The organism is Duganella sp. Dugasp78, assembly GCF_059491455.1.
Genome location: NZ_CP168506.1, coordinates 455,617 through 513,287, shown reverse-complemented (window position 1 = coordinate 513,287; position 57,671 = coordinate 455,617). Strand labels below are relative to the sequence as shown.

Annotated in this window: 42 protein-coding genes (2 of these 42 only partly in view); 36 read left to right on the top strand and 6 right to left on the bottom strand. The window is 66.0% G+C overall.

Annotated features, from left to right (window positions below):
* Window positions 1-1,774: the 3' portion of a DUF3141 domain-containing protein gene (locus tag ACEN9O_RS02265; RefSeq protein ID WP_495616040.1), read on the top strand. The gene continues 464 nt to the left of window position 1, outside the view; only the last 1,774 of its 2,238 coding nucleotides appear in the window; its start codon lies off the left edge, out of view; its stop codon occupies window positions 1,772-1,774.
* Here the strand turns inward: ACEN9O_RS02265 and ACEN9O_RS02260 are convergent, their stop codons facing one another.
* On the bottom strand, window positions 1,775-2,230 hold the full coding sequence (locus ACEN9O_RS02260) for a GNAT family N-acetyltransferase (protein WP_495616039.1): 456 nt from the start codon (window positions 2,228-2,230) through the stop codon (window positions 1,775-1,777).
* Between the two features lie 44 nt (window positions 2,231-2,274).
* Here ACEN9O_RS02260 and ACEN9O_RS02255 point away from each other — a divergent pair, with 44 nt between their 5' ends.
* The 8 genes from ACEN9O_RS02255 to ACEN9O_RS02220 all read left to right on the top strand — a co-directional run bounded on the left by ACEN9O_RS02255 (window position 2,275) and on the right by ACEN9O_RS02220 (window position 10,847).
* Window positions 2,275-2,853 (top strand): helix-turn-helix domain-containing protein, encoded by a 579-nt coding sequence (locus tag ACEN9O_RS02255; protein ID WP_495616038.1) that lies wholly within the window; start codon window positions 2,275-2,277, stop codon window positions 2,851-2,853.
* Window positions 2,854-2,933: 80 nt separating this feature from the next.
* Window positions 2,934-4,958, top strand: a complete 2,025-nt coding sequence (locus ACEN9O_RS02250; RefSeq protein ID WP_495616037.1) for a putative bifunctional diguanylate cyclase/phosphodiesterase — start codon at window positions 2,934-2,936, stop codon at window positions 4,956-4,958.
* Between the two features lie 16 nt (window positions 4,959-4,974).
* On the top strand, window positions 4,975-6,249 hold the full coding sequence (locus ACEN9O_RS02245) for an ABC transporter substrate-binding protein (protein WP_495616036.1): 1,275 nt from the start codon (window positions 4,975-4,977) through the stop codon (window positions 6,247-6,249).
* Window positions 6,250-6,336: 87 nt separating this feature from the next.
* The gene (gene dusA, locus ACEN9O_RS02240; protein ID WP_495616035.1) at window positions 6,337-7,362 is read left to right on the top strand and encodes a tRNA dihydrouridine(20/20a) synthase DusA; all 1,026 of its coding nucleotides are present in this window, start codon (window positions 6,337-6,339) and stop codon (window positions 7,360-7,362) included.
* 348 nt (window positions 7,363-7,710) lie between these two features.
* Window positions 7,711-9,459 carry a methyl-accepting chemotaxis protein gene (locus ACEN9O_RS02235; RefSeq protein WP_495616034.1) on the top strand — a complete coding sequence of 583 codons (1,749 nt, stop codon included), beginning with the start codon at window positions 7,711-7,713 and terminating at the stop codon, window positions 9,457-9,459.
* A gap of 100 nt (window positions 9,460-9,559) precedes the next feature.
* Entirely contained in the window at window positions 9,560-9,898 is a 339-nt protein-coding gene (locus ACEN9O_RS02230) for an energy transducer TonB (RefSeq protein WP_495616033.1), read from the top strand.
* Window positions 9,899-9,964: 66 nt separating this feature from the next.
* Window positions 9,965-10,312 (top strand): energy transducer TonB, encoded by a 348-nt coding sequence (locus tag ACEN9O_RS02225; RefSeq protein WP_445229683.1) that lies wholly within the window; start codon window positions 9,965-9,967, stop codon window positions 10,310-10,312.
* 142 nt (window positions 10,313-10,454) lie between these two features.
* Complete coding sequence (locus ACEN9O_RS02220; protein ID WP_495616032.1) at window positions 10,455-10,847, top strand: hypothetical protein; 393 nt, start codon at window positions 10,455-10,457, stop codon at window positions 10,845-10,847.
* 15 nt (window positions 10,848-10,862) lie between these two features.
* Here the strand turns inward: ACEN9O_RS02220 and ACEN9O_RS02215 are convergent, their stop codons facing one another.
* Genes ACEN9O_RS02215 through ACEN9O_RS02205 form a run of 3 tightly spaced genes read right to left on the bottom strand, consistent with a single transcriptional unit; the run spans window position 10,863 to window position 14,749 of the window.
* Window positions 10,863-12,425, bottom strand: coding sequence for a hypothetical protein (locus tag ACEN9O_RS02215; RefSeq protein ID WP_495616031.1), 1,563 nt, complete (start codon window positions 12,423-12,425; stop codon window positions 10,863-10,865).
* Window positions 12,426-12,464: 39 nt separating this feature from the next.
* On the bottom strand, window positions 12,465-13,130 hold the full coding sequence (locus ACEN9O_RS02210; RefSeq protein WP_495616030.1) for an ABC transporter permease family protein: 666 nt from the start codon (window positions 13,128-13,130) through the stop codon (window positions 12,465-12,467).
* On the bottom strand, window positions 13,127-14,749 hold the full coding sequence (locus ACEN9O_RS02205) for a transporter substrate-binding domain-containing protein (protein ID WP_495616029.1): 1,623 nt from the start codon (window positions 14,747-14,749) through the stop codon (window positions 13,127-13,129). The genes ACEN9O_RS02210 and ACEN9O_RS02205 overlap by 4 nt, the downstream gene beginning before the upstream one ends.
* Window positions 14,750-14,912: 163 nt before the next feature.
* Between ACEN9O_RS02205 and ACEN9O_RS02200 the strand changes: the two genes are divergently transcribed.
* The 22 genes from ACEN9O_RS02200 to tssA all read left to right on the top strand — a co-directional run bounded on the left by ACEN9O_RS02200 (window position 14,913) and on the right by tssA (window position 44,560).
* Window positions 14,913-15,533: a hypothetical protein gene (locus ACEN9O_RS02200; protein WP_495616028.1), complete on the top strand. Its 621-nt coding sequence runs from the start codon at window positions 14,913-14,915 to the stop codon at window positions 15,531-15,533.
* Complete coding sequence (locus ACEN9O_RS02195; protein ID WP_495616027.1) at window positions 15,534-19,568, top strand: hypothetical protein; 4,035 nt, start codon at window positions 15,534-15,536, stop codon at window positions 19,566-19,568.
* A gap of 242 nt (window positions 19,569-19,810) precedes the next feature.
* Window positions 19,811-20,344 (top strand): type VI secretion system contractile sheath small subunit, encoded by a 534-nt coding sequence (gene tssB, locus ACEN9O_RS02190; protein WP_495616026.1) that lies wholly within the window; start codon window positions 19,811-19,813, stop codon window positions 20,342-20,344.
* A gap of 49 nt (window positions 20,345-20,393) precedes the next feature.
* The gene (gene tssC / locus ACEN9O_RS02185; protein WP_495616025.1) at window positions 20,394-21,887 is read left to right on the top strand and encodes a type VI secretion system contractile sheath large subunit; all 1,494 of its coding nucleotides are present in this window, start codon (window positions 20,394-20,396) and stop codon (window positions 21,885-21,887) included.
* A 74-nt stretch (window positions 21,888-21,961) separates the two neighbouring features.
* A complete protein-coding gene (locus ACEN9O_RS02180; protein ID WP_117013237.1) occupies window positions 21,962-22,447 on the top strand; it encodes an Hcp family type VI secretion system effector in 486 nt (161 codons plus the stop codon).
* A 139-nt stretch (window positions 22,448-22,586) separates the two neighbouring features.
* The gene (gene tssE, locus ACEN9O_RS02175) at window positions 22,587-23,048 is read left to right on the top strand and encodes a type VI secretion system baseplate subunit TssE (protein WP_495616024.1); all 462 of its coding nucleotides are present in this window, start codon (window positions 22,587-22,589) and stop codon (window positions 23,046-23,048) included.
* The gene (gene tssF, locus ACEN9O_RS02170) at window positions 23,045-24,796 is read left to right on the top strand and encodes a type VI secretion system baseplate subunit TssF (RefSeq protein ID WP_495616023.1); all 1,752 of its coding nucleotides are present in this window, start codon (window positions 23,045-23,047) and stop codon (window positions 24,794-24,796) included. Before tssE ends, tssF begins: the two co-directional genes overlap by 4 nt.
* Window positions 24,784-25,803 (top strand): type VI secretion system baseplate subunit TssG, encoded by a 1,020-nt coding sequence (tssG, locus tag ACEN9O_RS02165; protein ID WP_495616022.1) that lies wholly within the window; start codon window positions 24,784-24,786, stop codon window positions 25,801-25,803. Before tssF ends, tssG begins: the two co-directional genes overlap by 13 nt.
* Window positions 25,804-25,808: 5 nt before the next feature.
* The gene (gene tssH, locus ACEN9O_RS02160) at window positions 25,809-28,514 is read left to right on the top strand and encodes a type VI secretion system ATPase TssH (RefSeq protein WP_495616021.1); all 2,706 of its coding nucleotides are present in this window, start codon (window positions 25,809-25,811) and stop codon (window positions 28,512-28,514) included.
* Entirely contained in the window at window positions 28,511-30,502 is a 1,992-nt protein-coding gene (locus ACEN9O_RS02155) for a type VI secretion system Vgr family protein (RefSeq protein ID WP_495616020.1), read from the top strand. The genes tssH and ACEN9O_RS02155 overlap by 4 nt, the downstream gene beginning before the upstream one ends.
* A gap of 1 nt (window position 30,503) precedes the next feature.
* The gene (locus ACEN9O_RS02150) at window positions 30,504-31,229 is read left to right on the top strand and encodes a toxin-antitoxin system YwqK family antitoxin (RefSeq protein WP_495616019.1); all 726 of its coding nucleotides are present in this window, start codon (window positions 30,504-30,506) and stop codon (window positions 31,227-31,229) included.
* 148 nt (window positions 31,230-31,377) lie between these two features.
* The gene (locus ACEN9O_RS02145) at window positions 31,378-31,764 is read left to right on the top strand and encodes a DUF4280 domain-containing protein (protein ID WP_495616018.1); all 387 of its coding nucleotides are present in this window, start codon (window positions 31,378-31,380) and stop codon (window positions 31,762-31,764) included.
* A gap of 22 nt (window positions 31,765-31,786) precedes the next feature.
* Window positions 31,787-32,041 (top strand): hypothetical protein, encoded by a 255-nt coding sequence (locus ACEN9O_RS02140; protein ID WP_495616017.1) that lies wholly within the window; start codon window positions 31,787-31,789, stop codon window positions 32,039-32,041.
* Window positions 32,038-32,952: a substrate-binding periplasmic protein gene (locus ACEN9O_RS02135; RefSeq protein ID WP_495616016.1), complete on the top strand. Its 915-nt coding sequence runs from the start codon at window positions 32,038-32,040 to the stop codon at window positions 32,950-32,952. The genes ACEN9O_RS02140 and ACEN9O_RS02135 overlap by 4 nt, the downstream gene beginning before the upstream one ends.
* Window positions 32,953-32,961: 9 nt before the next feature.
* Window positions 32,962-34,248 (top strand): dicarboxylate/amino acid:cation symporter, encoded by a 1,287-nt coding sequence (locus ACEN9O_RS02130; protein ID WP_495616015.1) that lies wholly within the window; start codon window positions 32,962-32,964, stop codon window positions 34,246-34,248.
* A gap of 2 nt (window positions 34,249-34,250) precedes the next feature.
* Window positions 34,251-35,816 carry a cation:dicarboxylate symporter family transporter gene (locus tag ACEN9O_RS02125; protein WP_495616014.1) on the top strand — a complete coding sequence of 522 codons (1,566 nt, stop codon included), beginning with the start codon at window positions 34,251-34,253 and terminating at the stop codon, window positions 35,814-35,816.
* Entirely contained in the window at window positions 35,816-36,313 is a 498-nt protein-coding gene (locus tag ACEN9O_RS02120; RefSeq protein ID WP_495616013.1) for a hypothetical protein, read from the top strand. The genes ACEN9O_RS02125 and ACEN9O_RS02120 overlap by 1 nt, the downstream gene beginning before the upstream one ends.
* 18 nt (window positions 36,314-36,331) lie before the next feature.
* Window positions 36,332-37,657 carry a type VI secretion system baseplate subunit TssK gene (gene tssK, locus ACEN9O_RS02115; protein ID WP_495616012.1) on the top strand — a complete coding sequence of 442 codons (1,326 nt, stop codon included), beginning with the start codon at window positions 36,332-36,334 and terminating at the stop codon, window positions 37,655-37,657.
* Window positions 37,658-37,667: 10 nt separating this feature from the next.
* Window positions 37,668-38,435 carry a DotU family type IV/VI secretion system protein gene (locus tag ACEN9O_RS02110; protein ID WP_495616011.1) on the top strand — a complete coding sequence of 256 codons (768 nt, stop codon included), beginning with the start codon at window positions 37,668-37,670 and terminating at the stop codon, window positions 38,433-38,435.
* A 128-nt stretch (window positions 38,436-38,563) separates the two neighbouring features.
* Entirely contained in the window at window positions 38,564-42,679 is a 4,116-nt protein-coding gene (locus ACEN9O_RS02105; protein ID WP_495616010.1) for a type VI secretion protein IcmF/TssM N-terminal domain-containing protein, read from the top strand.
* 24 nt (window positions 42,680-42,703) lie between these two features.
* A complete protein-coding gene (locus ACEN9O_RS02100; protein ID WP_495616009.1) occupies window positions 42,704-43,339 on the top strand; it encodes a formyltransferase family protein in 636 nt (211 codons plus the stop codon).
* A 12-nt stretch (window positions 43,340-43,351) separates the two neighbouring features.
* The gene (gene tssA, locus ACEN9O_RS02095) at window positions 43,352-44,560 is read left to right on the top strand and encodes a type VI secretion system protein TssA (RefSeq protein ID WP_495616008.1); all 1,209 of its coding nucleotides are present in this window, start codon (window positions 43,352-43,354) and stop codon (window positions 44,558-44,560) included.
* Window positions 44,561-44,564: 4 nt separating this feature from the next.
* Here the strand turns inward: tssA and ACEN9O_RS02090 are convergent, their stop codons facing one another.
* A complete protein-coding gene (locus ACEN9O_RS02090; RefSeq protein WP_495616007.1) occupies window positions 44,565-44,690 on the bottom strand; it encodes a hypothetical protein in 126 nt (41 codons plus the stop codon).
* Between the two features lie 180 nt (window positions 44,691-44,870).
* Between ACEN9O_RS02090 and ACEN9O_RS02085 the strand changes: the two genes are divergently transcribed.
* Window positions 44,871-45,539 carry a hypothetical protein gene (locus tag ACEN9O_RS02085; RefSeq protein WP_495616006.1) on the top strand — a complete coding sequence of 223 codons (669 nt, stop codon included), beginning with the start codon at window positions 44,871-44,873 and terminating at the stop codon, window positions 45,537-45,539.
* A gap of 51 nt (window positions 45,540-45,590) precedes the next feature.
* Here the strand turns inward: ACEN9O_RS02085 and ACEN9O_RS02080 are convergent, their stop codons facing one another.
* Complete coding sequence (locus ACEN9O_RS02080) at window positions 45,591-46,043, bottom strand: hypothetical protein (protein ID WP_495616005.1); 453 nt, start codon at window positions 46,041-46,043, stop codon at window positions 45,591-45,593.
* A gap of 191 nt (window positions 46,044-46,234) precedes the next feature.
* On the opposite strand from ACEN9O_RS02080, the gene ACEN9O_RS02075 reads away from it, so the two are divergent.
* From ACEN9O_RS02075 to ACEN9O_RS02060, 4 genes are all read left to right on the top strand, one after another.
* Complete coding sequence (locus ACEN9O_RS02075; protein WP_495616004.1) at window positions 46,235-46,453, top strand: hypothetical protein; 219 nt, start codon at window positions 46,235-46,237, stop codon at window positions 46,451-46,453.
* A gap of 157 nt (window positions 46,454-46,610) precedes the next feature.
* A complete protein-coding gene (locus ACEN9O_RS02070) occupies window positions 46,611-48,122 on the top strand; it encodes a mechanosensitive ion channel family protein (protein WP_495616003.1) in 1,512 nt (503 codons plus the stop codon).
* 210 nt (window positions 48,123-48,332) lie between these two features.
* A complete protein-coding gene (locus ACEN9O_RS02065; RefSeq protein WP_495616002.1) occupies window positions 48,333-49,907 on the top strand; it encodes a ShlB/FhaC/HecB family hemolysin secretion/activation protein in 1,575 nt (524 codons plus the stop codon).
* Window positions 49,908-49,948: 41 nt separating this feature from the next.
* Window positions 49,949-57,671, top strand: the 5' portion of a protein-coding gene (locus ACEN9O_RS02060; protein WP_495616001.1) for a two-partner secretion domain-containing protein. The gene runs 410 nt beyond the window's last position; only the first 7,723 of its 8,133 coding nucleotides appear in the window; the start codon lies at window positions 49,949-49,951; its stop codon lies beyond the right edge, outside the window.

The following is a 57,671-nucleotide window of genomic DNA, read 5'->3' as shown; positions in this document are numbered from 1 at the left end:
GTTCATCGCCAAGGTGGCCGAGCTGCACCCGCTGGCCGACGGCAAGCCCGCGCTGATCGGCAACTGCCAGGCCGGCTGGCAGATCATGATGACCAGCGCCCTCAATCCCGACCTGGTCGGCCCGCTGGTGCTGGCCGGCGCGCCGCTGTCGTACTGGGCCGGCGTGCGCGGCAAGAACCCCTTGCGCTACCTGGGCGGCGTGCTTGGCGGCACCTGGCTGACGGCCCTCGCGGGCGACCTCGGCAATGGCATTTTCGACGGCGCGCAACTGGTCGCCAACTTCGAGAAGATGAATCCGTCGAACACGCTGTGGAGCAAGAACTACAACGTCTACGCCAAGATCGACACCGAGGCGGAGCGTTTCCTGGAATTTGAAAAGTGGTGGGGCAACCCGGTGCTGCTGAACGCCGGCGAAATGCAGTACATCGCCGACTCGCTGTTCGTCGGCAACCGCCTGAGCGACGCCGCTCTGCTCGACAGCAACGGCCACCGCATCGACCTGCGCAACATCAAGTCGCCGATCGTGGTGTTCTGCTCGTGGGGCGACGACATCACGCCGCCGCAGCAGGCGCTGGGCTGGGTGCTGGACCTGTACGAGGACGACGCCGCGCTGGTGGCGGGCGGCCAGACCATCATCTACTCGATGCACCAGAGCATAGGCCACCTGGGCATCTTTGTCTCGGCCTCGGTGGCCAACAAGGAGCATGAGGAATTCACGGCGGCGATGGACATGATCGACGTCATGCCGCCCGGCCTGTACGAAGCGGTGTTCCTCGACAAGGACGAGGAAATGCTGCAGGCGGAAATCGCCGCCGGCGACATGTCGGCCGGCGATTACGTGATGCGCTTCGAGCGGCGCGGCCTGGACGTGCTGCGCGCGCTGGGCGGCAACGACGCCGAGGACGAGCGCCGCTTCGCCACCGTGGCCCGCCTGTCGGAAATTAACACCGGCCTGTACCGCACGTTTGCCAGTCCGCTGGTCAAGGCCATGGTCACCGAGACCAGCGCCGAACAGCAGCGCGAGTCGCACCCGCTGCGCATGCGCTACCGCATGTTCTCCAGCAAGAATCCGCTGCTCGACGGCATACCGGCCATGGCCGCCAGGGTGCGCGCCGAACGCCGTCCGGTGGCGCAGGACAACGTCTTCCTGCAGATGCAGGAAGCGATGTCGCAGCAGATTGTCGACGCGCTGGACCGCTACCGCGACCTGCGCGACCAGGCCACGGAAAAATTCTTCCTCGACATGTACGGATCGCCGCTGCTGCAGGCGCTGGTGGGCTTGCGCACCGACGGCGGCCGTCCGCGCCGCATCGGCCGCGACATCGCGCGCGAGGCCATGCTGAACGCGCACCGCGCGGCGGCGGCGCTGAAGACGGCGGAAGGCGGCGTCACCGAAGCCATCATCCGCGGGCTGCTGTACATCTACCGCAGCCCGGAAATGAGCGCCGCCGACGAGCGCGCCTTCGCCACCATCCGCCAGCTGCGCCTGCGCACGTCGGACGACAAGGAACTGAGCGTGACCCACTTCAAGTCCATCTTGCGCGAGCAATACCTGATGCTGCAGGTGGACGAGGAGGCGGCGGTGCGCGACCTGCCGCTGCTGCTGCCGGACGAGCCACAAGCGCGCGCGACGGCGCTGTCCATCGTGCGCCAGGTGGCCGGCGCCACCGGCACGCTGACCGGCGACGGCGCCGCGCGGCTGGAGCGCATCGCGGCCATGTTCGAGGTGCGCGCGCCGAAGCTGGCGGTGGTCGGCAAGAAGAGCAAGGCGTGATCAGTGGCGCAGCGGCTTGTGCATGAAGACGCTCAGCGGATCGTCCGGGTAATCGCCGTAGGGGCCGCAGCGCCGGAAGCCATGGCGTTCGTACAGGCTGAGCGCTTCCGGCTGGGACGGGCCCGATTCCAGCACCAGCTGCGGGCAGCCGTGGTCCAGCGCCGCCTGTTCCAGCAAGGCCAGCACGCCGCGCGCCAGGCCTTGTCCGCGCGCGGCAGGCTGCACGTACATGCGCTTGATCTCGCCGTACTCCGGCGTCAGCACGACGGCGCCGCAGCCGACGATGGTGCCCTGCGCGTCGCGCGCGACCGCGAAGCGGACATGCGGCTGCATCAGCGACGGCAGATCCAGCGCATACACGCTTTCCGGCGGATACAGGCTCAGGTGATAAGCATCGAGATCGGCGATCAGGGCGATGACTTCGGGCTGGTCGGGGGATTCAAAGGTGATTTGCATGGCGGGCATTTTAGTGGATGAGTAAATCCAGTATAATGGATTTTATGGATATCAACAAACTCATTGCCAGCCGCCTGCTGGCCTTGCGCGACCGCCACGGGCTGTCGCTGACCGCGCTGGCCGAGCGCAGCGGCGTAAGTCGCTCCAATATCTCGCTGATCGAACGCGGCGAAAGCAGCGCCACCGCCACCGTGCTGGACAAGCTGGCCGGCGCGCTCGGCGTCACGCTGGCCGCGCTGTTCGAAGCGGGGGAGGACGAGCCGGCCGCGCCGTCGCCGCTGCAACGCGCCGCCGGCCAGCCGGTGTGGACCGATCCAGCGTCCGGCTACGTGCGGCGGCAACTGTCGCCGTCCGTGCGCTCGCCGCTGCAGCTGGTGGAAGTGGTGTTCCCGCCGGGCCAGCGCGTCAGCTACGAGCAGGTCGCGCGCGAGGCCGACGTCCACCAGCAAGTGTGGCTGCTGGAGGGCGTGATGGACATCGCCGCCGGCGGCCAGCAATGGCGGCTGGAGGCGGGCGACTGCCTGGCCATCCGCGAAGACCAGCCCATCAGCTACGCCAATCCCGGCAAGCACCCGGCGCGCTACCTGGTCGGCCTGGTGACGCTGCCGTTTGTGCGATCTTGATGTGAAAATAAGGATTTCCTTATGGAATGCTAGTTACGGGCTCTGTATAATTGCTAGATGGAATTTATCGTAAGCCCGCCATGAGCCTTGACGATGCCACCACAGTAGATCATTTCTCACTTGATCGGCACATCAGGTCGATTTCGCATTATTACGTCGGTACGTTGCTTGTGGTCATCATCATCGTTTTGGTGATTTATGCCTCGATGCAGACCGTTCTTGAGCGCCATTCCGTACAGCAAAACATTAGTTTTCTCACCAGCAATCAATTCATTGAATTCCACCAGCTGAAAAGCACCGCGCGCGCGTTGACGCGCGGGGCCACCGACGATGTCGTCCCGGGAAATGTGCTGGAGCGCATGGTCGACGACATGAACCAGCAAATCGTCAAGATCAGAGACACCAGCGCGCAATTGCACAGTCTGCGTCTCCAGCTCGACAAGAACGCCGCGCCGAGCGATCTCGACCTTCGTCTGCGCGCCTTCATCGACCGCACGGAAAAACTGGGCAAGTTCGTCAGTGCGGACCGCGCCAAGTATTCCTCCTTCTGGGGCGGCATCGAGTTCGCCACCGCGTCCGACGGTGCCATCATGCGCGGCTTCCAGCTGGAAATGGCGCAATCGTTCACCAAGAGTCAAGCGAGCATCGTCGCGGCCAAGCGGATCAGCGCTTTATTGATCCTGTCGCTGCTGGTCGCCTTATGCGTGGTCGGCGCGGCGGTCATTTTTCCACTGCTTAAAAAACTGCGCGTCGAGTACGAAAAGAAGAAGGTCTTCGAGCGTGAATTGTCTATCCTCGTCAACAAGGACAGCCTGACCGGGCTCTCCAATCGAAGGTCGTTCAATCAAACGCTCAACGGGCTGGTCGCGCCCGCGCTTGCGGGGGAAGGCGATGCGGGAAATGCTTCGTTTGCGCTGCTGCTGATTGATCTCGATGATTTCAAGGCGGTCAACGACACCTTCGGCCATCAGACCGGCGACGGCTTGCTGATCGAAGTCGCGCGGCGCATCGCCTCGGCGGTGACGGTGGGCGCCATCCCGGCGCGCTTGGGCGGCGATGAATTCGCGATCCTGGTGCCTGGACTGGCGCATCACGCGCAGGCCGGGGAGCTCGCCATGCGAATACGCGAAAGCCTAGCCCAGCCCTTCGCCTTCGATGGCCACACCCACAGCATCGCGGCCAGCATCGGCGGCGCCGTGTTTCCCGATCACGGCACCAGCGCCCAGGACCTCATCCGCTGCGCTGACCTGGCGCTGTATGCCGCCAAAACTGAGCGCAACAGCCTGGTCATCTTCAACACGGCGATGATGGCCGACCGCCTTGCGGAAAGCCATCTTCGCGCCGGCCTGTTCAAGGCGGTCGAAGAGGACGAGTTCCTGGTGTATTACCAACCCAAGATCGACATCGGCACCGGCCTGCATCTGGCGTTTGAGGCACTGGTGCGGTGGCGCCATCCGCAGCTTGGCATCCTGCCGCCGGGACGCTTCCTGCACCTGCTCGACACGCCGTCCTTGATGACCTCGATGACCGAGATGGTCGTGAACAAGGTGGCGCGTGACATCCGGGCCTGGCGCGACGCCGGCATGGATTTCGGAAGCGTGGCCATCAATATGCCGGAAACAACCCTCATCTGCGAGACCGGCTACCGGATGTTGGCGAACGCGGTGCAGCATCACGCGCTCGACTGGAGCGATTTCGCGATCGAAATCACCGAGGACGTTTTCGTGAACAAATATACGGAACAGATTCTGGCGACCGTCCTCAAGCTGCGCGAGCGGGGCGTATCGATCGCCCTCGACGATTTCGGCACCGGTTTCGCGTCCTTGACCAATCTGAGAAACTTCCATTTCGACGACATCAAGATTGACCGCAGTTTTGTTTCCGAAATAGGGGCGGATGTGAAATCGGAACAGATCATCAAAGCCATGATCAATCTGGCCGCCAATCTTGGCAAGAGCTGCATTGCCGAAGGCGTGGAAACGGAAGAGCACGTCCTGTTCCTGCGGCAGGCCGGTTGCGTCATCGGGCAGGGCTATTTCTTCGCGCAACCGCAGCCATTCGAGACCGCCACGCGCGGCCTGCGGTCCATCTTGGCGGCGGCATGAGGGGGCGGCGATGACAATGACGACACGCACCTTGAACCAGGCGGCCTGGATGCTCGCGTTCTCCTGCATGCCACTTGCCCGCGCGGAGCCGCCACCGACGCCAGCGCCCGGCGCCGGCCCGTTCCAGCCAACGGTGGAGGTGGCGCACTACTGGATTTCGCCAAGCGAGCGCAAGGCCCTCGACGTCTATCGCCATGCCTGGAATGGGCTGGGTGGAAAGTGGATCGACATGCCGTCCAAGGATAAGCTGGCCGAAACCACCATGGCCACCGACATGGTCGCCAATGGCTATCCTCCCGCGGTGGTTCAGTGGAATGGTAATGGCGAAAGCATGGAGCTGGCGTCGATGGGAGTCATCCAGGATCTTGACGACATCGCGGTTGCCGATCATTGGCGTGACTTCCTGCCCCCCAATTTGATCAAGCACATCAGCTACAAGGGACACATCTATTATGTGCCGGTCAATATCCATGCCGAAAACTGGCTCTGGACCAACAAGAAAATATTCGATCGCTTAAAGCTGCCGCTGCCGACCAGCTGGGACGGCGTTCTGGCCAGCGCCGCCAAGATCAAGTCCGCCGGCTATGTCCCCATCGCGTTGGGGGCGGGCGGCTGGGAAATCTCTCTTCTGTTCAACGACATCGTCTATAGCGTCTACGGCCCCGAGGGGTATGCGCGCTTGTCGGGCGGCGGCGATTCCAAGGTCGTCATGGCGCCCCCGATGCTGAAGGCGCTGCAGATATTGCGGCGTTTAAGCGCGTTTGTCGATCCCGTCCGGGACGGCAAAACCTGGGTCGACGCGACCATGGCGGTTGGGCGAGGCCGGGCGGGCATGCAGTTCATGGGCGACTATGCGAAGGGCGAGCTGCTGGAGGCAGGACTGGCGGTCGACAAGGACTTCCGGTGCTCGCTGGCGCCAGGGACACATTCCATCTACTTCGTCGTCATCGATGCGTTTGTTTTTCCGGTCACAAATAATGAGCAGGTGCGCCGCTCCCAGCGTCTGTTCGCGCGCCAGATCATGGGCGTCAACAACCAGCTCGCCTTCAACCGCATCAAGGGATCGATTCCGCCGCGTATCGACATCCAGCGCGACAATCTCGATACGTGCGGGAAAATTGGGCTCGATTTGATTTCGCGCGAGCACGGGGAGGTGTTCGCGCAATCGATGCTCATGCCTCCGCAAAACTCGCAGGCCTGGATCGATGTCGTTGCCAACTATTTTAACCATCCCGAAATCTCGCCCGCCAGCGCCCAGCGCCAGCTGGCGGAGGTGCTGTCGCGAAGATGAGACCTTTGCAGCGGCCGACGCCCGGCTGCACGCCCGCACGCTCCGCTGTATAATGACGACCCCCAAGCGATTCCCATAGTTGCCGCCATGACCATCATCACCCTGCCGACCACCGACACCGCGCCCGTGAAAGCGAGCCGCCGCCTGTCCGTCGCGCCGATGATGGACTGGACCGACCGCCACTGCCGCGTGTTCCACCGCCACATCAGCCAGCACACCTGGCTGTACACGGAGATGGTCACTACCGGCGCGCTGGTCTACGGCGATGTCGAACGCCACCTGCGCTTCAACGACGAGGAGCATCCGGTGGCGTTGCAGCTGGGCGGCAGCGATCCGGCCGACCTGGCCACCAGCGCCAGGCTGGGCGAGCAGTGGGGCTACGACGAGATCAACCTCAACTGCGGCTGCCCGTCCGAGCGCGTGCAGAAGGGCGCGTTCGGCGCCTGCCTGATGGCCGAGCCGCAACTGGTGGCCGACTGCGTCAAAGCCATGCGCGACGCCGTCAGCATCGACGTCACCGTCAAGCACCGCATCGGCATCGACCAGACCGAAAGCTACGACTTTGTGCGCGACTTCGTCGGCACCGTCGCCGAGGCCGGCTGCAGGACCTTCATCGTGCATGCGCGCAACGCCATCCTGAAGGGCCTGTCGCCGAAAGAGAACCGCGAAGTGCCGCCGCTGAAGTATGAATTCGCCTACCAGCTCAAGCGCGATTTTCCTGACTTCGAAATCATTATCAACGGCGGCATCAAGACCGAAGCCGAGATCGACGAGCACCTGCAGCACCTGGACGGCGTGATGCTGGGCCGCGAGGCCTATCACAACCCGTTTGTAATGGCCGGTTTCGACCAGCGCTACTACGGCGACGCGCGCGCCCCCAAGACCCGCGAAGCAGTGCTCGAAGCAATGATTCCCTATATTCAAGCCCAACTGGCCCAGCACGGCGCCCAGGGCTTGAAACTCAACACCATCACCCGCCACATGCTGGGCCTGATGACGGGCCTGCCCGGTGCCCGTGCATTCCGTCAGGTTCTGTCCGACTCCAAAAAACTCGCCCTCGGCGATGCCCGTCTGCTGCGCGAAGCAGCCGCCCGTCTACGTATTGCTGCGTAGTACAGAGCACAAACTGGCGTTTCTAGCAAACAATATATTGGACTGTTGGTATTTCCACGCAGAAAGTTCGTTTGCGTATTTTTGAGGCAGTTTTTGCTTGCTTTGAGGCAAAATTTGCATCTATAATTCCTGAATATACACACATATCCACCGTTTTTCTCCGTTTGTATATTGCGGTAAAACTACATGCAAGCAGCTGGTGGAGCCGCAAATTTTGCATTCGCAGTCATTGTTTGCTACTGTCATAGAAAATTACCTAGCAGCAAGGGCCGGGTGGATGGTGTCGTGCACGAGACGAGACTTTCCAAGGGCACTCTTATCAACTGTGTCACTTACGAAGAAGACGAAATGAATTTAGCAAAAATGAAAGTCGGAACGCGCCTGGGTCTTGGATTCGCGCTGGTTCTTTTATTCCTGGTGGCGGTGACCACCGTGGGTATCTTCCGCATGGCTCAGATTCAGGATCGTCTGGATCACGTGATTTCGGTGAACAACGTGGTGTCGCGCCTGGTGGTCGACATGCGTTCGAACGTGGGCGACCGTGTGACCTCGCTGCGCATCCTGACCTTGATGACCGATGCCGGCGACATGGAACCGGAAATGAACCGCATCAAGGAACTGGCCGGCAAGTACGCCGACGCGCAGAACAAACTGAGCTCGCAGTTCGCCACCGAAGCCAGCGCCGAGGAAAAAGCGCTGCTGGCAACGGTCAAGGAGCAGGAATCGATCGCCATGCCGGCCATCGCCAAGGCATCCGAGCTGTGGCTGGCCAACAAGGCCGAAGACGCGACCAAGGTCCTGATCAAGGAAATCCGTCCGGCCCAGAAAAAATGGATGGCCGCGCTGGATCAACTGGGCACGCTGGAAGACAAATTGAACGCGCAAGTGCAGGCCGACGCCGCCGCCGGCTTCTCGGCTGCCCGCAGCTTCATGATCATCCTGGGCGTGCTGGCCGTGGCGATTTCGGTTGCCGCCGCCTACATCATCACCCGTGGCCTGCTGAAACAGCTGGGCGGCGAGCCTGACTACACCGCCGCGATCGCCGGCAGCATCGCCAACGGCGACCTGTCGATCGCCATCGACACCAATGGCAACGACAAGGACAGCCTGCTGTCGGAGATGAAGGAAATGCGCAACAGCCTGGTCGATATCGTCGGTCAGGTCCGTTCGGGCACCGAGACCATCGGCACCGCCTCGCGCGAGATCGCCGCCGGTAACATCGACCTGTCGTCGCGCACTGAAATGCAGGCCAGCTCGCTGGAAAAGACCGCCTCGGCGATGGAAGAACTGACCTCGACCGTGAAGCAGAACGCCGACAATGCCCGCGAAGCCAATCAACTGGCCTCGGCAGCGTCGGACGTGGCGATCAAGGGCGGCAAGGTGGTGTCGGAAGTGGTCGACACCATGAGCTCGATCGACGCCTCGGCCAAGAAGATTGTCGACATCATCGGTGTCATCGACGGCATCGCCTTCCAGACCAACATCCTGGCGCTGAACGCGGCAGTGGAAGCGGCCCGCGCCGGCGAACAAGGCCGCGGCTTCGCGGTGGTGGCGTCGGAAGTGCGCAACCTGGCCCAGCGTTCCGCTGGCGCCGCCAAGGAAATCAAGATGCTGATCGACGACTCGGTGGAAAAAGTCGGCGCCGGCACCAAGCTGGTCGGCCAGGCCGGCGTGACGATGGACGAAGTGGTGGCCTCGGTGCGCCGCGTGACCGACATCATGAGCGAGATCGCCAACGCCAGCCAGGAACAGAGCGCCGGCATCGAGCAGGTGAACCACTCCATCATCGAGATGGACAGCATGACCCAGCAAAATGCCGCGCTGGTGGAAGAAGCCGCCGCCGCCGCACAAAGCTTGCAGGACCAGGCCGCCGAACTGTCGCGCGTGGTCAGCATCTTCAAACTGGTGGAAGGCGAGGAGCGTGTGTCGGCTCCGGTGTTCCAGCCTGCCGCCGTCAAGGCAGTGGTCAAGCCGATCGTTGCCCGCGCCCCTGTCAAGAAACTGGCCTCCGCGCCGGCGCCTGCCGCAGCAGCCAAACCGAAGAAAGTCGCCGCGGCCGCCACTGCAGCCGGCAGCGACGAGTGGGAAGAGTTTTAAAACTTTGCCGCAGTCTGCCGCCGCGCTCTTGCGCGGCACGTAGGTCCGCTGTGGGATTCGATCAACCAGTTTTTAATAATAATTGTTTGGAATTTGCATAATGAATAAGTTTTCTACCAGTGTATTCGCCGCCCTTATCCTGTCCGCCGCTTCGACCGCCTTTGCCGGTGAAGTGCCAGCATCGCTGGATGCCAAGAGCTGCAAGGCCGAATACCCTAAGGCATCGCTGCTGAACGAAGAGCAGGGCGATGTCACGATGTCCTTCCTGGTCGGTGCGGACGGCAACGTCGTCGAGTCCAAGGTTGAGAAGTCGAGCGGTTTCAAGAACCTGGACAAGGCGACGGTCAAGGCCCTGAGCGCTTGCAAGTTCAAGCCGGGCACCAAGGATGGCGCAGTGGCCCAGACCTGGACCAAAGTCGATTACAGCTGGAAGCTGTAATCAGTGTCAACCGGGCTGGGCGGCGACGCGCGGCCCGGGTGCCGGATATCTACACTTGGGGAAATCATGTCTACAAATAAACGTTGGTTGAGTGTGATCGCAGCAGTGCTCGTTTCGAGCGCACCGGTAGCGTTTGCTGCCGAAGTCCCGGCCAGTTTTGATGCCAAAAACTGCAAGGCCGAATACCCGAAAGCGTCGTTGATGAACGAAGAGCAGGGTACGGTATCGATGTCCTTCCTGATCAAGGCCGACGGCAGCGTCGCCGATTCCAAGATCGACAAGAGCAGCGGCTTCAAGAACCTGGACAAGGCGGCCATCAAGTCCCTGAGCGCCTGCAAGTTCAAGCCGGGTACCAAGGACGGCGCTCCCGCCGAAACCTGGACCAAGGTCGATTACGCGTGGAAGCTGGATTAATTCCCCCCGGAGTGGTATCAAAAAAGGAAGCGCCTGCGTTTCCTTTTTTTTCGCCTGTTACAACCGTTGTAACAAGCTGTAATCGGGCTCCAGCAGCGGTCCGCTTCCTTATATAGTAAACGTAGAAACTAGGAGGAGTGCCATGAAAACCATCATCGCCGTTGCCGCCGCAGTGGCGGCCCTGAGCCTGGGCGGCTGCGCCGTCCAGCAGCCCGGCTATTACGCCACCACCGCGCGGGTCCAGGATCCGTACCAGTGGCATACCGTGGCGGTCGCGCCGTCGGACCGCGCCTACGCCAGCGGCTCGTCGCCGACCACCTACTACGAGGATGCGCCGGCGCCTGGCTCGCGCGTGGTCTACACCACCGAGCCGGCCTACACCACCACCTACGTCCAGCCGGCGCCGGTCTACTACGCGCCAGCGCCCGCCTACTACTATCCACCGGTCAGCATCGGCCTGGACTTCTCGTTCGGCCACTGGTGCTGCGGCGGCCACTATCGCGGCTGGGGCGGACGCGGCTACCACCGCCGCTGATCGTCCGCCGCCGGCTCAGCCCACGTACTTGTGGGTCGCAACGCGGGCGTGGGCCGGCGCCATGCCGGCCTTTTTCTTGAGGTACAGGGTCAGGCCTTCCTTCAGCTTGTCCATGCTGCTCTTTTCGACGAACATGCCCTTGTTCTGCCGCACCGGATCGAGCACGTAGCGCGACTCGGAAATGAAGCGCGCGCACTCCGTCAGCAGCGGGTCCAGGTGCTGGCGCTTGTTCTGTTCCCATTGCGCCATCCAGCCATCCTCGATGATGTTGTTGCACAGGATGTTGAGCACGCTGCTGGTGCTGTTGTTGGCCAGGTAGTAGCAGCCCAGCAGTGGCGACACCAGGAAGATGTTCGAGCTCAGCGCGTCCATCGACGAGGTACTGAGGATCAGGTTGACCTTCTTCATCTCCTTGTAGCGCGCCCCCATGATCATGATCTTCTGGCAGGTGGTGGCGATCGCGCTGGCGGCCGCCACGGCCGGCCCGGTCACGCCGCCCAGGTCGGCAAACAGCCCGGCCGTGGACACCGCCAGCTGGGTGGTCTGGATCGCCGCCAGCGCCGCGTGCTCGTTGCGGCTGGTGCGCAGCAGCGCGGCCACCGCGTCGCAGGCGTCGCGGGCGTCGCCCGGCAGCAGGAAGCCGCGCTGCACCGTGGTCTTCTGCGCCTTGTGCCAGTCCATCGCCGCCGTGCCCCAGTTGCTGGCGGCCTTGGCGCCGGCCTTGACCTGCTGCACCAGCGGCAGGGCCGAGCTGATGAAGTCGGCCATGAACTCCGCGCCCAGCTCGGCCAGGATGACGTTGATGTCCAGCGAATCGAACAGCTCGAACAGCAGCCGCAGCACCTTGTCGAAGCCCGGCACCTTGAGCATGGTCGGGAAGTCGAAGCCGGGGATGTGGATCTTGCTGAAGTCGATCTCGCCCAGGTTGATGTTGGGCAGGTCCAGCGTCGGCAGGTTGACGTTGGGCAGGCTGATGTCCGGGATGGCCAGGTGCGGCAGGCTGACGTTCAGGTCGATGTTGAAAAAATCCGGGAACAGGCTGCGGATGCGCGGGAAGGCCACGTCGAAATCGAGGTTCAATATCTTGCTGAGGTCGAACAGCAGCGAGGGCATGTTCAGTTCGGGGAACTTCAGTCCGATCTTGAACACCAGCGCGCGCAGCGATATATCCGGCAGCAAGTCCTTGAACTTGATCAGGCCCTTCAGGTTCAGGCGCACCGTCGGCAGATTGAAGCCGGGGATGGCGCCCAGCCGGATGTCGGGAATCAGGTTGATATCGAAGTTCGGCAGGCCGATGCTGGGTATCCGGAAGTCGACCAGCGCGCGCAGGTCCAGTCCCTTGAACAGGTCGATGTTCAGCTGCGGAATGCTGAAGTGCGGTACCGCCACGCCCGGTATCGCCCCCAGTTTTTTCTTGCACTCCTTGGCTTCCTTGGCCAGCGTCTGGGCGTCCTCCAGCCGGCTCTTGGGCCTGAGCTGGGTGCCGCTGAACATCGCCTTCAGCGACTCCTTGCGCTCGCGCTTGATGTGCATGAAGGCCGCCTGCAGTTCTATCTCTTCTTTGAAAGTGAGTGGCACGACGAAACGCTCCTCAATGTAAGAATGTAAGAAAGCGGCTCAGCCGCCGGATGGGGGCTGCGTCAGCTTGCGATGGATGCCGGCCATGAACGCCGACGTCTTGAAACGACCGATCAGCGCGGTAAACACCAGCGAGGTGATCACAAAATAAAAACTGCAGTAAATATACACCGGCACCATGACGCTGGTGCCGGTGGCGGCGATCACCGTGTTGCAACGGCTGACCAGTTCGCTCACGCCCACCAGCGACGAGGCGCTGGAAGCGATGAAGGAAATCAGGAACACATTGATCCAGGTGGGGATGAACAGCAGCGCCGCGCCGATGTCGCCGCGCTTCCAGGCGCGGTGCGCCACCACCAGGCTCTCGGAGGTAAACGACAGCGGCGCCGCCGACAGGCCGATCACCGCCTTGACCCACTGCGGTATGTGCAGCGTGACGGCGCTATCCGGCAGCGTGAACTCGGCCGGCAGCACGAACACCGCGTAAAAGATCAGCGCCAGCGTCGGCACGCCGCGGAAAAAGGTCGAGACCCGCTCGGCGGCGACCGCGGTGCGGCCGTGCCGGGTCACGCGCAGCCAGGCCAGGCCGGCGCCCATCAGCGAGCCCAGCGCCACGGCGCACACCGCGATCAGGATGTTCCACAGGAAGCCCTGCAGCAGGAAGGGCGTCCACGTCCACAGGAAGCTCAGGGTCTCGTTGCTCATGGTCGCTCCGCCGTCGGCAGCCAGGTCTTTTCCACGTAGTTGAAGATGCGCGTCCACAGGCTGGTGATCAGGTAGAAGGTGAGCAGCAGCACCGTCATGGTCACGAAGATATTGCCCTTTTCCGCGATCAGCAGGCTGCTCGCGCTCAGCAGTTCCGGGATGGCGATGGCCGAGGCGATCATGGTCTGCTTGGTCAGGTTGATCAGCGCCTGCTTGACCGGCCAGCTGGCGTACTGCGCGGTGCGCGCCAGCTGCCTGAACCGCAGCCGGTAGCCGGGCTCGGTGGTGCGCACATGGGCGGCCGCCTCCAGCAAGGCGCGCATCACCATGCCCGCCGTGTAGTAGCCGGAGCAGAAGGCCGCCACCGCGAACGCCGGCAGCTTGAGGCCGAACTCGCGCATGCTCCAGCTGCCGAAGCCGAAAAAGATCAGGTACATCATCAGCAGCGGCGGCGTCAGCCGGCCGTAGGCCATGATAGCGTGGATGGCCCGCGTGCCCGGGTTGACGCGACCGTCGACCATGACCGCGACCGTGATGCCCAGCGCCAGGCTGACGGCGACCCCGGCCGCGATCAGCAGCATGGTATAGCCTATGCCTTGCAGGAACTGGCCGCGGTCGTACGGGTCGTAGACGACGTTCAGGTCCACACCCAGCTGCTCCTTGATCCACAGCCCCACCGCCTGCACGCCGGCCGCCTCGGTGCTGGACACGTTCTCTGCGCTGCGGCAGGCGGCGATCCAGTTGCCGCTGCTGGTGCGCACGCACTTGTAGAGCCCGCCCTTGTCGCGCTCCGACCAGAGCGCCTGTTGCGCCTTCAGCCAGGAGGTCGAGCCAATGCCCCATTTGTTGTTGGCCTCCAGCAGCCAGCCGGTGCGGTGCAGCTCAGCCAGGATATTGCCCAGCGCCAGATCCAGTTCGCTGCCGCGCTCACTGCGCGGGATGAAGATCGCCATCGGCGTGATCAGCGCGTTCGGCAGCGGCATTGTGTATCCCTTCCACGCGGGCAGCTTGCTGGTGTTGGCCAGCGCCGCCGTCGCGTACAGGAAGCCCGAGCACTGGCCGTCGCGCAACGCCAGCTGGGCGTCGCGCACGGTCTTGTAGCTTTGCAGCTCCAGCAGATAGCGCTCGCTCATCGGCTTGTTGAAGTAGCTGCCCTGCACCGCGCAGATGGTTTCGTGGCGTATCCCGGCCCAGGTGTCGACCGCCTCGCCCGGCTTGAACAGCACGTTGACGCTGGTCTCGTTGTAGCCCGGCTCGATGGCGGTGGCGATCTTGCGCCGTGCCGGCGTGTCGCCGACGGTGGAAATGAGGATGTCGACATCGCCCAGCTCCAGTTTCTGAAACCGGTTCTCGGTGGTGATGCTGACTTTTTTCAGGGCCACGCCGAGGCGCTCGGCGATCAGCGCGGCGATGTCGCTCTCGAAGCCGACCACCTCGCCCTGGGCATTGAGCGAATTGAAGGGGCTGAAGTCGGTCTTGACGCCGACCCGCAGTACGCCGTTCTTGCGGATATTGTCCAGCGCCGGGCTGCTGCTCGCAGCCTGCGCAGCCTGCGCCGCCAGCGCCAAGAGCAGCAGACCGATGAGACCCAGTACTTTTAAAAAAGCGCGATTCCACATTGTCGTTTTCTCTGGGCCGCAGACCGGAGTTTATGCTACCCCAAGGCAGCCTCATCACGCAACGATGGCGCTGGACACTGTGGTGTGGCCGGGCCTGGCGGCCGATTGCGTTATCAAGCTGCCCATGTTATTGTCGATCGACACTTGTCCTCCCGAGACATCCATGCTGCATCCACTGGCCAGCTTATGGCGCCATTCCAGCCGCATCACCTTCTACGAATCTGGCGGCCAGGCCGGGCTGGCATTGCCGCAGGGGGCGCGGCGGCGCTTCTCCTCGGCTGACGACGCCTACACCTACCTGCGCTACTGGCTGGGCGAACCGGCCGCGCGCGCCGAACTCAAATGGATTTTGCAACGTTCCGGCCCCTCGCTGGCGACCGCCCACGCGGGTGCCGACGGCTGGCTGCACGCGCTGGCCGCGCGCCTGATGAGCGGCGCCGTGATCGTGCTGGAGGAGCTGAGCCGGCAAGCCCAGCCGGGCCGGCTGGTGGCGCCGTCCAGCGCGGCCGCCTCGGCCGCCGCGCTGTCGGCCTTGCCGGCGCTGAGCGCGGTGCCGGCGATCCCGGTTGTGCCCAACCTGCTGCCGGTGCTGGAGGACATCCGCATCGAAGGCGCCGAAGTGCTGCCGGAGCTGAACCAGGCGCTGGCGCAAGTCAACGCGACCATCTCGACGGTGGGCTCGGCCTCGTTGTCGCTGGAGCCGGCGCCGTCCAAGGTGGCGGCGATCAAGACCGCGCTCAGCGACGCCACCTCGCGCACCACCTCCACGCTGGGCGCGCTGTAGATGAAAGTCATCGACCACTCCATCGAGGTGCTGCCGCAATGTCCGGTCAACATCGCCAACGCAGTGCAGAAGGCGGCCGACACCATTGTCGAGCAGGGCAAGACTTTCGCCACGGAAGTCACGACCACCGCCACCTCGCTGAACCAGGACCTGCAGAAGGTGGCGGAGCAGATGAAAGCCATCCCGGACCTGCTCAATCCGCAACCCATCATCGACTGCTGCACCGGCGTGCTGGAGAAGGCGGCCAGCGACCTGCGCCAGCTGGCCAGCGACGCCGCCGCGATACCGCAGCGCCTGCTGGCGCAGACCGCCGGCGTGCAGACGGTGATCGATTCGGCCAACGGCGCGGTCCAGGCGATGAGCACGCTGCTGCCGGAACTGTCCGGGCTGGTGCCGGACTTCGGCGCGCAAATGACCTTCTTCAATAGCCTGCCGGGACGGGGGCAGGCGCTGGCGGACCTGGCCAAGCGCACCGGTGTCATGGTCGAGCAATATGGCCGCGACCTGCTGCCGCTGTCCAAACAACTGCAGCAGCTGGCCACGATGCAGGGCGGCCCCGGCGCCGGCAACGACGCGGTGCAGGCCGTGCTGGCGCGCGCCGCGCAGCTGCAAACCGACAGCCTGGCGCAGGTCAAGGCGCTGCGCGATACGCTGGACGGCAACGTCGGCGACCTCGACGCCGCGATGCAGGACGCCACCACGCAGGCCACGCAAACCATCAGCGGCGTATCCGACCTGCTCAACGAGAAAGGCAATGCGCTGCTGGCGCCGTTGCAGGCGCAGATCGATCTGGTGGACCAGGTCAACAGCGCCTTGGGCGACGAGGCGCGCAACTGCGACGCCCTGTTCGACGAGGCCTCGTCGCAACTGAGCCACCTGAGCGACATCCTGACCCAGCCCTTGGCGGCGGCCCGCGCACAGGTCGATGCCGTCATCGACCAGCTGGCCGCAGCGGCCGCCACGGTGGACGGCATGGTGAAGAAGGCGATGGAGCCATTGGACGCGCTGGAGCAGCGCGTGGAGGCCATCAAGCAAGCCCTGCAGGAAGTGCTGGACGTCATCCGCGCCGAGGTGGAGAAGGTGCTGCAACTGATGGTCGAGCTGGACGAGGAGGCGGAAAACGCCAAGGCCGTCCTGCGCCAGTTGCCGGAGAATTTCGTCCCGGTGCGCACCATGATCGCGGACGCCATCGCCATGCTGGTGCAGGTGAAGGACAATATCCCCGTCTTCGTCTCCGAAGCCAACAGCACGCTCGACGCCGCCTCCAGCGAGCTCGACCAGGCTGATGCGCTGTGCACCAGCGCGATCGAAATCTGCACCCGCTACATGATGAAGGCGCCGCCGCTGATGGCGGCCCGCACGCTGTTTGTCGGCATCAAGGCCATGATCCCCGGCGTGAAGACGGCCATCGCCAGCGCGCGCGCGGCCGTGAAGGCGGCCGGCGACCAGGCCACCGGCCTGATGGAGCAGGCCATCACGCTGGTCGATTCCCTGAACCCCTTGCTGGACCAGGCCATCGCGAAGGTGCAGGCGGCGATTGATGCGCTGGTGAATTTGCTGGAGCAGATGCAGGTGGCCTTGAAGCAGGTTTCGGACGCTGCGGAAAAAATCCCGCCACTGATGCAGGAGCAGCTGGACAAGGCTGGCGAGGCCGTCCAGCAAATCCTCGACAAGGTGCGCGCGGCCGCCGAGCAGTGCCTGGACAAGCTGCAATGCGAGCCCTTGGTCAAGCGCTTGCAGCAGGACCTGTCGGATTTGCTGGACCGTACGTTCAAGCCGCTGGAGGCGCAGATCCAGGCCGCCGGCGCGCCGTTGCAGAACGTCCTGCAGCAGGGCAAGGCGGAGGTCGGCAAGGCTGCGGCGATGGCGCAGGATGGGCTGGGCAAGCTCAGCGCGGCGTTGACGTCGGTGAAGCAGCAGGCCATGCAGCCCATGCAGAAGCTGACCGCTACGCTGACCTCCGCGCGCGGCCAGGTGGACTCGGCAAGCGGCACCGCGCGTCAGCAGGTGCGGCAGGCGGCGGACCAGGCCTTGTCGTATGTGGACCAGGCGTCGCAGGCGATCGCCGGCTTGAACATCAGCGCGGTAGGCGAGCAGATCGCTCCATATGCGCAGTTCTACGACGACGTGGCGGGCACCTTCACGCAGGTTCAATCGCAGGTGCACAGTGCCGCCGATGTGGCCGCTACTGTGAACAGCTGGAAGGCCGATGCGCAGCAGGCGGCCAGCGATTTGCTGGACCGCGCGCGCCAGGCGGCGGACGAGGCGCAACAGGGCGTGAGCGAGGTGCAGACGGCGGCCGACAACACGGCATCCGGTGCGCAGAGCGCGGGCGAGTCCATCGTGGATAGTCCGGTGTCGGAGCAGGTGCAGGCTTCGTTCGATGGCATGAAGCAGGATGCGGAGGGCGTGGCGGCGGAGTCCGATGGCGCGCTGGCGGATATGTCCGGCTCGCTGGACGATGCGCAGAAGGAGTCGGAGACGGCGACCGATCCGTATGTGCCGGATACGGATGCCATGCTGGCCGACGTGAAATCGGAAGCAGACAAGGCGGAGCAGGCGGCCAACGCGGCCAGGGAGTCGGAGCAGGCCTTGGCGGCGCAGGTGGTCGCCAGCGAGAAGGATGTCGGCGCGGCGGCGGACGACGCGGCAACGCGCACGACGGCGATGAAGGATGAGGCGCAGGCCGGGATCAACAAGACGGTGGCGCAGGTGGAGGCGGTGCAGGCGCAGGTCAATGCGGCGCGCAGCGAGGCGATCAAGGCGGAGGCGATCGTCGATGCGGAGGTGGTTAAACATGGCGGCACATCAGCCAACGCCGATGCCGCCGCAAATGCAGCAGCAACCGCCGCCACGGCCGCCGCAGCAAGCGCTGCTCCATCAGCCGATGCCGCCGCAGCAAGCGCTGCTCCATCAGCCGATGCCGCCGCAGCAAGCGCTGCTCCATCAGCCGATGCCGGCGCCGCAAGCGCAGCAGCAACCTCCGATGCTGCCGCCACAGCTGCCGCTCCTGCTGCCGATGCCAATGCCAGCGCTCCGGCCTCCGATGCCGGCGCCTCAACCTCCGCAGCGACGGGCGATGCCGCCACAGGAGCCGCTTCGTCGACTGCCGCAGGCGGCGCGCCAGGGCAGGGCAGCGACAGTGCCGCCGGTGGCACGCCAGACGAAAAATCGGCAAGCCAGGAAAGCGCAACGCAAGGCGCCACAGCAGATGCGCCGGCCGCCGATAAAGATGCCAGCACGCCTGGCGCTGCCGCAGCCGATGCTCAAGAACCAGCGGGCAGCAAGCCCGCAACCGCAGAGCCAACGTCAACCGTAACCTCCACCGCAGCTGCGCCGAAGTCCGAAACGACGACAACCGATGCCGCAGCCGCCGATGCCGCGCCAGCTGACGCAGCCACCACCCCCGCGCCGGTCGCTGATGTTGCGACAGGCGCTCCAGCTGTCGCTCCTGCGCCGCACGCCGATGTCGCGGCAGGCGCTCCTGCCACTGCTGCTCCCGCAACCGCTGTTCCGACTGCATCGGCCCCCACGCCCGCGATCGATCCTGCTAAACCGTCTTCCCCAGCCGTCCCGGCGCCGCGTCCGAAAGCCGGCGCCGCAATGCCTGCGGACGCAAAAGAACTCGATCCACTCGCCGCCGCAAGCGAGAAGGACGCAGCAAGCAAAGTCGCGTCCGACGCCGCCACCGCGAAAGCCACCGCAGACAAGGCAGCAGCCGCCAAAGCTGGCGCCGACGCGGCCAGCGCAGCAGCCGTCGTCGCCGACAAAACATCAGCCGCGACCGGCGCCGCCGCCAAAGCCAAAGCCGCCGCTGACGCAAGCAGCACCGCAGCGGCCGCCGCCGATAAAGCCGCCCAAGCCATCGGCAAAGCGCCCCTTGCCGACCCGGCCTCGGCGTCCCAAACGCTGGCCGACAAACTCAATGCCGCCAAGGAAGCCGCCAGCAAACTGCCCGCCCATGATCCGAATGCGGCGCTGCAAAACTTCAAAGATGCAATCCCCCCACCGCCGAACGCGCCACCCGCCAGCTGACAACGGTGTCACGAATTTGTCATCTTGATCCGTGGCGAAAATATAACGGACCAAATTTTGAAAAAGCTTGTGACCAAAAGAATTTACATTTAATATCAATTGAGTATCGGAAATCTTTGTACCTATCAATTACGTTGCGGCTCCGCGAAATGGTGGTATCACGAGAAGTAGCTTAATGCTCAGTCCGCCTGTTTTTGAAATATGTATCGTCGGCCGCTAGTCACCATAATGTGAGGATGTGAATGTCAGATAGCTTACAAAAATGGGTAGGACGCAATCGTCCCCCACGTGTGCAAATCACGTACGACGTCGAAATCGGTGACGCCACTGAAAAAAAAGAGCTGCCCCTGGTGGTCGGCTTGCTGGCCGACCTGTCCGGCCAGCCGCTGGTGCCGCCGCCCAAGCTCAAGGCCCGACGCCTGATCGAAATCGATCGCGACAACTTCAACGAAGTCATGGGCAAGATCGCCCCCCGCCTCGACATCTCGGTGCCGGACACGCTCAAGGGCGAAGGCAATCTCAAGGTGGAACTCAACTTCACCGAGTTCGACCACTTCCATCCCGAATCCATCGTCACGCAAGTGCCGCGCCTGGCCAAGCTGCTGGAAGTGCGCCAGCAACTGCGCGACCTGCTCGGCAAACTCGATGGCAACGATGAGCTCGACGCGCTGCTGGAAAATATCATCCAGAACACGCAAGAGCTGAAGACCCTCAAGGACCAGGAACCGGCCGCCGACGCGGCGCCGGCGGCGGACGCGGAAGCGACCCCATCCTGATAGCACGCCCAAGCGTGCTTCCCCTCATCGTTTAAGAGAGAGCTAAATCATGGCTACTAGTCAATCCGCCAAGGGCGGCGCCAAGTCGACGGAATCCGCCGGCGAACTGAGCCTGCTGGACCGCATCGTCCAGGAAGGCAAGATGGCGGTCGAACCGTCGCAAAACGCTTACGCCAAAAAACTGCTGGGCCAGTTCGCCACGCAGGTGCTGGACGAAGGCATGAAGACCGCCCCCGACAAGGGCGTGGTCGCAATGATCAACGAACGCGTGGCCGAGATCGACCGCATCCTCAGCGACCAGCTCAACGCCATCATGCACCACGAGGAGTTCCAGAAGCTGGAAGGCTCCTGGCGCGGCCTGCACGACATGGTGTACGGCACCGAAACCGGCCCGACCCTCAAGCTGCGCCTGCTCAACGTGTCGAAGAAGGAGCTGCTCAAGGACCTGGAGAGCGCCGTCGACCACGACATGAGCGTGCTGTTCAAGAAAGTCTACGAAGAAGAGTACGGCACCTTCGGCGGCGCCCCGTATTCGGTGCTGATCGGCGACTATTACTTCGGCCGCCATCCGCAGGACGTGGCGCTGCTGCAACGCCTGTCCAAGGTGGCCGCCGCCGCGCACGCGCCGTTCATCACGGCCGCCGCGCCGTCGCTGTTCGACATGACCGAGTTCACCGAGCTGGGCGTGCCGCGCGACATGTCGAAGATCTTCGAAAGCGCCGAGCTGGCCTCCTGGCGCGGCTTCCGCGAATCGGAAGACTCGCGCTACATCGCCATGGTGCTGCCGCGCTACTCGGCGCGTCTGCCATACGGCGCCAAGACCAATCCGGTGGACAGCTTCAGCTTTGAGGAAGACGTCGACGGCCGCGACCACAGCAAATACCTGTGGGCCAACTCGGCCTACCAGCTGGGCCTGCGCATCACCGACGCCTATGCCAAGCACAGCTGGACCACCGCCATCCGCGGCGTCGAGGGCGGCGGCAAGATCGAGGGCATGACCGCCCACACCTACAAGACCGACGAGGGCGATGTTGTGCTCAAGTGCCCGACCGAAGTGGCGATCACCGACCGCCGCGAGAAAGAGCTCAACGACCTCGGCTTCATTGCCGTGGTCAACTCCAAGGGCTCGGACTTCGCCGCCTTCTTCGGCGGCCAGACCGTCAACAAGCCCAAGCTCTACAACCTGGACGCGGCCAACGCCAACGCGGCGCTGTCGTCGCGCCTGCCGTACGTGCTGGCGGCCTCGCGCTTCGCGCACTACATCAAGGTCATCATGCGCGACAAGGTCGGCAGCTTCCAGACCCGCCAGAGCGTGGAGAACTACCTGAACAACTGGCTGAGCGGCTACGTGCTGCTGAGCCCGAACGCGACGCAGGGCGAGAAGGCCCGCTTCCCGCTGGCCGAAGGCCGGGTCGACGTGACCGAGAAGCCCGGCAAGCCCGGCGCTTATTCGGCCACCGTCTTCCTCAAGCCGCACTTCCAGATGGAGGAGCTGACCACGTCGATCCGCCTGGTGGCTGAACTGCCGGCCGCCGTCGGTTGATCCCGCTGTACACACTGATGTCCCCGCCCATCCGGCGCAGCTGCCGGGTGGGCTCATAAAAATTGGAGCCAGCAATGTCTGACGTACTAATTCTGGATTTGGGCACCACTATCAAGGGCAACTGCATGGTCACCGGCTATGCCGACAAGATCATCGTGCTGTCGTACTCGCACAGCGCTTCGATGCCGCTGCAAATGGATGCATCGAACACCGAGCGCACTTCCGGCCGGCCGGTGTTTTCCGAAATCTCGTTCTCGAAGATGTCCGACCTGTCGACCACGGAGATGTACAAGGCCTGTACCCAGGGCACCAAGATCGGCGCCGCCAAGCTGCACGTGGGGCGCGTGGAAAACGGCAAGTACATGAATTTCTTCACGTACGAAATGACCAACGCCATGATCTCGAACATCAGCACCTCGGGCGGCGGCGGCGTGCCATCGGATTCGTTCTCGATCAACTTCACCAAGATCAAGTGCGACTACACCCAGCAGCAGGCCGACTCGACCTCGAAGGGCACCGGCACCTGGAACTGGAACCTGGAGACGATGAAAGCGGATTGATGTCCGGGCAAGTTGCCCCGTCATTCCCGCGCAGGCGGGAATCCATACACCACAGGCTCAGCTGGCGTTCTATGGATTCCCGCCTGCGCGGGAATGACGCGGGGTGGGCCCGCGTCTCTTTCCGTATCGTTGCGAAACTATGTCTAAAGCCATCACGGCATCGCTTGTTCCGTTGTTTGACCGGTTGACCGGCGTGCTGCACGCCTCGCCGGACGGCAGGTTGCTCGATGGTGGCGGCTTGCAGCACTCGCTGCAACTGGACCTGATGCGCTTGTTCAACGTGCGCAATGCGCTGACCATACGCGAGTATCTGGACGGCGATCCCACCGTGCTCGACTACGGCCTGCCCGACATGCTGCGCCTGTCGCCGCAATCGGACCAGGACCTGTACACCTGGTCGCAGGTGCTGGAACGCAGCCTGGCGCTGTACGAGCCGCGGCTGTCGCACGTCAAGGTGCAGGTGAGCGCCGATCCGTCCAAGCCCTTTGCCGCGCGCGCCGCCATTGCCGCCGTGGTGTTGCTGGGGCAGCAGCTGTGCCGGGTCAATTTCGACGTCGCGCTGGATGCCCGTTCCGCCGCGATGCAGGCGGCCACGCCGTGAGCGACGATATCCTGGAATACTACCGGCGCGAACTGTCCTACCTGCGCACCCAGTCGGCCGACTTCGCGGCGCGCTATCCCAAGGTGGCGCAGCGGCTGGTGCTGAGCGGCGGCGAATCGGCCGATCCCCACACGGAACGCCTGATCGAATCGGTGGCCTTCCTGACGGCGCGCGTGCACCGCGACCTCGACCGTGATTTCCCCACCATCGCCGGCGCCATGCTGGACAACCTGTGCCCCAGCCTGACGCAGCCGGTGCCGGCCATGACGGTGGTGCAGATGAAGCTGGACTCCTCGCAAGGCAAGGTCATGGCCGGCATGCCGGTGGCGCGCGGCGCCATGCTGTCGACCACCGCCGCCAGCGGCGAGAACTGCCGCTTCCAGGTTGCATGGAGCACCACGCTGTGGCCGCTGAAAGTGGCGGCGATCAAGATGGAAGACACGCGCACCCTGCGCCTCGACTTGCGCTGCGACGCCGGCCTCGACGTATCGGAGCTGGAACTGGACAGCTTGCGCCTGCACCTGTCCGGCGACCTGATGACGACCATGCCGCTGCACGAACTGCTGATCAGCGGCCTGGAGCGCATCGAACTGCTGGCCGGCGACGGCAAGTTGCACCGCTTGGGTCCCAACAGCCTGAGCGAAGTGGGCTTCGACGAGAACGAAGCCATCCTGGCGCAGCCGGCGCACGCCCATCCGGCCTACGCGCTGCTGCAGGAATACTTCGCCTTCCCGCGCAAGTTCCAGTTCTTCGACCTGAGCGGCCTGCGCGGCCTGCTGGGCACGGGCGAGGGCTTCTCGCTGCGCTTCGTGTTCAACCGCAGCGCGCGCGTGCTGTCGCAGCTCAGCGCCGACAACTTCCTGCTCGGCTGCGTGCCGGCCGTGAACCTGTTCCCCGTCACCAGCGAGCCGATCCGCCTGCACCGCCGCCACTACGAATACATCCTGGTGCCGGACTACCAGCGCGAGGCGGTGATGGAAGTGCATTCGGTGGTCTCGGTCACGGCCTCCGATCCGCGCGCCGAGCGGCCGGCCATCATCCCCAGCGTGTTCGCCGAATCGGCCGCCGACGCCGAGGATGCCAAGGTGTTCTGGTCGCTGCGGCGCGAGATGAGCATGCGCAAGGGCATCACCGGCACCGACGTCTACCTGAGCTTTGTCGACCGCACCGACGTCCACAGCACGCCGGACGAGCCGGTGGTGTACGCGCAGCTGCTGTGCACCAATCGCGGCCTGGCCGAGCAGATCGCACCCGGCACACGTTTCTACGGCGAAGGCATTTCCACCTCCACCGATATCCGCGCGCTGTACCAGCCCAGCGCCCAGCGGCCGCCGGTGATGGAAGCCAAGGCCCTGTGGTCGCTGGTGGCGCTGCTGCGCCTGAACCACCGCTCGCTGGTTGACGGCACCACCGGCGTCCACACCCTGCAACAGATGCTGATGTTGTTCGCAGGCGACAGCGCGCGCGACCAGGCGCAGGTGCGCGGTGTCAAGAGCATGGCGGCCTCGGTGGCGACGGCGCGCCTGGGCACCGACACCTGGCGCGGCCATTGCCGCGGCACCGACATCGTGCTGGAGTTCGACGCAGACGCCTTCGTCGGCACCTCGCCGCTGGTGCTGGCCGGCGTGCTGTCGCGCTTCTTTGCCCTGTACACCTCCGCCAACTCCTTCGTCCGCCTGGCCGTCACGCGCGGCGGCGAACCGTGGATGCAGTGGCCTGCCATGAGTGGACGCCAATGTCTGATCTGATCTCGCTATTGCGGGACGACCCGCATGCCTTCGATCTGTTCCAGGCGATCAGCCTGCTGGAACGCAGCGAACCTGCGCGCGCCCACGTCGGCACCTCGGTCGGCATGGACGAGGCCTTGCGGCTGTCGTCGCAGGTCGACCTGGCGTTCGCGCCCAGCGACGTCAGCGCGCTGCACGAGAGCAAGCAGCCGGGCCCGCCGCTGACCCTGAAGACACCGGTGCTGACCCTGGCCGGCTCGCAAGGCCCGCTGCCGATGCCGTTCACCGAGCTGCTGATGGAACGCCGCCGCGCGCGCGACATGTCGGGGCTGGACTTCCTGGACATCTACAACCAGCGCCTCCTGGGTTTCCTGTACCGCAGCCGCCGCAAGCATCATCTGGCGCTGAGCACGGACAGCATCAACCACGCGCCCATCGTGCGCAGCCTGGACGCCTTGTCCAGCCTGGGCCGCGCGGAAGGCGTGCGCGGGCCGGACGGCCAGCAAGCCTGGCTGCGCCACGCCGGCCTGCAGGGCGCGGCGCCGCGCTCGATGGTGTCGCTGCTGGCCGTGGTGCGCGACCGCATGGGTGTGCGTTTCAGCGGCAAGCAGTTCGTCGGCGGCTGGCACGCGCTGGCGCCGTGCGACCGCGCCAAACTGCACGATCCCGGCAAGCCGGTGCCGATGACGGCGCGGCTGGGCATGGGGGCCAGCCTGGGCGCGCGTGCGTGGGACCAGGGCGCCGGCATGGCGCTGGACGCGCCGCCGCTGCAACCGGCGCAGTACGCGGCCTTGCTGCCCGGCGCCAGGAACAACTCCCTGCTGGGCTGGCTGGTGGCGCGCCATCTGCAGCGCGACATCCAGGTGCGGCTGCGGCTGGACCTGGCGGTGCAGCCGGAAACGCGCCTGAGCGCCGCCGCCGAACTGCCGCCGCGCCTGGGCCTGAGCACCTGGCTGTGCAGCCCCGGCGCCTCGACCGCGCGCTACCAGCCGGCGAACTTCCTGCTGGCGACGGAAGAAGAGGATTGAGCGGCATGGAAATCGATATCCGCACCTTGCTGTCCAAGCTCAACCCCGAATGCAAGCGGGCGATGGGGCATGCGGCCGAGCTGTGCGTGAAGCAGACGCAGTACAACGTCGATCTGGAGCATTTGCTGTTCACCTTGCTGGAAGAGCGGGCGCCGGATTTTGTGGTGGTGCTGCAACGCTTTGGCATCGTCGAGAGCGCGGTGATGGCGCAGCTGCAGCGCAGCATGGATGGCTTCAAGCGCGGCAACGGCCGCACGCCGGCCTTGTCGCCGCACTTCATTCCGCTGTTCCAGGAGGCCTGGCTGCTGAGCTCGATGCTGCTGGGCAGCCAGCAGGTCCGTTCCGGCACCGTGCTGCTGGCGATGCTGGAAGTGGACAGCCTGCGCGGCATGCTGATCGAGAGCGCGCCGGAACTGCTGAAGATCCCGCGCGAGCAGTTGAAGCAGGAATTGCCATCGCTGCTGGCCGGTTCGTCGGAGGACGGCGGCGGTGCGGGCGTGCCCCAGTCCGCTTCGTCGGCACCGTCGGCAACACGGACCGCGCCGGCCGGCGCCATGCCCACGTCGCAGGCCGCCGGCGGCGCCACGCCGTCGCTCGACCAGTACACGGTGGACATGACGGCGCTGGCGCGCGCCGGCCGCATCGATCCCATCCGGGGCCGCGACGCCGAGATCCGCCAGATCATCGACATCCTGCTGCGCCGCCGCCAGAACAATCCCATCCTGACCGGCGAGGCCGGCGTCGGCAAGACCGCCGTGGTGGAAGGCTTCGCCCAGCGCATCGCCTCGGGCGCGGTGCCGCCGTCGCTGGCCAACGTGGTGGTGCGCACGCTGGACCTGGCCCTGTTGCAGGCGGGCGCCGGCATCAAGGGCGAATTTGAAAACCGCCTCAAATCCGTGATCGCCGAAGTGCGCGCCTCGGCCACGCCCATCATCCTGTTCATCGACGAAGCCCACCAGCTGATCGGCGCCGGCGGCAGCGAAGGGCAGGGCGACGCCGCCAACCTGCTCAAGCCGGCGTTGGCGCGCGGCGAGTTGCGCACCATCGCCGCCACCACCTGGGCCGAGTACAAAAAATACGTCGAACGCGATCCCGCGCTGGCGCGCCGTTTCCAGGTGGTCAAGGTGGAAGAGCCGACGACGGACGCCGCCATCGGCATGTTGCGCGGCATGGTCGCCACATTGGAAAAACACCACGGCGTCGAGATCCTCGACGAGGCTGTGACCGACGCCGTGCGCCTGTCGCACCGCTACATCTCGGGCCGCCAGCTGCCGGACAAGGCCATCAGCGTGCTGGACACGGCCTGCGCCCGCGTCGCCATCGGCCAGGCCGGCGCGCCGCCGCAGCTGGAGGCGCTGGAACACGACATCGTCCTCAACAGCGAGGAGCTGCGCATTGCCCGCCAGCAGCACGCGCGCGGCGAGGACAAGGCGGCCGCCATCGCCAAGATGGAGATCCAGCAGGCGCTGCTGCAGGCGCGCCAGCAGCGGCTGAACGAGAAGCTGGCCGAAGAGCGCCGCGCCGTCGATGAAATCCTGGTGCTGCGCCGCGAGATCTCCGCCTCGGCCGACGATCACGCCTCGCTCGACGACGAGGAGCGCATCTCGCGCGGCGACCAGTTGCAACGCCTGCAAAAAGGCCTGGAGGCGATCCAGGACGACGAGCCGCTGGTGCCGGTCTGCGTCGATTCGAAGATCGTCGCCGGCGTCATCTCAGGCTGGACCGGCATCCCGGTCGGCAAGATGCTGGCCGATGAAATCCACACCGTGCTGCAACTGAAGGAGCGCCTCGAAGACCGCGTGGTCGGCCAGCCGCAGGCGCTGGACGCCATCGCCCGCCGCGTGCGCACCTTCCGCGCCGAGCTGGACGATCCGAGCAAGCCGGTGGGCGTGTTCATGCTGGTCGGCCCCAGCGGCGTCGGCAAGACCGAGACCGCGTTCGCGCTGGCCGACATGCTGTACGGTGGCGAACGCAATATGGTCACGATCAATATGTCGGAGTTCCAGGAAGCGCACTCGATCTCCAGCCTGAAGGGCGCGCCGCCCGGCTACGTCGGCTACGGCAAGGGCGGCGTGCTGACCGAGGCCGTGCGCCGCCGCCCGTACTGCGTGGTGCTGCTGGATGAAATGGAAAAAGCCCATCAGGACGTGCTGGAACTGTTCTTCCAGGTGTTCGACAAGGGCACGATGGAAGACGGCGAAGGCATCACCATCGACTTCAAGAACACGCTGATCCTGCTGACCTCGAACGCGGCGCAGGACGTGATCACGCAGGCCTGCGCCAACGGCAAGCGGCCCGATCCGGCCGAACTGATCGAGCAACTGCGGCCGGCCCTGCTGCGCCAGTTCAGCCCGGCCTTCCTGGGCCGGCTGGTGCTGGTGCCGTACTATCCGTTGGGCGACGAGCAGATCAGCAACATCGTCGACCTCAAGCTGGCCAAGCTGGCGGCGCGCTTCGCCGAGAACCACAACGCCCGCTTTACCTGGGACGACCGCGTGACCGAAGTGATCACCGCCCGCTGCACCGAGGTCGACAGCGGCGCCCGCAACATCGATTTCATCCTGACGCAGACGGTGCTGCCGCTGCTGTCGTCGCTGGTGCTGGAGCGCATGTCGATGTTCAAGCCCTTCACCGCCATCCACATGAGCGTGGGCGCCGATGAACAGTTCGCCTACGCCTTCCGCGACCATCCGCTGCGGGGCCACCCATGAGGACCGGCTTCGAACAACCGGGCGGCCTGCTGAGCCTGTCGTCGCCATTCGGCGACAACGACCTGCTGCTCGACGCCGTCGAAGGCAGCGAGGGCATTTCGGAACTGTTCAAGTTCAATCTGCACATGCGTTCCGGCAGCACCAGCCTGAGCGCGGCCACGGTGGTCGGCAAGACCATGACGGTGACGCTGGACGTCACCGGCGGCACCAAGCGTTACATCAGCGGCATGGTGTCGCGCTTTATCCAGAGCGGCTTCGACCAGGACTTCGCCACCTACGAGGCCGAGGTGGTGCCCATGCTGTGGCTGCTGACCTTGTCGCGCGACCGCAAGATCTACCAGGCCAAGTCGGTGGCGGACATCATCAAGGCCGTGCTGGGCACCTTCAGCATCACCTTCGACGACAAGCTGACCAAGACCTACGACCCGGTGGACTACATCGTGCAGTACGACGAAACCGCGTTCGACTTCATCTGCCGCTTGATGGAGCAGGCCGGCATCTTTTATTTCTTCACCTTCAGCAGCAGCGCGCACACGATGGTGCTGGGCGACGCTTCGTCCAACTTCGCCGATTGCGCCGGCGCGGCGGCAGTGCGTTTCTTCCCGCGCACCGGCATGAACAACGCCATCGACACAGTGTCGCGCTTCGCCCACGAGAACACCATCGCGGTGAAGAAGGCCACCGTCAACGACTACGACTTCATCAATCCCAGCACCTCGCTGGAGGGCACGCATTCGGCCGCCGGTGGCAGCGGCGCGGTGTACGAGTTCGCCACCGGCCATCTGGCGGCGGCCGCCGCCACGGCCATCGCCCAGCTGCGCGTGGAAGCCAGCCAGGTCAACGCCGAGGTGCTGCGCGGCGACAGTTTCTGCTATCCGTTCAGCGCCGGCACCAAGTTCACGCTGTCCGAGCATTTCGTCACCACGCTCAACGCGGCCTTCGTGCTGCGCCGCGTGCACCACACGGCGCGCGACGACATGTACACCAATTCCTTCGAGGCCTTCCCGGTGACGGTGCCATTCCGTCCGCCAGTGCAGACGGCGCGCCCGCGCGCGGTCGGCTGCGAGACCGCGCTGGTGGTCGGCCCCAGCGGCGAGGAGATCTGGACCGACAAGTACGGCCGCATCAAGGTGCAGTTTCCATGGGACCGCGACGGTGCCAAGGACGACAAGAGTTCGACCTGGATGCGGGTGGCGCAATCGGTGGCTGGTAAGGGCTTCGGCGCGCTGTTCCTGCCGCGCGTGGGGCAGGAAGTGGTGATCACCTACCTGAACGGCGATCCGGAGCGGCCGCTGGTGACGGGTTGCGTCTACAACGGCGAGAACGCCACGCCGGCCGAGCTGCCCGCCAACCAGACGCAGACCATCATGCGCACGTGGTCATCCAAGCAGGGCGCGGCGGGCAACGAGCTGCGCTTCGAGGACAAGAAGGATTCCGAGCAACTGTACATGCACGCGCAAAAGGACATGCTGACCGAGATCGAAAACGCGCTGACCACGACCGTGAAGAAGGGCGCGGAAATCCATACGCTGCAGGAGGGCGACCGCACCGTCGACGTGCAGAAGGGCAAGGAGACCCACAACGTCAAAGGCACGCGCGAACTGACGGTGACCGGCGACGAGACCCACACCAACAGCGCCAAGTTTACCCACAAGGTGACGGGCGACTATGCGCTGACCATCGACGGCAAGCTGACCATCACGGTGACGGGCGACATCAGCATCAAGTCCAGCGCGGCGGTGACCGAGGAATCCGGCACCACCTACGGCATCACGGCCGGCACGGCGCTGACGGCCAAGGCCGGCACCGCCCTGACCAACGAGTCCGGCACCGACCTGACCAACAAGGCCGGCACCAAGATGGTCAACCAGGCCGCCGTGCAGATGGATAACAAGGCGCCTGTCATCAACAGCAAGGCCGATGCCACCCAGACCGTGGAGGCCGGCGCGATGCTGACCCTCAAGGGTGCCATGACCAAGGTGAACTGACATGACGACCGAGACTCAATTGCCGTCAGAACCGCTCGCCGCCGAGGCCGCGCCGCAGCTGCTTGAAGAGCACGGCGAAGGCGGCCAGTTGCTGCAACGCGCGTGGCTGCGCGATGGCGTGCTGCACGGCCCGTTCGAGCAGTTCAGCGCACAGGGCCGCACCTTGATGAAGACCCATTTCGAAGCCGGCAAGATGCATGGCGCCATGTCGGTGTTCGCGCCGGATGGCAAGCTGGTCCAGCAATCGCAGTTCGAGCACGGCGTGCCGCACGGCATGATGGAAACCTACGTCAACGGCCGCTGCGTCGCGCGCCAGATGATGGTGGCCGGCGTGGCGGCCGGCCAGTCGCTGTCCTACGACGAGGCGGGCCACCTGACCGCGCGCCTGAACATGCTCGACGGCCAGATCCACGGCCCGGCGGAATTTTTCTATGAAGGCCTGCGCGTGCGCAAGTCGCATTACAAGGCCGGCCTGATGGACGGCGAATCCACCGACTTCGACGCCCAGGGCAGCGTGGTGCAGACCTGCACCTACCGCGCCAACCTGTTGCACGGGCCGCTGCGCCGCTATTGGCCCGGCGGCGAACTGATGGAAGAAGTGATTTACCGCGATGGCAAGCCGGTTGGCTCGCCGGCGCGCTTCGACCCCAAGGGCAAGCGCACCGACAACGCCGCCGCCGCGCCGGCGGTACTGGACCGGCTGCAAAAGCTGGTGAGGGGAAGCTGATGGGAACTTCAAAATACCCGTCGCTCCCTCCCACTGTAACGAAGTCGTTCCCGCGCAGGCGGGAACCCATAGGCCGCATGGTCAGAGGCGCCGCATGGATTCCCGCCTGCGCGGGAATGACGCATCGCCATTTATCCGAGGTCGTGTGATGGGACAACAGACTTGCATGGGCGCGATGCTCAAATGTAGCTTCGGCGTGGCGCCGGGCACCTTGATGGTGTTGCCGGCCAACGCCGTGCTGACCGCCGTGCCAGACGCCAACATCATGGACAACAAGCCGATGATGAACATCCTACCGTTCGGCATGTGCCAGTCGATGGCCAATCCGATGGTGGCGGCGGCCACGGCGGCAGCGCTGGGCGTGCTGACGCCGATGCCGTGCATCCCGGCCACCACCGCGCCGTGGGTGCCGGGCTCGCCGACCGTCCTGATCGGCAATATGCCGGCGCTGAACAATTCGTCGAAACTGATGTGCATGTGGGGCGGCGTGATCGAGATTAACGCGCCGGGCCAGACCACCGTTTCCATTCCTTGAACTCCTCACCGCGACCGCCACCATGGAATATCGATTCAGCCTTACTCCCCGCCTGATCGCGCTGGCCATCTTCTCCGGCGTGGCGATGCTGGTGCTGTTGTTTGCCCTGGGCTACCAGGTCGGCCACAGCATGGCCGCGCGTGCCGTGCCGGCCGTGGCCGACAACGCGGCAAACCGCGCCCGCCAGCAGCTGAAGGGCAAGATCACCGGCGAGGCCGCAGCGGCCGCCGCACCCGTGACCGAGCGCGTGAACGCCGCGCAAAAGGCCGCGCAATGAAGCGCGCTATGAGCCGCATGCGCAATGCCTTGCTGGCCGCGCTGTGCCTGTGCCTGTGCATGGGCCTTGGCGTGTGCGGCGCGGCATGGGCGCAGGGCGGGCAGAAGGCGCGCGCGTCGGCGTCGGCCTCGGCCGCCGATGCGGACCGCTCGCCGCTGGTCAAGGTGGCCGACGGCCGCCTGCTGGCGCCGGAGATCGCCCGCATCGTCAATCATGGCGAGCTGGTGGTGGCCATGCTGGCGGCGGACAATCCGCCGTTCTTCTCCGTCAAGAACGGCGACCTGGTCGGCACCGACGTCGATCTCGCCAAACTGATCGGCAAGGAGCTGGGCGTGCCGGTGCGCTTCGACCGCAGCCCCAAGACCTTTGACGGCGTGGCCGACACGGTTGCCGTCGGCCAGGCCGACCTCGGCATCAGCCGCCTGGCGCGCACGCTCAAGCGCGGGCAGTCGGTGCATTTTTCCGTCGCCTACATGCGGCTCGGCCACGCGCTGCTGATCAACCGCATCCGCTTCGCCGAGATGGCTGGCGACCGGCCGCTGCCGCAGGTGATCCGCCACTTCAGCGGCACCATCGGCGTGATCGCCAATTCGTCGTGGGAGGAATTCGGCCGCCGCAACTTCCCCAAGGCCAAGCTGGTCAGCTACCCGACCTGGACCGACGCCGTCAACGCCGCCAAGAAGGGCGACGTGGTGGCGGCCTACCGCGACGAGCTGGAGGTGATGCAGATCGTGAACAACGACCCCAGCCTGGCGCTGACGCTGCGCACCGTCACCTTCAACGACCTGGAGTCGCCGCTCAGCATCATGGTCGGCATCCGCGACCTGACCCTGCTGTCCTTCGTCAACGAGCTGATTGCGCAGCGGGCTGAAAAGCCCACCGCCAGCAGCGTGCTCAAAGCCATCAAATAAGGAGACCACGTGGACGCTCCAACCGGCATGCAGCGTTTCCAGCACTGGGCCCTGAACCCGTGGACCGTGATCGGCTGCGTGCTGGCCGGCGGGCTGCTGGGCTGGGCCGCGCCGTCGCTGTCGCGCCACCTGGGCGCGGTAGGCGTGGTCTATGTCGACCTGCTGAAGATGATCGTGCTGCCGTTCATGATCTCGGCCGTCATCTTCAGCCTGCAAAACCTGTACCGCGACGGCGGTGCGGCACGCATCTTCAAGCGGGTGGTGGTGGTGTTCATCAGCTTCTCGCTGATCGTGGCGGTGCTGGCGACGGCGGGCTCGCTGCTGGTGCGGCCGGGCGGCAACCTGCCGGCCGAGACCCGCGCCGCGCTGGGCAAGATCGTCAGTGCCGACAGCGAGAGCAGCAATACCGAAATGGCGCTGCGCACCGAGGAGGTGGCGCCCCACCATACCGACCTGAAGGACGTGCTGCAATCGCTGATCCCGCAAAACATCTTCGCCTCGCTGGCCAATGGCGAGACGCTCAAGGCGCTGGTGTTCGCGCTGCTGTTCGGCTTTGCCGCCGGCCAGGTGCCGAGCCGCATCTCGGGCGGCCTGCACCAGGCGCTGGAGACCATCTACCACGCCTGCCAGACGCTGACGCGCTGGGTCAACCTGCCGGTCCCGTTCGTGCTGGTGTGCATGGCGGCCAGCCAGGTGGCGCAGACCGGCCTGCAGCCGATCGCCGCGATGGCCGGCTTCGTGATCCTGTTCCTGCTGGTGTCCGGCCTGCTGATGGCGCTGGCGATGGCGCTCATCAGCCGCCGCGCCAGCGTGCCCTACGGCGCCGTGCTGGCGGCGATGCGCGAGCCGTTCGCGCTTGGCGTGGCCACCAACAACAGCGCCACCTGCATGCCGGCCATGGTCAGCGGCCTGGTCGACCAGCTGCAGTTCGCGCGCGCGCGGGTCGAGCTGCTGGTGCCGCTCAGTATCTCGCTGCTGCGGGTCGGGGCGGTGGCGTATTTCGTCTGCAGCACCTTGTTCATCGCCGCGCTGTACGGCCGCGCGATGTCGCCGCTGGACCTGGGCCTGCTGGTGCTGGTGTCGGTGCTGTCCGGCTTTGCGTCGTCCGGCATGGCGGGCGTGGTGACGGTGTCGCTGGTCGGCACCATCTGCAGCTACCTGACGTTGCCGTTCGAGGCCGCCTTCATCCTGCTGATCGCGGTCGATCCGATTTGCGCCATGGCGCGCACGGCCGTCACGGTGATCGGCAGCTGCGCCGCCGTGGCCACCATCTGCGCCGAACCCGTCAAGCTCTAGCCATGCAGACCCTCGTCAAACCCGCCATGTTCCAGATCAGGGATATTTTCCAGCATCCTGCCACGCTGCTGGGCGCGATGCTGCTGGGCGGCTGGATCGGCACGCTGTTTCCCGACAGCGCGACCATGCTGGCGGCGGTGTCGATGCTGTACCTGTCGCTGATCCAGATGGCGGCGCTGCCGTTCGTGATCCTGGCGGTCTACTTCGGCTTGCAGCGGCTGCCGTCGGAGCCGGGCTCCGGCGCGCGGCTGGCGCGGCTGGCCGGCATGGCGCTGCTGGCGATGCTGCTGTGCGCGGTGGTGGGCGTGCTGGTGGCCAAACTGGGCGGGGCCGGCTCCGGCATGTCGCCGGAGCAGACGGCGGCGCTGGGCAAGCTGGCGCTGCGCTCGGAATCGCAGTTCACCATGACCATGCGCGGCAGCGACGACGGCGCCACCGGGCTGTGGGACATCGGCGCGCTGGTGCCGGACAATTTCTTCGGCGTGCTGGCCTACGGTTCGCTGCCGTCGGTGCTGATCGGCGTGCTGTGCTTCGGCGCCGCCGTGTCGGTGCAGGACCCGCAGCGGGCGGCCCAGCTCAGCGGCATTTTCGAGGGCATGTACCGCGCGCTGGAATCGCTGGTGAACCGTTTCAATACCTTGCTGCCTGCCGCCGCCTTTGTGCTGGCCGCGGCCGCCACCGCCACCGCCGGGGTCGAGGCCATCGTCCTGCTGGGCAGCTTCCTGGCGGCCTTCTTTGCCGCCGCGCTGGTGGTGTGCGCGGCCGCCATCGCCATCATCTGCTGGAAGCTGAAGAAGGCGCCGTGGCTGGTGTTGCTGGCGCTGCGCGAACCGATCACGGTGTGCCTGTTCTCGCCGGTGGCGGTGGCGGCGGTGCCGGGCTTTATCCAGGGCATGAGCGTGCGGCTGGGTTTCAGCCGCGGCATGGTGGAGCTGGTGTCGCCGATCGCGCCGGTGTTCATCAAGGCCGGCGAGGCGATGTTCTTCGCGGTGCTGGCGATCTTCATCGCCAACCTGTACCACCATGGTTTGAGCGCCAGCGACATCGCCTGGATCTGCGCGCTGTCCTGGACCGCCGCGCTGTGGTCGGTGGGCATTGCAGGAGTGAAGTCGGTGCTGCTTGGCGGCTTCGTGATGGCCTCGCTGGGCCTGCCTCTGGAGGCCGTGCTGCCGGTGTTTCTGCTGGTCGAAGTGTTGTGCGAGGGACCACGGAATTTACTTTCCTTTCTTATATCATCGGCTCTGATTGCCTTGGTGGCGGATGGTCTGTATATTAATAATGAGCAAGATTCCGAAGTGTGGCATCCGTCCACGCTGAGGTTCGTCTTCACCCGCAAGCAAGCGCTGTCCGTGTTGTTCCTGTTGTTGATTGCTCTGTTCACAGTGTTTTGCGCCGGCGTGGGCTACGGCCTGCGCCAGGCACCCGTCATTCCCGCGAAAGCGGGAATCCATGCTGAGCGGCTGATCCCAGGTTCTATGGGATTCCCGCCTGCGCGGGAAGTCATTTCCGCCAGTGGCGGGAACGACGGATCTGTACTGGCTGCTTTGAAGACTGACTTAGGCAACTGATGATGACATCGATCCTCCGCCGCTGTGTGCCGCTCCTAATGCTGCTGGGCCTGTTTGCCGGCTGCGGCGCCACGCGCGCGCTGTTCGGCCCCAGCATGGCCTCGCCCAGCTGGAAGACGCTGACCCTGCGCGCCGCCGAGGACGCCAACGGCAATAGCGCGGTGGCGGTGGACGTGGTGCTGGTCAAGGACCAGGCCGTCCTCGACTCGCTGCTGGCCATGCCGGCCGCGAAATGGTTCGCCTCGCGCCAGGAATTGCAGCGCACTTATCCCGAGGGGCTGACGGTCTACCCCTACGAACTGGTGCCGGCCCAGACGATCAAGCTGAACGATAAAAAATGGAGCGACCAGAAGGCCTGGGGCGCGCTGGTGTTTGCCGGCTATGCCAATGCCGGTGAGCACCGCGCCCGCCTGCTGCTGAACGCGTCGGGATATGTCGTGCAACTGAACGCGCAGGGCTTTGTGGCGACCGAGCCCAAGTCCGGCGCCGCACAGTAAGTTAATGGAAGCCGCTCAATGACCGTACCTCAACTTTCACACCGCATCCAGTGGCACGAAGGCATGATGCTGACGCCACAGCATTTTCAGCAGGAGGGCGCGCGCGTCGACGCGCTGCTGGCCTGGCAATCGATGGCGACCAATCCCTACGGCTGGGGCGTGCGCGCGCTCGTCATCGACGAGGCGCTGCTGACCACCGGCCTGCTGCGCATCCAGCAGCTGGAGGCGATCCTGCCCAACGGCATGGCCGTGACCTACGACAGCGCGCTGGCGCAGGGCTTGCCGCTGGAGCTGGATCTGGCGCCGTGGGCGGAGGCGATGGCGCAGCAGGACTTGTCGGTGTATCTGGTGGTCGGCAACACGCGCTCGCTGCGCCAGCCGGGCCAGCCGGCCATGTTCCGCGGCATCGAGAGCCCGACGGTGGAGGACGAGGTGTCGCAGGCCTTGCCGGCCGACGTGCCGCGCATGGCGGTCAACCTGGCGCTGGCGGCAGGACCGGTGCCGTCGGCGGCCTACACCGCGCTGCGGCTGATGACGGTCAACAAGGGCAACGAGATCGTGCACCGCGGCGCCTTCCTGCCGGCGATGCTGGACATGCCGGCCGCCTCCAGCGTGCTGCAGCGCGCGCAGCAGCTGGCCACGCATATGCGCAGCAAGGCCGTGTTCCTGGCGCGCCAGACCGCGCAGCCGTCGTCGCGCACCGAGGACCGCATCAATATGCTGGAGCAGAAGGCCCGCTTGGCCAGCCTGATCCTGAACCTGCCGGTGCTGGAAGCCTTGCTGCGCTGCCCGGCCGTGCATCCGCTGCCGCTGTACCTGGCGCTGTGCGCGCAACTGGGGCCGCTGGCGACCTTGCGTCCCGGCGCCGTGCCCATCCTGCCGCCGGCCTACGACCACGCCGACAGCGGCCCGGCCTTCGACGCCGTGCTGACCGCGCTGAGCGACCTGGTGGGCGAGGTCAGCCAGGAATGGAAGACCTGCGTGTTCGGCTACGACGGCCAGGCGTTCTCGCTGGCGATGCAGCCGGACTGGCTGGGCGCGCGGCTGGTGATCGGCCTGCGCGGCCAGCCGGACCGCGAGGCCACGCAGTGGATGGCGGGCGCGGTGATCGGCTCGCAGACGGTGTGGACCTCGCTGACCGACCGCCGCGTGCTGGGCGCGCCGCGCACCCGCATCGACGCCGCGCCCGAGCTGGGCTTGCGCGCCAGCGCCGGCTACACCCTGTTCAGCGTGGAGGTGTCGGACGAATTCATCGTCGCCGATCAGGCTTTGTTGATCAGCAACGCCAACGAAAGCCTGCTGGCGCAGCGGCCGCAGGAAGTGGTGTTGTTCATAAAGGGATGAGGCCGTGAGCATGCTATCGAAAAACGCAAGCAATGCAGCGTCGCCACCGGCCTGGAGCGGCGGCATCAGCGAGGGCGTGGACCTGGCGTCGGTGCAGTTCCGCGATTTCTATGACGTGCTGTCGCGCTCGGCGCAGGCGGCCACGCGGGTGGGCGAGGGCGAGGCCAGGGCCGCCGCCGAGGCGCTCAGCCGCCAGCTGTGCCAGCTGATCGAGCTGCAATCGCTGGAGGCGCGCCGCATTGTCGGCAAGGCCGGCATGGAGGCCGAGGCGCAGGGCCGCTTCCTGAAGGCGGCGCTGGCCGACGAGGTGCTGCTCAACACCGAATGGGCCGGGCGCGGCTATTGGCGCCATGTGCTGATCGAGACCACGCTGTTCAAGTCCAGCTTTGCCGGCGAGCGCGTGTTCGATGACCTGGACCAGCTGCTGCGCGAGCGCGAGGCCTCGCGCCGCGCGGTCGGCCGGCTGTACCTGTATCTGCTGTCGCTGGGTTTCCAGGGGCGGTATCGCGGCCAGAAGCAGGACAAGATCGCCGAGTACCGGCGCGAGCTGTTCCAGTTTGTGTACCTGCGGCCGGCCGATCTGCAGGGGCGCGACCGCACGCTGTCCGAGCAGGCGTATGCCAGCACGCTGTCGCACCTGGCGGCGCGGCGCCTGCCCAAGTTCAATCGCAGCGGATTGATGTTCGTGCTGGCGCTGCTGATCCTGCTGGGGCTGTCCGAAGTATTGTGGCTGTGGCTGTCGTGGCCGGTGCGCACCGCGCTTGCCGCGACGGTGTAACTTGATGAGCATAACTCGTCATTCCCGCGCAGGCGGGAATCCATGCGCCGCATCGTGCCAGGCGCAGTATGGGTTCCCGCCTGCGCGGGAACGACTTATTCAAGGATGACTGAATAGTGTGGAACTTCTTGTCAGATAACACGGCCATCGCCACCTTGCTGGTGCTGACGCTGCTCGTCATGCTGCTGTTCGCCGTCGTCATCTGGGCGGCGATGAAGGGCGCGGAAAAAGCCGACAAGCCGGCCGACCAGAAACCGCGCCAGATCAGCGCCGACTCGCTCAAGCAATCGTTCCGCGTGGCGGTGGAGCTGATCGAAAACAATATCGCCGCGCGCTCGGAACGCTACGGCCTGGCATGGACGCTGGTGCTCAACGAGGGCGCAGCCGGGCGCGAGCTGCCGCTGCTGCAATCGGGGCTGCAAAGCGCGCTCAGCGCCGACAGCACGCTGACCGCCGGCGCCCATGGCATCAGCTGGAACTTCTTCGACCAGGGCATCGCGGTGCAGCTGCACTCGGACTCGCTGGGCATGCCCGACGCCGACGCGTCCGACGCCAACGCCATGGCCAACACCACCTGGGACGATTTCCTCGGCCTGTGCCGCAACTACCGTCCGGACCGGCCGTTCGACTCCATCGTGGTGGCGCTGCCGGCCAGCGCGCTGCTCGATGTCGAGGGCGCCGGCCAGCTGGACCTGGCCGCGCGCGCCAAGGCCATCCACCGCCGCCTGTGGCTGGCGCAGAACCGGCTGGCGCTGCGCTTCCCGATCTACCTGGCGATCAGCGATTGCGAAACCATCCCCGGCTTCGCGCGCTTCGCGGCCGCCTTGCCGGAACCGCTGCGCCGCTCGATGCTGGGCTGGTCCTCGCCGCACGAGCTGGTGGCGCCGTTCCAGGCGCAGTGGATCGACACCGCGATGAACGAGATCGGCCGCACGCTGTCCGACAGCTGCGCCGAGCTGTGCGCGCTGGAGCCGTCGGACTCGGACAGCAGCGCCTACTTCCTGCTGCCGAACCAGGTCGAGCGCCTGCGCGCCGGCCTGAAGATGTTTGCCGACGAACTGATGCGGCCCAGCGCCTATCACGAACCCTTCCTGCTGCGCGGCATCTACCTGACCGGCGACTGCAGCGACGAGGCCGCGCTGCTGGGCACCGGCCAGGTGCCGGCCTCGGCCGACGGCGAAGACATCATGCCGGCCGAGCCGCTGCCGGCCGCCTTGCCCGACTGGGCCGAGCCATCGCTGTCCAGCGACGCGCCGGCCTACCGGCCGGGCCGGGATAGCGCGGTGCCGGCCTTCCTGCGCGATATTTTCGAACGCAAGATCTTTGCCGAGGCCGGGCTGGTGCGCTCGTCGTCGGTGCACCGCATGCGCCGTCCGGGCATGCACCGCGCGGCGCGCTGGGGCGCCGTCGCGCTGCCGGCGGTGTGGGTGCTGGGGCTGGCGTTCGCCACGATCCGCCTGCACGGGCTGGGGGGCGAGGCGGTGGCGTCGCTGCAAACGCTGGGCCGCGACACCAACGCCAGCCGGCTGGCGAAACACCGCAATGTACTCGACACCCAGCAGAGCCAGCAGCGCGCCAAGGAGACCTTGAACGGTATCGAGCTGATCGCCAATGCCCGGCTGTGGTCGCCCTTCCTGCCCGGTTCGTGGCCGTGGTTCGACAATCTGCAGGACCAGGTGCAGCGCCGCATGGAACGGGACTTTGCCGAGAACGCCTTCGAGCCGCTGCTGCGCGCGGCCTACACCCACGTCAGCCAGCTGAGCGGCGAGCCGCTCGACGTCCAGTCGGGCACCTCGTTCATCGGCAGGCAGTGCGTTGCACCGGACGCCATGAAGCAGGCCGGCGCGATGCAGGGCGGTGGGCTGGACGCGGGGGGCACGCCGGAATATGCGTCGCTGAGCGCTTACGTGGACAAGGTCGACCAGCTCGACCGCGCCTTGCAGGCGATGAAGCGGCTCAGGTCGCTCGACAGCCCGGCCTCCAGCGAGGATCTGGAACTGGTGGTGCGGGTACTGCTGGGTACCGAGATGAGCGGCAACCTGAGCCGTACCGCCGAGCTGTTCCGCGACGTGGCCAGGCGCAAGCCGGCGCTGGACCTCGAGCCGATGCAGAAAGCGTTGACCTGTTCCTTCGGGCAGGGCGTCAAGGCATTGTCCCGCCGGCTGTTCTTCGAGAACGGATTGCTCAAGGCGGAAAAATCCATCGACCAAAGCCTGGCCGCGCTGTACCAGGGCGACCCGAAAGCCGAGGCCGACATCGCTCCCTGGCAGACGCTGCGCGATGCGCTGCAGACGCAGGAGGCGTCGCTGCTGGCGGGATCGGGCGGCTGGATGGGGCGCGAAAAACTCGACCTTGGGCCGGCCTGGGCCAAGCTGTTGCAGCAGGTGGAGGGCATCAGCCTGCTGGACCAGCCGGCGGTCGACGATGCGCGCAGCCAGACCGAGGACGGCTTCCGCTGGTTCAGCGCGCAGTGGGACGCGCCGATGCCGGACGCGGACCATGCGCAGCGGCTGAGCCTGGGGCTGGAATGGTCGGAGACCAAGTCCGCGTGGGGCTTCTCGGCCGACCGCAAGGCGCTGCTGGCCGCGCTCAACGGCCTGCTGTCGCAGCCCTTCATGAAGCCCGGCCACGTCAGCCACCTGCCGGAGGTGCCGCCCGCTGCCACCGTCAGCTGGGACGGCGCGCGCCTGGACCAGATACTGGCGCTGGCGGACCTGCGCAAGCGGGTGCAGGCCGAGTCGGTGCCGAAGTTCCCGGTCATGCTGCAGGGACCGGCCGCGCGCCTGGTCGACGCGGCGCTGGCCGATACGGCGCGCGACCTGCTGTCGCAGGCCTACATCGTCTCGGCGCAGGGCCTGCCGGCCCCGGTCAACGAGGCCGACCGCCAGAAGGCCTTGCATGTGCGCGCCTGGCTGCAGGAAAACGGCGGCACCGCGGTGGCGGCGCATCTGTCGGCCGTGCTGACGCAGGATGCGCTGAGCCGCCTGCACCAGCTGGACGAGGAGCTGATCCGCGCCGACCTGTTCGCGCCGCGCGACCCGCGCTTCCAGTCGTGGAACGGCGCCAAGGCGCCGCTGGTGGACGCCTTCGGCGCGGCGGATGCGGGTGGGCTGAACGCCTACCTGTGGCACCAGATGGACTTCATCGAAGGCGCCGGCAAGCGCGCCGAGACGCTGCTGGACCAGCTGGGCGGCGCCGCCGCCGAGCAGCCGTCGGTGCTGCGCTGGCGCGCCACGGTGGCCGACCTGGGGCGCTACAAGCTGAAGAGCCCGAGCAGCAGCCTGACCATGCTGGAGCAGTTCATCGTGGGCGCGACCGACCTGAGCATCGACAACTGCCTGGACAAGCTGTCGGCGCGCGCGGCCCAGCGCCGCGCCGGCGACCTGTTCGCCCAGCGCCTGCAGCTGTTGCAGGCCGGGCTGTACTCGCGCTGCCGCGAGCTGACGCAGACCCGCTACCAGGACACCTGGACCCGCTTTGCCGATGCCTTCAACGCCGGCCTGGCCAACCGCGCGCCGTTCCGCGCGCCGGCCGCCGACGCCAAGGGCGAGCGCGTGCCGGCCGCCGATGTCGAGGAGGTCGGCGCGTCGCTCAAGCTGTTCGACCAGGCCCATGCGCTGGCGCTGGCCTCCGACCGCGACCCGACGCGGCCGTCGCCGGCCAGCACGGTGCGCAAGGCCGACGACCAGATGCAGAAGGTGCGCGACTTCCTGGCGCCGCTGTATCCGGGCGAGGAAGGCCAGGCCGCCGGCCTGGACGTGATGGTGGAGTTCCGCGCCAACCCCGCCGCCGAAAGCGAGGGTAACAAGATCATCGACTGGTCGCTGACCATTGGCGGCCAGACCGTGCACCAGCACGAGGCCGCCCGTGCGCTGCGCTGGGAGCCGGGCTTGCCGGTGGTGCTGAGCTTGCGCGTGGCGCAGGACGGCCCGGTCACGCCGCAGGCCGAGCCCGGCCATCCCGGCATGACGGTCGACGGCCGCACCGTCAGCTACCGCTTCGACGATCCGTGGTCGCTGCTGAGTTTGGTGTCGGCCTACCGCGAGGCCGAGGGCGGTTCCGCCACGGCCGCGCGCTCGCCGCTGCTCAAGTTTGAATTCCCGATGACCGCCGTCGGCGACGGCCGCATCGCCACCCGCGACAGCCGCGCCAAGGTGTATGTGCGGCTGACCGCGAGCGCGGCCGGCAAGCGCACGCCGCTGGTGTGGCCGCCGGTGTTTCCCGTCAAGGCGCCGGCCTGGTAGGCCGGGTTTTACTGAGGTGATGCCATGTCCTCCTTGCCACCCCTCGTGCGTGTTGCCATGTTCGGCAGCTTCCACCGCGGCTTTCACGTGTTGAGCGAGCTGCTCAAGGGGCCGCTGGCGCGGCGCGTGCGGGTGGTCGGCGTGGCCACCGACGATGTGGCGTCGGACCATGTCAGCCGTGGGCGCCGGGTCTGGGCTTATCCGCACACGCCGGCGGAGGAGGTGATGGTGGAGCGGCTGGCGCTGTCGCATGGCATCGTGCCGTACAAGGGCCGCGTCAAGACGGAGCAGTTCTACCGGCTGTACGAGGAGCAGTGGCAGCCGGACCTGTGCATCACCGCCACCTTCGGCCAGCGCATCGACGCCCGCCTGTTCGAGCGGCCGCGGCTGGGCTTTTACAACCTGCATCCCTGCATCGACGACGGCTGGCCTTCGCACTACGCCGGGCCCAATCCCTTCCAGGCCTTGCTGGACAACGGCTCCGACCACGTGCTGATCGCCATGCATGAAATCGACGAAGGCTTCGATACCGGCCGGCTGCTGGCCCTGTCGGAGAAAATCTATGTGCCCACCGGCGCCACGGTGGTGGACCTGCACAAGCTGACCTCGCCGCTGGCCGCCAAGTTTTTTGCGCGCGAACTCGGCAAAATGCTACCTTAGGCGGAACGGCGTATGGCGAGCATCAAAGACAATCTGCTCAACCTGGTCGACAAGGCGCGCCACCTGATTGCCGATGACCGAACACCCAGTATCGAGACCCCGACAGCCCCTATGAACGCACCCAGCCTGCCGATACCGCTTTCCCTGATGAGCATGGAGCACCAGGAGGAGCTGGAACTGTTGCTCAAGCCCATAGCGGCCGACCAGCCCAGCGGTCCGGCGCTGCGCTACGATCCGATCTTCACCGAGATCCGGCTGGCGCGCGAGGAGGACGATCCCAGCCTGCCGATGGGGCAGTGGGAGCGGCCGCTGAAAAAGGCCGACTGGCCGCTGATCGAGGCGCGCTGCAAGACCATGCTGGCCAGCCGCTCCAAGGATTTGCAGATCGCCGCCTGGCTGCTGGAGGCGTGGACCCGGCAGTACGGCATCGACGGCCTGTATCGCGGCCTGAGCCTGGTGGACCGGCTGTTGCGGCAGTTCTGGGACAGCTTGCATCCGGTCATCCAGGACGGCGACGCCGACGCCCGCATCGCGCCGCTGGAGTGGCTCAACGAATCGTTGTCGGCGACGGTGCGGGTGCACGTGGCTATCCTGAAGATCAGCGGCCGCAAGCCGCCGGCCCAGAGCCTGTCCGACTGGGAGCGCATGACGGCGCGCGAGCTGGCCGGCCATCCGGGCGAGCCGCAGGCCGACGGCGAGGCGCCGCTGACCCGCATCGAAGTGATCGCTTACGCCCAGCAGCGGCTGGGGCGCGAGCTGGGCAACCGCTTGCAGGTGCTGCACCGCTGCCTGAACTGCCTGGAAACCATGCTGGCCTTTGTCGACCTGCAACTGGGCGCGCAGGCGCCGAATCTGTCTAAACTGAAGGGGACGCTGGTGGCGGTGGAGCGCGTGCTGCAGCAGCTGGTCCCCGAGCATAAGGAAGAAGAAATGACAACGCCGGAACAGCCGCAGGGCGGCGAGGAAGTGGTCGGCATGGCGGCGGGCCTGGCGCCGCCGGCGGTGGCCTTGTCAGGCTGGAAGAACCGCGACGAGGCCTACGCCGCGCTGGGCGCGATTGCCGATTATCTGAGTCTGGTGGAGCCGCACAGCCCGACGCCTTATCTGTTGCGGCGCGCCGTCAACTGGGGCCGCATGCCGTTGCCCGAGCTGATGGCCGAGATTATCCGGGAAGAGGGAGACTTGAACCGCCTGGTGAATATGCTGGGTTTGCGCGAATGACGGTTCAGCGCAGCTGATAGAGCGAGATGGTTTGGTCTTGCAAGGCGTTTTCCGTGCACAACACATAGGTCGATGCGCAGGCCAAGCTCAACAGCAAAGTGCCGAAGGCGATATGAAGATAGCGTGCCATGACAACCTCCCAACAGGGAACAGGGTTGGACTTCCACTGAGTCCAGAATACGCTGGGAGTTGTCTGATGGGCATCAGCCGAATGTCCGACACTTTGTAGGACAACTGCCCGTCCCGTCCGGATGGCTGGCAATTTGTATTTATGACAGGAATTGGTTTCTGACCCGAAAAGGAGTATCCGATGTCCGCACCGACTGCCGATTTTATCGAACTGAATCGCCTCGCGACTCAACATCAGGGCAAGGTTGTCGCCCGGATTATTCCTGAGATCGTTGCCTACAAGGCGCTGGTGTGCGAATGGCGGGATGATCCCAACAATGGTTTTGCAAACGTCTACATCAAGCAGTACGGCACCGAATATATCGTGCAGCAAACACCAGGCAAGCTGCGGCGCCTGATCCACGAGCTGACGCACGTTGCCGTCAACGAAGTCTACGATAACAATCTTCTCAACGGGCGTCCCAGCAACATCCCCAGGCCGGCCAGGATATTGCTGGATGGTGGGCAGAACAGTGGCAATCTGCGCCAGAACCAGTATATGGATCAGGCCGCGCTGGCTACCATCCAGCAGAACATCAACCGGCTCGGCGCCTTGCTGGTCAGTGCCCCGCATATCAACAATGAAGGCGGCTGGCTCGGCGGGCGTATCCAATACATGACCTTGAACCCCGGCTTTGAATATGACACCACGATCAACGAAATCCTGATCGACATGACACTGAAGGGCTTTCCCAAGCCGTCGAGTTTCTTCAAGAAGAATGAGATTGCGCGCGGCAATGCCTTCTTCACCGCCGTGGAAACGATGGCGCGGGTGGCGCATGAGGCGCGCCTGGCGGCTGTTGGCGGGTGAGCTGGCCACCCCATCTCAAGGCAGCAGCCAGCTTCCGTCCCGCAGGCTGACTTACTTGGTCTTCCAGACGATGAAGGAGTCGCTGGGCGCGGTGTCCATCGCGTTGGAGATCTCGAGCCAGTGGCGCAGCTGTTCCGGCTGCTTCAGCTGGATGCCGCTGCCGTCGATGTAGCCGATCTGCTCGACCATCTTCGGATCCATCTTGGCCTTGGACACGGTCGGCGCGCCGGCCACCATGCGGTCGTAGGCCTTGCGGGCCTTGTTTTCCCACTTGTGCAGGCTGCTCTCGTCGAAGCGATTGGCTTCGAAATAGACAGTCAGCGAGCCGTCCGGGTTGCCGTAGCCGACTATGCCGGCGCCTTTGCGGATGGTGGTGGAGCCGTTCACATCGAACAGCGCGGTCGGCACAAACACGGCGGCGCGACCGTTGACGTCGGGGCAACCGACTGGCGTGTCCTTGCTGTAGGTGCTGACTTCGTGCAGGGGTGTTCTCTCTTGGGACATGGCTGGGCTTAATCGTGAAATTTTGGGGGCGTTGCATGCGGATGCACCGGTGTTTATTGTAGCGCCAATCTAGTTCCCATTGGGCAACAGCCAACACAAAATTTTGTAACCATGCACACCGCCCACGCGACGCGGCTCGACAAAGAGCGGTAGAGGGATATGATGGTTGTCATTGATCATAGGAGGCTGACATGGCGATGAATTCCGAGAAAGAGGCCGACCAGCGCTTTGTGCTGCTGGAAATAGGCAAGCTATCCAGCAATGTGGAGCGATTGATCAGCGACGTGAAGACCATGGGAGAAAAGGTAGATGGCTTGCGCCATCAGGTTACCTTCGTGCGTGGAGCGCTATATGTGGTCGGCGGTATACTCGCTGCGGGAGTCTATTACGTTGCTGCGCTGTATCGATAACCACAACTGGAATCATATTCTTTATTTTTAAATAACTGCAAAACCAGTGTCCTGTTGCTCGCAAAAAGGGTTTAAATCGTTTAGCTAGTTATCACATTGCGCACGCGTGGGCTTCGGTTCACAATACATGCAAGCTAGCAACGAATGAGGAGCCAGGATGCTCACGATAGATGGCCCATGGATCAATCCATGGCACGCCGGCCTGGTTGCCGCCGTCCTCGTCTGCAGCGTGCTGCAGCTGCTGCTGACCCGCTCCGATCCCGACAGCCCGCACATGTTCCGCAACCACCTGCTGTTCGGCGGCCTGTGCCTGATCGTCAGCCTCTCCAGCAAGCTCCTGCTCGACATGGACCAGCGCCAGGCCGCCGGCCTGTTCGAGAGCGCCTCCATGCTCGGCTTCGGGCTGCTGCTGATACGCATCCTGGGCCTGACCGCCTTCCGCGTGCTGCTGCCGGCGCTGCGCATGCACCCGCCGCGCATCATGGAAGACATCCTGCTGGTGATCACCTACATCGTCTGGGGCCTGGTGTGGCTGCGCATCGCCGGCCTGGACCTGAGCGGACTGGTGACGACGTCGGCGGTCATCACCGGCGTGGTGGCTTTTTCGATGCAGGAAACGCTGGGCAATATCCTGGGCGGACTGGCGCTGCAGCTCGACAACTCGGTCCGCATCGGCGACTGGATCAGGATAGACGACGTGCGCGGCAAGGTGGTGGAAGTCCATTGGCGCCACACGGCAGTGCGCACCAACAACGGCAGCCTGATCGTCATCCCCAACAGCGTGCTGATGAAATCGAAAGTCGATGTGTACAGCCGCGGGAGCAAGCCGGAGTTCCGGCGCTGGGTGCATTTCTGGATCGAGGATGCGGTGCCGCCGCAGCAGGTCATCGCCACCGTCCAGACGGCGCTGCGCCAGACCCGGATCGAGCACATCTCGACGGTGCGCCCGCCCGAATGCATCGTCGTCGATTACCGCGAGGGTTTGATACAGTACGCGGTGCGTTACTGGCTCACCAACCCTGGCCACGACGACGGCACCGATTCCGCCGTGCGCATCCATTTCTACAGCGCCCTGCAGCGGCAGAGCTTGTCGCTGGCCCATCCCTGCATGGACATCCGCCTGAACGCCGACTCGGAGCGGCGCTCGCGCGCCCGCTTGTCGGAGGAAATGGCGACGCGCATGCAGACCCTGGGCAAGGTCGCGCTGTTCTCCGGCCTGACCGGGGAGGAGCTGGCCAAGCTGGCCACGGCGCTGCGCCATACGCCGTTCATCCAGGATGACATCATCACGCGGCAAGGCGCGGTGGCGCACTGGCTGTACCTGCTGGTCAGCGGCGAGGCCGACGTCTGGTTCGAAGCCGAGGGGCAGGAGCGCATCCACTGCGCCACGCTCCAGGCCGGCGACGTGTTCGGCGAGATCGGCCTGTTGACCGGCGCGCCGCGCGGCGCCACCGTCACCGCCAAAACCGATGTGTTGTGCTATCGGCTGGACAAGCAGAATTTTGAATCCATCCTGCACGACCGTCCCGCCCTGGCCGATGAGTTCGCCCACGTGCTCAGCGACCGCAACGAAGTGCTGAGCGCCCTCCGCAGCGACCATGCCGGGCATGGGCAAGTCCAGCAAGCCAACTACCTGTCGAGCATACGGCGCTTTTTTGGCCTCAAATGAGCCCGGCTGGCGAGCTTTTTTCGCGACTGTGATGCTGAAGCGACAAAAAATCGCGCCAGTCCCCCATGCGCGATGAATAATGCTACCCTGCCCCATAGTTATCGAAATGAAACTTAATTTCCTTAAGTAAATACCAATATTATCGTCGTTAAGTCTTTCAGATTGATTCTTTGATGCAACGCGCCGCCGCGCCGGCGTTTGGGAGAACACATGAAGAAATGCATGACAGCCGGCCTGTTGCCGCTGATGGTGCTGTGGTCCGCGCCCGCGTTCGCAGCCGATGCCGCGCCGTTCGAGATCAGCGGCTTCCGCTTCGAGGGCGCCAGCCTGCTGGGCGCCGAGCGCCTGCAGGCGCTGGTGGCGCCGTTTGCCGGCAAGCAGCGCGGCATGGACGATGTCGGGCGCGCCGTCGCGGCCGTCAAGGCGGCCTATGTGGCGGCCGGCTATCCCATCGTCCAGGTCTACGCGCCCGAGCAGACCATCGGCGCCGGCACGGTGGTGCTGCGCGTGAGCGAGGGCCGGCTGGCCAAGGTCGAGGTCCAGGGCAACAAGGTCTACAGCGCGGCCAATGTGCGCGCCAGCCTGCCGCCGCTGCGCGAGGGCGAGCCGCCCAATACCGACGCCATCGTCGCGGCCGTGCTGCTGGCTAACGACAACCCGGCCCGGCAGCTGGCAGTCAACTTTTCCGCCGGCGCCAGCGCGACCGAGGTCGACGCGCGCATCGACGTGGTCGAGGACCGCGTGAGCAAGTTCACCGTGTCGCTCGACAATGCCGGCGCGCCGGCGACCGGGCGCGAACGGATCGGCCTGGGCTACCAGAACGCCAATCTGTTCGGGCGCGACCATGTGCTCAACGTGCAACTGATGACCAGCGTGCAGCAGCCCGACAAGGCCGCCAGCGTGACGGCCGGCTACCGCATCCCGTTTTACCGGCAAGGCCTGTCGCTGGACCTGGTGGCAGCCTATTCCGACAGCAAGAGCAACGCGGTGTCGCCGGCCGGCCCGCTGTTCTTTTCGGGCAAGGGCGTGTACGCCGGCGCGCGGCTGAACCAGGCGCTGGCCAGCCGCGGCGAGTACCGCCACAAGCTGGTCTACGGCATCGACTACAAGGACTTCAACAACAACTGCAGCATCGCCGGCATCGAGCTGGCCGCCTGCGGCACCATCACCGACGTGCCGCTCAGCGTCAGCTATCTGGGCCAGCAGGCCACGCCGGGCTACCAGGCCGGCGGCAGCATCGGCTACTTCCACAACCTGCCGGGCGGGCGCCACGGCCAGCAGGAGCGCTACGGCACCCATCCGCGCAGCTGGCAGGCCTGGCGCGCCAGCGCCTACTACGCGCTGCCGCTGGGCCAGTGGCAGTGGCGCGCCACGCTCAACGCCCAGTACAGCGGCGACGCGCTGATCCCGAGCGAGCAGTTCGGCGTGGGTGGCGCGGCCTCGGTGCGCGGCTACGACGAGCGCACCGCGGCCGGCGACCGTGGCGCCTCGGCCAACCTGGAGCTGTACACGCCCGAGCTGGCGCCCAGGCTGCACCTGAGCGATCGCCACAGCCTGCGCGCCTTGCTGTTCTACGACGCCGGCTGGGTGCGCAACAGCGACGCCTCGCCCATCGCCAGCGGCCACCTGGCCAGCGTTGGCGTCGGCCTGCGCTACGGCTTCGACAAGGACGTCAGCCTGCGCTGCGACGCCGGCGCGGCCCAGGTGGCGACGGCGCCGGGTGCCAACGCGCCGCGCCAGACCAACCAGGGCTTCGTCCACGTGGCCTTCCAATACTCGTTCTAAGCGCCTCACCTTGCGTTAAACACCTTGCCGGAGATTCCGCTATGTTGCGCCTCGCATTCCTGACTCGTACGCTGTTTCCCCATCCTTGCGTCCAGGCCGGCGCCGTCCTGCTGACGGTGCTGACCCTGGCGCCGCCGGCGCAGGGTGCGCCGGTGGACCCGACGGTGCGCGCCGGCACGGCCAGCTTCGCCGTCAACGGCAATGTCTTCACCGTCACCAACACGCCCAACACCATCATCGACTGGCGCCAGTTCAACGTCGGCAACGGCGAGTTGCTGCGCTTCCTGCAGCAGAACGCGCAGTCGACCGTGCTCAACCGCGTGACCGGCGTCGACCCCAGCCAGATCCTTGGCGCCCTGCAGTCGAACGGGCGGGTGCTGCTGGTCAATCCCAACGGCGTGCTGTTCGGCGCCAACGCCACGGTGGACGTGGCCGGCCTGGTGGCCTCCAGCCTGCGCCTGTCGGACGCCGACTTCCTGGCCGGTAAATACAACCTCGCCGGCGGCGCCGGCGGCGTGCGCAACTTCGGCACCATCACCACGCCGCTGGGCGGCAGCGTCTACCTGGTGGGCGGCGACGTCAGCAACGGCGGCGTGATCCGCGCGCCGGGCGGGCAGATCCTGCTGGCGGCCGGCCAGCGCGTCAGCCTGGCCGACAGCGGCGCGCCCAACCTGTCGGTGACGCTGGCCACCGGCGGCAAGGCGCTCAACCTGGGCGAGCTGAACGCGGCGGGCGGGCACATCGACATCTATGGCGCGCTGATCGACCTGCAGGGCGTGGCGCGCGCCGACAGCAGCGCGCGCGACGCGCAGGGACGCATCGTGCTCAAGGCCAGCGGCGCGACCAGCGTGACGGGCACCGTGAGCGCGGCCAACAGCGACGGTGCCGGCGGCAGCGTGCAGCTGCTGGGCGACACCGTCAGCCTGGGCGATGCCGCGCGCATCGACGCCGGCGGCAGCCTGGGCGGCGGCACGGTGCTGGTGGGTGGCGACTATCAGGGAAAAAACGCGGCAGTGCAAAACGCCAGCCGGGTCGACATGGCGGCCGGCGCGCGCATCGACGCCAGCGCCGGCCGGAACGGCGACGGCGGCAAGGTGGTGCTGTGGTCGAACGAGCACACCAGCTTTGCCGGCAGCATCGCCGCGCGCGGCGGCGCGCTGGGCGGCGATGGCGGCCTGGTCGAGACGTCCGGCCACACGCTGCTGGCCCAGGGCCGAGTGGACACGCTGGCGCCGCATGGGCGCACCGGCAACTGGCTGCTCGATCCGGCGGTGTTCTGCTTCTACACCAGCAGCGCGACCGAGTGCACCGGATCGGCGGCGGCCGGCGCCACCGATTTCAATTCGCTGGGCAACCTGCTGGTGGCCAGCAACGGCACCCTGTCGGCCAGCGACTTCGTCACCTTCCTGCCCAGCGGCGGCAACGCCTCGGTCAGCCCGTCGATTCCGGCCGGCCTGACCTTGACGGTGCAGGCGCCCTACATCGAGGTGGGCCGTGGCGCCAACATCAACACCGGCGTGGTCGGCCTCAAGCTGGACGCGTCGAGCGCCTACGGCACCACCAGCCGGGTCGACAGCGGCGGCGCCAACCTGACCGGCGCCATCAACATCCTTGGCTATGTGGAATCGAACGCCAGCCAGACCCTGGTCAGCAATGGCGGCAAGATCTCGGTCGGCAATGCGCTGGGCAGCGGTACGGCAGGCCTGAACATGACTTCGGCCAGCGGCACGCAATCGTTTTCCGCCGGTTCGCTGAGCGTGGCCAGCAGCAATGGCGCCAGCCAGGGGAATTCCTACAACGCGCTCGTGATGTCGGCGGGCAACCAGACCGTCAACGCCAATACCGTGGAGGTCCTGGGCGGCAACGATTCCGGCGGCGCGGGCAACTTCGCCAGGATATTCAGCAGCGCCAACCAGACCATCACCGCCAGCGACGTCACCCTGACCGGCGGCGCGTCGGGCCTGGCCGAAATTGCCGTCAAGACGGACAATGGCAAGCAGACCATCAATGCCGCCAGGATCACGCTCACCGGCGGCGGTGCGGGCCTGTTCAATAACGCGGCCATCAACGCCACCGGGCTCAATGTCAGCCAGACCATCGGCGCCAGCGCCAGCCTGACGGTGAACGGCGGCAGCGGCGGCTCCGGCAACGGCGCGCAGATCCGCGCCGACGGCGGCTCGACGCAGGCCTCGGCCACGCAAAAAATCGATGCGGGCGCGATCACCATCAACGGCGGCATCAGCAACCTGGCCGACGAGAACCGCGGCAATAACGCCTCGCTCGATTCGGCCGGCAGCCAGGTCGTCAACGCCAACTCGATCACCCTCAATGCCGGCAGCACGACCGTTGCCGTGCCCAACTACGGCGCGTCGCACGCCTTCATCGGCGCCGGCTCCGGCGGCCAGAGCATCAATGTCACCGGCTCGATCAAGCTGATCGGCAGCAGCGGCGTCGGCCGGACGATGGCCAATATCTATACCTTCGGCAACCAGTCGGTCAAAGCCGACAGCATCACGGTCACCGGTGGCAGCGGGGGCACGAATAACGGTGCGGAAATCGGCTTGTACCGCGATACCAATGTCCCTGCGCCGCTCAACTTGAGCCAGACCATCGGCGCCAGCAGCATCACCCTGGTGGCAGGCCGGGACGGCACCAACAACACGGCCACGCTGAGCGCGACCGGCACGGGCGTGGTGCAGAAAATCAGCGCCGACAGCATCACCTTGGCCGCCGGCGCCGGCACCAACAACACCGCGGCCGTGTTCGCCAACGGAGCGGGCGTCAATCAGCTGATTACGGCGCCCGTGATCCGTATGACCGGCGGTGCGGGCGGCAGCAGCAACACCGCGCAGTTCTGGGCCAATGACGACAGCCAGACGGTGTCGCCGGTTCAGACCATCACCGGTGGCACGATGACGCTGACCGGCGGCGCCAGCGGCGTCAACAACAACGCCTACATCAGCGGCACCGGCACGCAGACGGTCACGGCCAACGACATCCTGCTGCAGGGCGGCGGCGCGACTAATCTGAACGCCTACATCAGCACCGGCAAGGATCAGGTGCTGACTGTGCAGAACGCCATTGCCCTGCAGGGCGGCAGCGGCGGCGTAGCGTCGATGAACGCCGATGGCAATCAAAGCATCACGGCGGCGTCGCTGTCGCTGACCGGCAGCGCGACAGGCAGCGGTGGCGGTAGCGATATCAGTAGCACCGGCAACCAGACCGTTGCGGTCAAGACGCTGGCGATTACCGGCGGCAGCGGCGGCGACCACAACCATGCCAACCTCAGCTTGAACAAGGCCGCCGGCCACACCCAGACGATCACTGCCGACAGCATCGTCATGCAGGGTGGCGTCGGCACCGAAAACTTCGCAGGCCTGCATGCGACCGGCGCCGGTGTCACCCAGCGCGTGACCGCCAAGACCTTGACGATCAAGGGCGGCTCCGGCGTCACCGGCGACTGGGCCCACCTCTGGTCCTTCGACGACACCGGCACGGTGGCGGCGACCCAGATCGTCAGCGCCGGCACGATCAGCGTTACCGGCGGCTCCAGCCAGGACAGCAACGCCATCATCGGCGGCAACGCGCACCAGACCATCACTGCCAATTCGCTGAGCATCGACGGTGGCGCCAACGGCACCAACGGCGCCGGCGTCAGCAGCGACCTCGACCAGAGCATCACCGTGCTTGGCGCGCTGACCATGACCGGCGGAACCGGGACCAACCAGAGCGTCTTTGTCAGCGCCGGGACGGCGCAAACCATCACCGCCGGTACCTTAACGATGAGCGGCGGCACGGGTAGCAGCGGCGATACCGCCAACGTGAACAGCGGCGGCAACCAGACCATCCATGCCGATGCCATCACGCTCAACGGCGGATCATCCGGCAGCAACAACCGCGCCCAGATCGGCTTGTTCAACAATGCCGGGCAGGGCGGACTGGTGCAGGAGGTGGTTGCCGCGTCCAGCCTGAGCTTGACCGGTGGCGCGGGCGGCAGCCAGAATAATGCCCTCATCACCACCGGCGCCAATGGCGGCACGCAAAACGTCACAGCCCCCACGCTGAAACTGACCGGGGGGGCTGGCGGCTCGAACAATGTGGCGCGCATCAACGCCATGGGAACCGATAGCACAACGGTATCGGACCAGAACATCAAGGCCGATAATTTGAGCATGGTGGGGGGCGGCAGCAGCGGCCCCGCCGACGCCCACAACTGGGTCCGCCTGTATGGCAGCGGTAAGCAAACCATCGCTGTCAGCAACAACCTGACCATCGCCGGCGGCACCGGGACCGAATCCAGCGCCGGCATCAGCAGCGGTGTGCTGCAGACCATTACCGTCGGCGACACATTGAGCATGCGCGCCGGCACCGCTGACCAGAGCGCCGTCTTCATCCAGCAGGCGCCCGCCGATGGGATCGCGAACGGTGCGCAGACGATCAGCGCGCATCGCATCAACATGGTGGCCGGCGCCGATGGCAGCGATCGTTATGCGACGATCTACGCGCAGGCCGGCACGCAAACCTTCAACCTGAACGGCGCCGGCTCGGAACTGACCCTGAACGCAGGCGGCAGCAGCGGCAGCACCAACAACCAGGCCGTCATTTACCAGGTCGGCTCGGGCGTGCAGAAATTCGTCATCAACGGCGGCGGCGCGGTCAAGCTGCACGGCGGCAGCGGCGACGGCCTGCTGGACGGCGATCCGAACGCCGGTTACTGCGCCGGCTGCCGCACCAGCAACAATCTGGCGGCGATCTACTCTTTCGGTGGCGGCGACCAGATCCTGGACTTCGTCGCTGGCGGCACGCTGGATCTGGTGGGCGGCAAAAATGGCTCGGACAACGGCGCCGTCATCCTCGCTGATCTCAGCAATGGCAATCGCCAGACCGTCACCAGTTCGGGCGGCGCGGTCAACTACCCGGCCATCACGCTCACCGGCGGCAGCGGTGGCTACTACAACGCGGCCGACGGCGCGATGAAGACCAACCTGGCGGCGCTGGCGTCGACCTCGCAGCTGAAGGACGTGCCGGCCGGCGCGCTGAAAACCATCAACGCCAAATCGATCACGCTCGACGGTGGCGGCACCCCCGGCACCCACGGCGGTGCCTTGCTGGGCACCGGCCGCGGCGATGCGGTGGTCAACGTCACCGGCGACCTGACCATGACGGGCGGGGCCAGCAGCGTCACGATGCTGGCGGCGGCCGATCCGGCCAAGGCGTTCTCGCGCGACGAGGGCGCGGTGGCGGCGATCAACCCGGACGGCAACCTGACGCTGAACGTCGGCGGCAACCTGAGCCTGACCGGCGGCAGCGGCACCAGCAGCGAGGCGCTGATCCTGGCCAACGGCGCCAATGCCGGCATGACGTTGGCGGTCGGCGGCGCCACGCGCCTGATCGCCGGCGCCTCCTCGGCCGCGATCGCCACGCACGTGACCTATCAGACGCCCAGCCCGGCGCCGGGCTCCGTGGTGGTCGACCTCGGCAGTGGCGGCAGCATGAGCACGTTGACGTTTGCCGCCAGCGGCCAGACGGTCGACCTGACCGGCACCATCAACGCCACCGGCTCGGCGCCCAACGCGACGCTGCTGCCGAACTACACGCCGAACGCGCCGGCCGGCGGCGACCAGGTCGACTGGACCGTGCTGGGCGCGAAGAACCTGCAGGCCGAGGTCTACGCCAGCGACGCCTACACGGTGCACAGCGGCGGCCTGGTCACGCCGAACGGCAACTGGATTGTCGCGCTCGGCAAGAAGGCTGCGGCCAGCCTGGACCCGGCCGGCAGCAGCACCCTGAGCTATGAGCTGATCAACGCCCACGGCTACAGCTGGAGCCCGGCCGTGTACGACAGCGCCAACGCGGCCGCGTTCCGCTTCCTGCTGCCCGAGGGCAGCCCGGTGGTCGACCTGAAGGTGGCCGACGCGGCGGTCCAGTCGACCTGCACCAACAACCCGGCCATGTGCGCCAGCACCGGCGTCAACGGCACCAGCGGCAGCGCGCTGCCCGGCGCCGCCACGGCTGCCGCGCCGGTAACCTACGACGTCAAGCTGGCCGTGGCCGACACCACGGCAGCACCGGCGCCGGCGCCGGCTGCGGCCGCTGCGCCAGCCAAGGCCGAGGACGGGCCGGCCGCCGGCGTGGCCGGCGCCAAGGTCGGCTTCGGCGGCAAGCGCGAGGCGACCCGCGAGAAGGAGGTGGCGCAGGCCGCCGACGACAAGAAGTCGACCCAGGAGCTGAAGCGCGAGGCGCGCGAGGCCAGCGGCGCCGCCAAGGCCGATCTGGCCGGCGCCCGCAAGGCCGAACTGGCCGCGAAGAAGGACGCCGGCGCGGCCAGGCAGGCCAGCGCCGAGGCGGCCAAGATCGAAGCCCAGGCCAAGCGCGCCGAGGCGGTGGCCAAGCGCGCCGAGGCCGACGGCAAGCAGGCCGACAGCGATGCGCGCAAGGCCGAGGCCGAGGTGCAGGGCGCGGCCACGCCGGCGCTGAAGGTGGCGGCGCAGGCCAGGAAGGCCGACGCCGACGCGCGCCGGGCCGGCGCCGAGGCCAAGCTGGCCGACGCCAACGCGAAGAAGGCCGAGGCCGGAGCGAAGCAGAGCGAGGCCGGCGCCAAGAGCGTCGAGGCCGAGGCGCTCGGGGTCGATGCGCGCGCGCGCACCGCCGCCGCCGAGGCCAAGATCGCCGACGCCGCGCGCAACGAGGCGCTGGCGCAGGCGCGCGAGGCCAAGTCGCCGCAGCAGCGCGCGGTGGCCGAGCGGGTGGCCGCCGACAAGCGGGTCGAGGTGACGCAGAAGACCGCCGAGAGCCGGGTGCGCCAGGAGCAGGCCGACGATCTGCGGCTGGCCGCGGCCCAGGCCAAGGACCAGGCCGACGCGCGGCGCAGCCAGGCCCAGGCCAGCGCGCTCGAGGCGCGCGCCAAGCGCGAGGAAGCGCTGACGCAGTCGGCAACGGCGCGCAGCCACAAGGAAGAGGCGCAGGTGCAGCGCGCCGAGGCCAGCGGTAAGCCCGAGCTGGTCAAGGCCGCGCTCGGCGCCAAGGCGGCGGCGGACCGGAAGCTGGCCGCCCAGGCCAAGAAGGCCGAGGCGCAGAAGGTCGCGGCAGCGGCCAAGGCCGAGGAAGCCAAGGCCAAGCAGTCCAAGGCCGACGCCGCCGCCGTGGTGGTGGCCAAGCGCGACGAGGGGCGCCGCACGCGGGCGCTGAAGGCCTTCGCGGCCACGGCGACGGCGGCGATGAGCGCCGAGCAGCTGGCCGAGCTGTCGGTGCTGCGCCACGAGCACAAGACCGCCGTGTTCAAGGAGGCGCTGAAGATCCTCGACCACAACTCGCACGCGGCCGACCTGCCGGCATGCGGTCCCGGCGCGGTCGGCGTCTGCGTGCCCGGCCAGGCGCAGCTGCAGACGCAGTTGCAGGCGATGCCGAACCGTCCGGCGCTGCGTCTGCCGAGCGCGGCCTTCCTGCCGCAGATCGAGCGCAAGGTGGCGGTCGTCATCGGCATCAATCACTACAAGGACGCGCGCATTCCAACGCTTGATTCGGCGGTGCCGGACGCCGAGGCGGTGGCCACGCTGATGGCTGAGAAAATGGGCTACGAGGTGCACGTGCTGCGCGACGCCACGCGGGCCGACATCGTCACCGGCATCGGCGCGATGTCGCGCGAGCTGGGGCCGAAGGACAGCCTGGCCGTGTATTACGCCGGCCACGGCTACATGACCGGCAACGCCAAGAGCGGCAAGCAGGGCTACTGGATTCCGTCGGACGGCAGCGGCAGCAGCCCGG

Excerpts from the sequence above, each read along its gene's own strand:
- ACEN9O_RS02260 (WP_495616039.1), bottom strand. The coding sequence starts at position 2,230 with ATGCAAATCACCTTTGAATCCCCCGACCAGCCCGAAGTCATCGCCCTG.
- ACEN9O_RS02255 (WP_495616038.1), top strand. The coding sequence starts at position 2,275 with ATGGATATCAACAAACTCATTGCCAGCCGCCTGCTGGCCTTGCGCGAC.
- ACEN9O_RS02250 (WP_495616037.1), top strand. The coding sequence starts at position 2,934 with ATGAGCCTTGACGATGCCACCACAGTAGATCATTTCTCACTTGATCGG.
- ACEN9O_RS02245 (WP_495616036.1), top strand. The coding sequence starts at position 4,975 with ATGACGACACGCACCTTGAACCAGGCGGCCTGGATGCTCGCGTTCTCC.
- dusA (WP_495616035.1), top strand. The coding sequence starts at position 6,337 with ATGACCATCATCACCCTGCCGACCACCGACACCGCGCCCGTGAAAGCG.
- ACEN9O_RS02235 (WP_495616034.1), top strand. The coding sequence starts at position 7,711 with ATGAATTTAGCAAAAATGAAAGTCGGAACGCGCCTGGGTCTTGGATTC.
- ACEN9O_RS02230 (WP_495616033.1), top strand. The coding sequence starts at position 9,560 with ATGAATAAGTTTTCTACCAGTGTATTCGCCGCCCTTATCCTGTCCGCC.
- ACEN9O_RS02225 (WP_445229683.1), top strand. The coding sequence starts at position 9,965 with ATGTCTACAAATAAACGTTGGTTGAGTGTGATCGCAGCAGTGCTCGTT.
- ACEN9O_RS02220 (WP_495616032.1), top strand. The coding sequence starts at position 10,455 with ATGAAAACCATCATCGCCGTTGCCGCCGCAGTGGCGGCCCTGAGCCTG.
- ACEN9O_RS02210 (WP_495616030.1), bottom strand. The coding sequence starts at position 13,130 with ATGAGCAACGAGACCCTGAGCTTCCTGTGGACGTGGACGCCCTTCCTG.
- ACEN9O_RS02205 (WP_495616029.1), bottom strand. The coding sequence starts at position 14,749 with ATGTGGAATCGCGCTTTTTTAAAAGTACTGGGTCTCATCGGTCTGCTG.
- ACEN9O_RS02200 (WP_495616028.1), top strand. The coding sequence starts at position 14,913 with ATGCTGCATCCACTGGCCAGCTTATGGCGCCATTCCAGCCGCATCACC.
- ACEN9O_RS02195 (WP_495616027.1), top strand. The coding sequence starts at position 15,534 with ATGAAAGTCATCGACCACTCCATCGAGGTGCTGCCGCAATGTCCGGTC.
- tssB (WP_495616026.1), top strand. The coding sequence starts at position 19,811 with ATGTCAGATAGCTTACAAAAATGGGTAGGACGCAATCGTCCCCCACGT.
- tssC (WP_495616025.1), top strand. The coding sequence starts at position 20,394 with ATGGCTACTAGTCAATCCGCCAAGGGCGGCGCCAAGTCGACGGAATCC.
- ACEN9O_RS02180 (WP_117013237.1), top strand. The coding sequence starts at position 21,962 with ATGTCTGACGTACTAATTCTGGATTTGGGCACCACTATCAAGGGCAAC.
- tssE (WP_495616024.1), top strand. The coding sequence starts at position 22,587 with ATGTCTAAAGCCATCACGGCATCGCTTGTTCCGTTGTTTGACCGGTTG.
- tssG (WP_495616022.1), top strand. The coding sequence starts at position 24,784 with ATGTCTGATCTGATCTCGCTATTGCGGGACGACCCGCATGCCTTCGAT.
- tssH (WP_495616021.1), top strand. The coding sequence starts at position 25,809 with ATGGAAATCGATATCCGCACCTTGCTGTCCAAGCTCAACCCCGAATGC.
- ACEN9O_RS02155 (WP_495616020.1), top strand. The coding sequence starts at position 28,511 with ATGAGGACCGGCTTCGAACAACCGGGCGGCCTGCTGAGCCTGTCGTCG.
- ACEN9O_RS02150 (WP_495616019.1), top strand. The coding sequence starts at position 30,504 with ATGACGACCGAGACTCAATTGCCGTCAGAACCGCTCGCCGCCGAGGCC.
- ACEN9O_RS02145 (WP_495616018.1), top strand. The coding sequence starts at position 31,378 with ATGGGACAACAGACTTGCATGGGCGCGATGCTCAAATGTAGCTTCGGC.
- ACEN9O_RS02140 (WP_495616017.1), top strand. The coding sequence starts at position 31,787 with ATGGAATATCGATTCAGCCTTACTCCCCGCCTGATCGCGCTGGCCATC.
- ACEN9O_RS02135 (WP_495616016.1), top strand. The coding sequence starts at position 32,038 with ATGAAGCGCGCTATGAGCCGCATGCGCAATGCCTTGCTGGCCGCGCTG.
- ACEN9O_RS02125 (WP_495616014.1), top strand. The coding sequence starts at position 34,251 with ATGCAGACCCTCGTCAAACCCGCCATGTTCCAGATCAGGGATATTTTC.
- ACEN9O_RS02120 (WP_495616013.1), top strand. The coding sequence starts at position 35,816 with ATGATGACATCGATCCTCCGCCGCTGTGTGCCGCTCCTAATGCTGCTG.
- tssK (WP_495616012.1), top strand. The coding sequence starts at position 36,332 with ATGACCGTACCTCAACTTTCACACCGCATCCAGTGGCACGAAGGCATG.
- ACEN9O_RS02110 (WP_495616011.1), top strand. The coding sequence starts at position 37,668 with ATGCTATCGAAAAACGCAAGCAATGCAGCGTCGCCACCGGCCTGGAGC.
- ACEN9O_RS02100 (WP_495616009.1), top strand. The coding sequence starts at position 42,704 with ATGTCCTCCTTGCCACCCCTCGTGCGTGTTGCCATGTTCGGCAGCTTC.
- tssA (WP_495616008.1), top strand. The coding sequence starts at position 43,352 with ATGGCGAGCATCAAAGACAATCTGCTCAACCTGGTCGACAAGGCGCGC.
- ACEN9O_RS02090 (WP_495616007.1), bottom strand. The coding sequence starts at position 44,690 with ATGGCACGCTATCTTCATATCGCCTTCGGCACTTTGCTGTTGAGCTTG.
- ACEN9O_RS02085 (WP_495616006.1), top strand. The coding sequence starts at position 44,871 with ATGTCCGCACCGACTGCCGATTTTATCGAACTGAATCGCCTCGCGACT.
- ACEN9O_RS02080 (WP_495616005.1), bottom strand. The coding sequence starts at position 46,043 with ATGTCCCAAGAGAGAACACCCCTGCACGAAGTCAGCACCTACAGCAAG.
- ACEN9O_RS02075 (WP_495616004.1), top strand. The coding sequence starts at position 46,235 with ATGGCGATGAATTCCGAGAAAGAGGCCGACCAGCGCTTTGTGCTGCTG.
- ACEN9O_RS02070 (WP_495616003.1), top strand. The coding sequence starts at position 46,611 with ATGCTCACGATAGATGGCCCATGGATCAATCCATGGCACGCCGGCCTG.
- ACEN9O_RS02065 (WP_495616002.1), top strand. The coding sequence starts at position 48,333 with ATGAAGAAATGCATGACAGCCGGCCTGTTGCCGCTGATGGTGCTGTGG.